The following is a 57671-nucleotide window of genomic DNA, read 5'->3' on the forward strand; positions in this document are numbered from 1 at the left end:
TTTTATTCTACCTCCAACCTTATAAAATAAACATATTACTTTTTGAAGTTTACACGAAAGTCTTGACAGACTCAAACGCTATATTGCATGGCATAAAGTAAAGCAGTAGTTTTGCCACTACTGCTTGATTTTATAACGTATTGAAGTTGCAAAGTTGCATTGCCACACCACCCGTCATAATTTCGAATCCAAATCTTTCATAAAAAGCTGCATTTTTTCTCTCTTCTGGCATAATCTCAATATACAAATAATCCTTGTACTTTTTCTTAATCATTTCAATCATAGTTCCAGCAATTTTCTGACCTTGATAATTAGGATTAACTAAAACATAGTGAATATATGCAACCATTTCGCTGTCATCTAAAACTCTCACTAGACCAACTAATTTATCTCCATCCCAAGCTGTTAAGACTGTAGAAGAATTCATCAGCGCTTTATATAATCGACTTGGATACTGTCCTGAAACCCAGCCAACAGATAAGAATAATTGCTGCACTTCCTCTTGTGTAAATTTCTTTTCCTCTATGTAAGTAATCGCCATTAAAAAATCCCTCCTTTTCTATACTTATAGTCACATTTTTTACATTGCGTCATTGTATTTTCATTATCTTCCTTATGATATGCCCCTGACCATCTGCAAATACTCTGCAAAATAGGAACCACAGAGTTCCCCTTCTCAGTAAGACAATACTCCACGCGAGGCGGAATTTCATCAAATGACTTTCTTAGCACAATATCATTTGAAATCAGTTCTTTTAGTGTTGATGCCAGAACTGCATCTGTTATATTACTCATTTCTTTTCGAAGTACACTGTATCGCAAAGTTCCTTTTCCAGCCAAAACGCATATTATTCGTGACTTCCACTTTCCACCGAAAATTTCAAGTCCATATTCAAGTGGACACCTGATGTCATCTTCCATTTTATGTTGATACATTAACTTCACCCCCTTACAATATCAAAAGCACAATACAGCAGAAATAGGCTCAATATAAAATTGATAGGTTTGTAATATTTTTCGTAAATATGCTGCATTTTAATTCCAACAAATGCCCATGTTAAACAAGCTGCACCTCCAACGCTTACTACTCCTACGCCTGCCAAAAGCAAACCTGGCAAAGTACTAATATGTGGAGCAAGATAGACCATAAGCAGAGTCATAATATAAAAATAAATTTTTACATTTACAAATTGAAGATAGAAACCTTCTTTAAATGACGCTCCTTCATCTTTTTTATCCTTTAGTGGTTTGCTCAAAACAATGGTTACCGCTAACCAAACCATATATATACTTCCAATATATTTCAGCACAATAAGCACTGGCGTGAGATAAGCGTTCAATCCATATATGGCCATGGTACAAATAAACTGCACACATGCATAACCTGCACAGATTCCAAAAATGAGTCGTTTTCCTTTTTTTCATCCAAATTGAGTTATAGTATTTAGGGGTAGAATATTTCCAGGACCTGGGGTAAAAGAGCAAACCAGCATATATCCTAACATTGTCCCAAAAACTGATATCGACATTTTATCCTCCTATTTTTCTTATAAGTCCGTAACAATTCCAGATTGCTACGCCTCTTTCATATTCAAGTGAATTTAAAACTATTATAGAAGGCTGTCTATATATTAACAAGTAACTATGAAATTTATTAGTAACTTATAAATTTACGGATATCTTTTTCTCTTAGATTGCTTGAAATATAATTATACCAGACTCAGGAAAGCAAAATGAGTCATATAAAGAAATTGGAGGTAATACTTATGAAAGTAAATGCTTATTTAGAAATCACAATGAAAATCGAGGAAGCTAAGCGTCCTGCAGCTGCTAAGGTTTACAATAATTATCGTGGACCATTTCTAGAAACAATTGAAGGTGCTTTGACAAAGGATCTATTAATTCGTGATGAGGATGTTCAGGTACTTCATGGCTTCGATAGCGTAGAACATGCACAAGCTTACCTATCAAGCTCAATGTTCCAAAATGATGTATTCGTCGGCTTAAAGCCACTTTGGAGCGCTGACCCAGCTGTAAAGATTTATAGCGTGGCATAATTTCTTGAAACATAACGTAATTTATCCGTGTATCACTATTTGATGCACGGATTTTTTATAAGAATAGCTAGACCAAATCAACTTTCGTATTTGTACCTTTCTTTTTGAGCTCACCCATTATATATGCATTTTTCTTTATAATCCACAATACTTTAACATTGTGCAATAATTTACTTACCATCTTAATATTCGAATAGTTTTTTTTAAGTTTCACATAATAAGAATTAAATGAGTTAATATTTTATTTATTATAAGGAACTTGAAAGGTGGATAATCTAATGAAAAAATTTATTGCTATATTTTCTATTTTTCTATTTTTGTCATTTAATATAAAAAGTCCAACTGTTATGGCACAACCTTTAAATAAAACCTTGTCTGAAGGTATATATAGAATGAAAGACTTAGACTTAATGGAAAATATTATATACAATATTCAAAATGGCTCTTCTGCAACCATTTTTATGATCATAGTAGATGATAACGAGCAGATAATAGAATCACGTCGTTTGCCAGCAAACTCAGCTAAATACAACATTGGTCCTTTCAAATATGATGATAAACTTGTAATATTAGGTCCTGGTGCAATAACCCTCACAGAGTAATAGCATCAAACTACTTGAAGTATACAATGATGGTTAGCCACAGATGCTAATGCTAGAAAAAATACTATAAATTTTAGTATTCTAACAAATGTACACTCAATGGTTGAAACTTTTCCACTAGAACAAATAAATTCAGCGTATGAAAAAATGATGACTGCTAAGGTTCACTTTAGAGCTGTTTTAACTACGGAATAGTTTAATTAGAATTTTTGTTATAGAAACAAATTCAATAAAAACTACAAACTATATGTTCCTTTTCTTCATTAAAAAGACAATACTACCTTTCACTTTGAGATAGTATTGTCTCATTTTCTTACAGTAATTTAAATATAATTAGGCTTAAATTTCTCTACTTCCACACAATCAAAACTTTACTTTTTTATATTTTCATTTACTTTTTCTGCTGTTTCTGTCACGCTAGATTCAGTTGCATCTGCTCCTGTTGTTTTATCTCCTGAAGTATCAGTTCCAGCTACATCTTTTGCTACTATTTCAGCCGATGTAGTTTTATCTCCTGTCATCGCGATTTCCGTTTTTTCTATTCCTGCTGTTTCATCTACTGTTACTGCCGCTCCTGTTGTTGTCTCAGTTTTCGCTATTTCACTTCCTATAGAATTGCTATTAAGTACTATATTCCTGAACTCGGATGCTCCATTCCATACATTTAATCCAAATTTCCCGGTTGTATAATAATCCTGAGTTATATCACATACCTTTTTACTATTTATCCAATAAATAATATGATCTCCATTTATCTCAACTTTTAAATGGTATCTATTATATTGTGCTTCAGGAACATCACCCTCTGCAAATGTAACCTCTTTCATACCGCCAGTTTCATCTGGAACTTGTCCAAACAATCTATAATGACCCCATTTTCCAACATTAGCTATAATTCCTCCATCTCCAAAGTAATTATCGCCTTGAGCAAATAATACAACTCCTGCTACATCACCATTTGCTGGATTTTGATTATGCCAATCACCTAATATTTTAGAGTCCACATCTAAAGTATAAGTTCCTTGACTTGTATCTATATTCTCATCTGAAATTGCAAAACCATTGTTGTTCTTGCCACCATCTACTACATAACTATCATCAGAAACATGCAAGTCTTTTGGTGTATTATCAAAAGTTAAACCTGAACCCGAAATGCTTGTTTCAGTACTTGGAACATCATTACTAAGATTTACATTTTTAAATGATGTTGCTCCTCCATAAACATTTAATCCAAATCTTCCTGTTTCATAATAGCTTTGTTTAGTGTCACAAACTAATTCATCATTAATCCAATACTTAATGTGACCATCGCTAACTTCTGCCTTCAATTTATATATGCTATCATCAGTCTTTGGAACTATCCCACTATTTAAATCGCTGACTTGTGGATTTCCATTTGCATCAAACCCTGTAAAGACAAACACTCTATATTCGCCATTTTTATTTATATTAGCTATTATAGAACCTTCCTTTGGATTTGCACTTTTTGATAATAATACAAGGCCTGCAGTACTTCCATCTGACACATCTGCATCTGCTTTCAAAGTAGAAACCTTTCCACTTACATTAGTTTCTTGTGCAACAGCAAAGCCATCATCCGAACTACTTCCTGTATAACCGTTATCTTTTACATACCAATCTCCAGTAGTTTCAAAATTAGTTAAGTCTTTTATTATACTGCTTGGATTGCTGTCATACACACTTACATTAATTGTTTTGCTTGATTTTTGATCTTTTGATGTAGCTGTTAAGTTTGTATTCCCAACGCCTTTTGTTTTAAAAGTAGTTTTTTCATCATCTTGATTTACAATTTCTAAAATATTAGAATCAAATGTCCAAGTAACACCTTGCTCTGCTGTTTCTGGAACTGTAGCTGTATAAATAGTAAATTCATCACCTACTTTTTTGCCTAGATCACCTTCACTCAATGATACTAATGCAGAATCTTTACCAGCAACCTCATTATTCCAAATACTACTTAATGGATAATATTTAATTGTAGCTGTTGAATTTCCACCAACTGAATATACTTCAATACCATCACTAGAACGATTAGGGAAAATTTGAGCTGAACCAGTTACTTCACCATTGTTTCCATACACTTCTACTGAAGCTGCATCTACAAAAATGTGTAATTGAATCTTACCATCAGATGTTTTACCCATTTTTTGACTATAAGCTTGTAAAAATTTATCTGCACTTGGTGACTTTCCTGATTTTGAACGGTCAAGTGTTACTTCTTCAGTTTGAGTATTATATTTAACTATAGTTTCCTGACCTGCAGATTTTCCAACTCTTAATTTGAATCCAACTTCTGTTGTAGATGCATCAGGTGTGAATTCTGCTACAATTTCGTATTGGCTTCCAGATAAACCGCTCATAATATTAGGCTTATCTGGAGAAATTGTAACATTATCAAAAGTCGTAGGTGATTTACGTAAAGTTTTATATTCTTCTATTGGTTGTTGTATTAAACGAATTCCTGCATCTGTGTTAACTAATTTCAACTCAGTTTGTAAATCAAAAGATCCATTAAAAGTCTTTGTTATAGAAGCAACATTATTGCAATAATCCCAGTTATTCATCCAATTAATCATAATTCTTCGTCCATCTGGTGTACCGTTTTCACCTGTACCATAATAAGTTTGAGCAGCATATGAGTCTTTAGCAAAATTCATAGGTAAATGTTCATCATTATCCGTAACGAATTTCCACACACCATCTACTTCTTTGAAATCTCCAACTCGATAATATCTGCCACCTTCACTTAATACCCATTTATATGTTCCAGTATCTCCAACTTCTAATTTATATATATCTGGACACTCTGTTTGAATTTCTGGCTGCATTCCTTCTGCTTTCCAAGTTTTTAAATCTGTTGATGAGAAAAATCTTAGTGGTCCGCCAGCAACTACCATAAACCATTTTCCATCATTATAGAATACTTTTGGATCTCTAAATGCAGAATTATTTAATGGATCATTTTCTGCTGCAATAACAGGGTTTCCTGCATACTTAGTCCATGTTCTTCCATTATCTTTGCTATAAGCAATACACTCCTTTTGTTTTTCTGCACCGTTATCCATATAATCTTGAGTATAAATCGCGACTAATCCTCCGCCTGCAATTCCATCAAAGAAACCAGTAGTATTATCCTTATCTATAACTGCTGATCCTGAGAATATTGTTCCTCCTTCATCTGGATATAAAGCCATAGGTAGCTCTTCCCAATGAATTAAATCTTTACTTACAGCATGTCCCCAGTGCATTGGCCCCCATACTGATGCATCAGGGTAGTATTGATAAAATAAATGATATTCTCCATTAAAGTAAACCATTCCATTCGGGTCATTTGCCCAAGCTTTAGCCGGAGAATAGTGATATTGTTCACGATAATTTTCTAAATAATTAGTTGAAGTACTCGAATCAACATCTTTATTAATACTCTCATTAAATATAGTCGTAGCCGATGCAAGTGCCATTACTGCCGAATCTATATCTTTTTGTGTAGAACCTGCATTATCTACAACCGTTTGTGCTAGATCAATATCTATTTTAAATGTGGACTTCGCCCCAACTTTATACTGCCCTACTTCCGTTCCTTCTACTGCCGCTTCATATTTTGCTTTTGCAGTTGTTATTGCATTTATTAAGGATATTTTATTAACTTTACCATTATCATTATAATAACTGCTATCAAATATAGTCGTAGCTGTAGAAAGTGATAATACTGCTGAATCTATATCTTTTTGTGTAGAATACATATTGTTTACAACTGCTTGTGCTGCATCAATAGCTATTTTAAATGTGGATTTCGCCCCAACTTTATACTGCCCTACTTCTGTTCCTTCTACTGCTGCTGCATATTTTGCTTTTGCAGTTGTTATTGCATTTATTAGTTCTTGTTTGTTAACTTGACTGCTGCTACTACTGTGGTGGTGGGATCTTTCACTACTTGTAGTATTTGTTGAGTTGTTTTGTTCATTAGTTGTTGTATTTGATGTGTTATTACTGTTACCTTGAGTATTTGTTTCAGCTATTTTAACTCCATTTGAATTAAATGTCTTAGTTGATGCTAAATCTGAACCTATTGCTTCTCCACTCTGTGCAAATGTATGAGTTGCTCCATTTATTGTTATGTCTCCTACCCTCATAGCTCCTGTAGTTTCATCTAAAAAATAAGTTTTTCCATCTATTTTTACTACTCCAGTTTGCATTGTTCCTGATGTATCTGCAAAATACCACGTACCATTATCACTAATCCAGCCTGTTTTCATTGTTCCTGAATTATCTAAATAGTACCATGCACCATTATCGTTAACCCAACCTGTCTTCATTTCTCCTGATGGCTGCATATAGTACCATGTACCACTATCATTTACCCAGCCTGTTTTCATTGTTCCTGAATTATCTAGATAGTACCACGCGCCATTATCGTTAACCCAACCTGTCTTCATTTCTCCCGAATCACTTAAATAGTTCCAATTCCCTTCATTTTGTATCCAAGCTGCTGATGCACTTACTGAAGTAAATGTTGCTGTTGTCATGGTTGCAACTGTTATTGCTATTAACTTTAACTTTAATTTTTTCATTTTTTTACCCCTTTTATCATTATTTTTTAGAAGTGTTTATCCTTTGATTCTATAAATATAATTATTTTAGTACTTTTAAATTTGTACTTTCATAAGAATTTACTGTACTATATGAACTCCTCTGTCTTAGGTAACGTTTACTTTACGATTAAATTCACTATATAATCATGAGAATATTGTTTTTAATACAAATATAGACTACCCTACTAATTTAATTAATGTTAGACCTTTAATTTATAATATTAATTAGGTAATCTATACTGCTATAATAAATTTCAATTTAAAATGGTTTACTTAAAATAAGACTATGAATTAATGTTTATTGTAATATTCTAGACGCAACTCCTAAAATCCCTACTGCGAACAATCCAAAGATTATTAATAATGGATTCACGTTCTTCTTTAATAGATACATACATAAAAATGTTAGTAAAAGTGGAACTAATCCTGGCATTAAGCTGTCTAGTACACTTTGAATAGTTGTAACTACTTCTTTTCCATCAGCTTGTGTATATTTAGAGAGAACAAAAGGTATATTAACAGTTGTCCATTTTGAAACAAGACCACCTATAACAAGTAATCCAAGTACTGAAGCACCTTCTGTAAGATATCTAAGTTTATTTCCTCCCATATCAGCAACTAATTGAGTTCCTTTTTCATATCCATAGAACATTCCATACCAGTTTGTTGCAAGTCTTATTGCATTGAATCCTATGAAGAAAATTAGCGGTCCAATTATACTTCCTGTAAGTGCAAGTCCTGCCCCTAATGCTGCAAGCACAGGTCTTAGTGTTCCCCAGAATATTGGGTCTCCAACTCCGGCAAGTGGTCCCATAAGACCAATCTTAACACCACTTATTGATGCCTCATCTATATCTGCCCCATTTGCCTTTTGTTCTTCCATTGCTGCTGTTATTCCCATAATTGGTGTTGCCATAAATGGTTGTGTATTAAAGAATTCTAAATGTCTTTTAAGTGCTGCACTTAATTCGTCACCTTTATATAATTTCTTCAAAGCTGGAATTAATGTAACACAAAAACCTATTGCTTGCATTCTTTCAAAATTAAATGATCCCAATAAGAAATTTGAACGGATAAACATTTTTACTATATCACTTTTATTTAATTTCTTTTCACTCATTATTTTATCTCCTTTCTGTAATTACATTAACTCTGAATCATCGATATCATCAATACTTCCAGCTCCAGCTACTGCTACCTTACCTTCATTAGCTATTGATTTGATATGGAATATTGCTGCAATAACACCTACAGCACCAAAACCAATTAAATTGAAGTTTGTAAATGCTGCTAACAAGAATCCGATAAAGAAGAATGGTAGTAATGATTTACTATTCATCATATTCATTACCATTGCATAACCAACAACTACTATAAATCCACCTGACACTTGAAGCCCTCTTGTAATAACTTGTGGTATAGCTGCAAGTGCTGCATTTACAGCATCTGTACCTGCAAGTACACCTACGATTGCAGCTGGAATAGCTACACGTATTGCTTGAAGTGATAAACCTAGAATATGACACATTTCTATTCCTCTTGTGTTACCCTTTTCAGCATATTTGTCAGCTAAATGTTGGAAGAACACTGTTATTGTTCTTACGAAAATAGTAAGAACTTGTCCTGCTGCTGCTATTGGCACTGCAACTGCAATACCTGCCCCAATAGATTGCTTTCCAACGATTACAAGAATTGCTGATATTACACTTGCAAGTGCTGCATCTGGTGCCATAGCTGCACCAACATTCATCCATCCTAATGCTAACATTTCAAGTGTTCCACCTAGTATAATTCCTGTTTTAATATCCCCTAGTACAAGGCCTACTAGTGTACATGCAATTATTGGTCTGTGGAACTGTGCCTCATCAAGTACACTTGCCATACCAGTAATTGCTGCAACTATTACTAATAAAATTAATTGTAAAGTGCTCATTTATAATTCCTCTCTTTCTTTTTTTAATTTATATAAAAAAGTTTTTATATACTTATATAAATTGTAATTCTTTTAATCTGTCCATTAAGTTTATCTTAGTATCTTTTGCTAGTTTCCTTACCTCTAATTCGATACCTTTTTCATTAAGTTTTTTAAACGCCTCAATATCAATATCATTCATGCATAATGCATTTGTAACCTGTTTATCACCAGCCTTATAGCACATCCCTCCAACGTTTACAGATTTAATTGATACTCCACCTTCAACCATTCTTAATACATCTGTAGGGTTTGTAAATAAAAATAAAGTTTTAAAACTGTCAAATTTAGGATTATTATATGCTTCAATTGCCTTTGCTATTGGAAGCACATATGCTTTTATTCCTGGAGGCGATACTTGAATTACTAATTGTTTTCTTAAGTCATCTGCTGCAACTTCATCACTGCAGGCAAATATTCTGTTACACCCACTCTCCTTAGTCCAAACTGTTGCTACTTGTCCATGTATTAATCTATCATCTATTCTTACAAAGCTAATTTCCATTTTTTTATCTCCTATCTTTTAATCTTTATATTTACTTAAATTGCGATCATCATAATATTTTACAAAAAATTATCTAATTCTTAACTAATTACTAAATCCTTTATATCAGCTAATTGGTTAGCCCCAAGTAATTGATATAAATCGCTGCATAAACTTTCAATATTATCTTCCAAAGAACTTATGTATTCGTATTCTCACTTAACTTTACTTATTATAATTATGGAACTAAAAATGCAGTTATCTGAAATACTTATATAATTTCTTCATCTTCATCTATATTGATATTTTTAGTTAAAACTTTTATAGCCTCTTTTCCAGAGTTTTCTGCTACTCTTAACAATTCTGTTATGCTTGAAAAATCTCTACTTCCTAGAACCTCTAAAATCATTGGCAGATTAACACCTGCTACAATTTCCATTTTTTCATGTTGCATTGCTATTATACTTGCCGCATTAAATGGGCTTCCTCCAAACAGATCTACCATAAATAGTACTCCGTCTGTTGAATCTAACTCTTTTATAAGAGTGTTATATTTTTCTACAAGTGATTCAATTCCTTCACCTGGTTTAAAAGTAACGGCACCTACATTTTCCTGAGTTCCAAAAATCATTTCTGCTGATTTAAGAATTTCCTCTGAAAATATACCATGGGTACCTATAATTACTGAGATCATTACTCTATCATCCTTTCTTGCTACATATATTATTTTTATACTTATATACTAAGCAATTCCCATGCCAATCAAGGATGTAAATAAAAAAATCATCCAGAAATAAGGCTATAACTACCTTTTCTGATACTTAAATATTTTTGATTACACTATGAATTTAAGATTTACATACTTCAACTCACATTTAACACAGTTTATTAAATAATTTTGTAGAATTAACACACATATATATAAAAATTAACTGCCACTAACACACGATCCTTTTAGATCCATGTATTAATGACAGTTAACTTTTATATTTCATATTTTTAAGTCATAATTTTTCTATATATTCCGATTAAGTTTATAAATCCTAGTTTTAATCGAGCACTCAGCTTAATGGAGTTTTAAGCTTAAAATTATTATCACAACATATATACTAATTTAAATTTAATGTTTTAGTTAAATTCCTACACTAAACCAAGTTTCATCCAATTATATCAGCAATATAATAAATTTCATCATCTGTTAGATTTATTGATAATGCATTTTTGAAAACCAAACTCGCTTCCTTCAATGCTTCTATAGTTTCTTTATGAAAATTTATGTTGTCATCATCATATACTAATCCATTATTCAATACCATTCTTTCTAATGCGCATGCAACATGAAACATGATTCGTAATTTAACTGGATTTTCAAAGTTTACACTCAATAACCTTTCAGTAATATTCAAAAATTCATCTAATAGAGAATAAATTTTTTTTGGATTAAGAAATGTTATAAATTCAGCAATAGTTTGCGTACAGAGATTTTCAAATATTATTTGCTTATCTCCCGTATTTTTTATAGCTTCTATCTTTTTACCTTTAATAATACTTATTAATATATTCTCCCCTGTTCCATCGATTAATTGTTCTATAGATATAAACGGAATTCCAAGATTAGGATTTGAAATACCTATAATAGCCAAAATATTATTTTCTTCCTGAATCTTCTTAATTGACTTAGTTAAGTTCTTAAGTCCAAGTGAAATAATATTAACATTCTTAACACCAATATTATTTGTAACCGTTTCTACCAACTCCTTAAGCTTTATAGCTGCCCCTTTTCCAGTAGAACATACAGTAATTATAACCTTATTTTTTTCCTTAGTTTCTTGAATTGTCTGCGTGTTAATATTATTAGTGTATCCCCTAAAATCAGTAAGTAAATACGAATATACTGAATTTAAATCAACGTCACAAACAGAACACTTTCTAACAGCTTCTAGAACTAGTGGAGTTGAAACCATATCAATACTTTTTATGTTTATCCCTGTTTTTTCTGTAATAACATCTGCAAAACTATTTAACGATCCCATATCTACTAAAAGCAATACGCCTTTTCCCTCATCAACTTGCTTAACTTTTTCTATAACATTATCTAAAACATCTGATGGTGATCTTTCAAGAGGCATATCAACAGCAAGAATATTATCAGCTTCAAATAGCTTTTTAGCTACACTAACCATGCTAGTTGCAATTCCTGACCCATGTGATGCTACTACAATTCCAACTCTTTCTTGACGAGATGATTCTCGTATTGAATTTAATAATAATGCTAAATATTCAATCTCAACATTAGGTATACTTAGGTTAAAGTTCTTCTCAATAAGTGCATGAATTTCTTTAGCGACCTCATATTCTTTGCTTTCAATTGATATCGATAAATCAATATTTGATTCGTAGGAAACAGTATTCTTCTTAATCCTATTAAATAATGCACTAAAATGAAGACTTGTTGCATAGATAAAACGTTCATTTAATTTTCTATTCAATCTGTTTTCAGCTAGTATTTTTATCTTTTCTGAAAATTCCACAATATTTTTATCAACAATCTTTAATAGGCCTTCCCTCCGGCTTATATCATTGTTGAATCGATCATAGAATTGTTTTAAATGAATGCTAATATCTGTAGTAATAAATGTCTTTATTTCTTCATCATTCATGCCCTCTTCTTGAAGCACAGAAGTTTTACTCTCTATTATTCTATAAATATTAAATGGTGTTTCATAATCATCTGTTTCTAAAAATTTTCTATTTCCATCTGGCTGAATAGTAATATTATTAGGAATCATATTCCATATAGTCGTTTTATCTTTAGTTTGATTTCCAAAAGCTAATATTCCGCTTTTTATATTTGGAGGTAATGTACTTAAATTTATTTCAATGTCCTTATTTGTGTTAATACAATTAAAAAATCCCTTTGCACAAACCAATTGTATATTAGATTTTAGCTGTCCCACATTTCCATAATTAGTGCTGCCTATGAGAGCTTTAATTGCTTCTGAAGAAATCTTAATAGTTTTGTTCACTCTCTGTGCTTCTTTAGAAAGCAAATATTGTACAAGATCCAATTTTTCACTAATAGGTCTTTCATCAAAAGGTGGAATAGTTATTGTTATAGGGATTCTTCTAATAAAAGTCTTAAGCAGCGTAGAATTTGGATCCTCTGTTGTAGCTCCAATTAATAGCACATTTGCTTTATGCTGTCTATCTGTTTCGCCTAATTTGTTATAGGTTCCCGTATCCATAAAGTAAAATACCATTTCTTGCCCTTCTGGTGGTAATCTATGTATCTCATCTAGAAACAATATGCCTCCATCAGCTTTTTCAACTATCCCTTCCTTTTCTTTTTCAGCTCCTGTAAAAGCGCCTTTGACATGTCCAAATATATGTGATAGAAGAAGTTGAGGATTATTAGAATAATCAGCACAATTAAATATTATAAATGGCGGATCCTCTTGTGACTGTTTTATATTTCTATAGTATTTGTACATCATATTGGCAAATAAACTTTTACCAACACCAGTACTACCGATTATTAGAGTATGCAACCCATTCGGTGGATATAACAAAGCAGCCTTTGCTTGTTCTATTTGATTTTTCAAACTTGTATTAAATCCTATTAACGAGTCGAAAGGTGATTTATCTTCTTTATCCTCTAACAAATTGATAAAATCATTAATTTCTATCCCCTCTTCACATTCATCATTTAAGTTTACCTTTAATATTCTAATAAACTGTTCTCTATCAAAATATAGAACAGGTCTATTTCTAATTTTAATTATTTTCTTTTCTCTACAAAGAATATTAAGTTCTCTAGAAGCATTGCTCCTTAATATCCCCAAGTGTTCAGCAACTTGCTGCGCACTAAATCCCTTAATTTTAAATAATTTTTCTTTAGTAAATTCCCTAGAATTTGATAATATATACTTATAAATTTTATCAATTTGCTTCATGGCATTATCACTTTCCTTTAATCCCTAGTTTTAATTTTTAGTACTTACCATTACATATCCAAAGCTATAAATAACACTTCTATTTAAATTTTCAACTAAATACTTACCTAATTTCTTATTTAAAGCAATTATTATGCCAAACAAGAGTGTAAATAAAGCATATTATACTAAATTTACGCTTAAACCAGCTTCACTTAATAAAAATATTAACTCTTTACACTCTTTTTTTTAATTTACACAATGCAGATTTTCATTAACACACTTTTTCTCTTATTTTTTAGTACAATACACTCTAATATTATTGGTTGTATTTTTTCACACTAATATATATGTTACAATTGAGCCTATAAATTTTTACCTAGCTGAGCACTTTGCTTATTAGAAGTTTAAATACAAATTTATTATTGCAATATTTATTAAAATAATTTTCTTACTTCACTTAAAATAGGCATTGATGCTATTGCTCCATAATTTGTACATGTAATAGCACCTACTTTATTTGCAAATAAAATTATGTCTTTCCATTCTTCAAAACTTATATTTTGTTTATTCTCAATATCAGATACTTGTTTTAATACGGCTCCAACAAATGCATCTCCAGCACCAGTTGAATCTACTTGCTTAATTTCAATGGATGGAATTATTTCATGTTGTCTATTAACGCTTAGATATGTTCCTTTAGATCCTAATGTAATAGTTACAACCTTAACGCCTAATTCATGTAATTTATTAACCCCTGCTGTTATATCTTTTTCTTTAGTTAATAGAAATAGCTCTTCATCACTTAATTTAGTAAAATCACTTTTTCTTATGAACTCAACACTATCTTCAATAAACATTTCTAATTTATCTGGTGTTATTAATGCATCACGATAATTGGGATCAAAAGATACATATATATTATTCAATTTCGCATATTCTAATAATTTAAAATATGTTTTCTTTAATTCACCCTCTAAAAATCCTGTAGCAGAACCAAAATGAATGATATCCGAGTTAGTTATTTTTGATAAGTCAATATTATTAAATGAATATTCTCCATCACTGCCTCTTAGAAAATCAAAATTACGCTCACCATTTTTATCTATACCAACTAGTGCTATTGTTGTACTACCTTTTTCTACTGCCATTTCAGTATTTATATTTAAATCTTTTAACAATTCTATTAAATGTTTTCCAAAGTAGTCGTCACCAACTTGTCCTAAAAAATAAGCATTTCCATCTAATTTAGAAATACATGCTGCAACATTTGCTGGCGCTCCACCTGCTTTTTTCTCAAACTTTTCTCCATCTTTTAATCCTTTATTATCAACGCAAACCATGTCAATTAAAAGCTCTCCTATACAAAAAATGTTTTTACTCATCTTAATCCTCCATCTATCTTAGTTTATCTTTATTAAACTATAGAAATTTGCTTTGTAAACTAATATTTGTTGAAAATTTTATACTTATCTATGTATCTAAAATTAGCTGAATTATAAAGCCTAATTTAGTCGCTTTTTTAAACACATCTAAATATAATCCTTAATTTAAAACAATACTATGCTTTTCAATACTTACTTTTGCTTCACCCTTAGCACAAAACGAAATATCTGTTGCATCTAAGTTAGTATAAAAAGTAGATGTCATTACTTGTTCGCCATCATTTGCAAATATTTCAACAGAGTATTTATCTATAATTAATCTTAGTTTAATCTTTCCATTTTGATTTCTTATATTCATTTCTCTCTTATGTAAGGAATCACAAAGTTTCCCTGAATAACTTCTATCAAATGAAATGATATCTTTTCTTGGATCAAAAGTAACTAATGTTTCATAGTCATTATTTTTAGCAATTTTAATTATAAACTCTTCGCAATTTAAACCATCAATTTCCAGAGTCATATCTAATTCTCTTCCTGATATACCTTCTAACTTCACATTATCTTTAATTAATACATTCTCGTATTTAACAGAATTCTTATAGTAATTTCTAATTTCTCTAATTGGATTTTGGATTAGCTTTCCACCCTTTATTGTTAGTTCTCTAGGAATGCTCATCATTCCGCACCACTTAAAGTCTTTTGGAACAATATTATTTTCCCATGATTGCATCCATCCTATCATAATTCTTCTTCCATCTTCTGCTTCTAGAGTTTGAGGAGCATAAAAATCTAAACCAAAATCTATAGTTCCATAATCTTCTCTATTAAACGTATGATTTTCCTTATCATATTTTCCAATTAAGTACACCGTATTATGTCCATTATGGAATTTCAGTCCATTCGCCTTTACTTCCATTGGTGAAATAATCATGATATTATTTCCATCAATATTAAAAAAGTCTGGACATTCCCACATGCTACCTATCTCATTTTTACTTCTATCTAGAATACAAACAAAGTTCCATTCTTTTAAATCACTTGATTTATATAAAAGAATTTGTCCGCTTCCATCAGCATGCCTGCTAGCTACTACAGCATAAAACCCATCAGCTTCTTTCCATATCTTAGGATCTCTGAAATCTTCTAAATTACTACCTTCTGGTAAAGAATAACTTGTTATCACAGGATTACACGTTAGCTTTTCATAATTTACTCCATCTCCAATTGCAATACATTGAGTTTGTCTAATTATATGAGCCCCATCTTCTTGAACTTTGTCAAACACTCCAGTATACATGAGTATTTGCTTTCCATCTGACTCTACTGCACTTCCAGAAAAACATCCTCCCATATCATATTCCTGATCTGGTGCAAGAGCTGTTGGTAACTGCTCCCACCTTATAAAGTCCTTTGTCTTACTATGCCCCCAATGCATTGGTCCCCATTTAGTATCGTATGGATAATATTGATAAAAAAGATGATACTCCTTTGCAAATTTAGAAAATCCATTTGGATCGTTAATCCACCCGACTGGTGATGATAAATGAAACGATGGCCTCTGTTCTTTTGGTATACTCTTTATAGATTCTTCTTCAAAAACTCTTGCTTTATTTAAAATTTCACTACTATTTCTCACTATATTATTCATAATCATTTCCTTTCAATCATCTTAAATATTATATAAGCGACCATTCAAGCCGCTTATATAAGTTTTTTATTTTGCAAAGTATGAATCTAAATATTTTTGTTTAATTTCTAATATTTTTGATAAACCTTGATTATCCATTTCTTTTAAATAAGAGTCCCATTCTTCATCTATTCCACCATTTAAAATCCATTCAGCTTTCTTACGTTCTGTATATGCCTTTACTGCTGTTTCATATTGAGTAAGTTTTTCTATATCTTCTTGAGACATAAATACAGGTGGATAATTGTAATCAGCTTTCATATCTTTAACATAAGTTTTATGAAGTATATCTAATCTTTCTTGGGCATCATCTGGAGATGTTGTATACTTTCCATAATAACTATCAAGAACTGCTAATGGTCCTGAAACAAATTGATTTGCACGAACTTCCCATGGTGATGCTGTACCTAATTGTAAATGCTTTAAAGTTTTATTTTCTGTTAACTCAAATACATTTTGATTTTTCTCATCACCATATGTTCCCCAGTTATCTTGTATTGATTGAAGAGGTTCATATAACTTATCTATCCATTTTGCTGTTAATTCTAAATTTTTATTTGCTGATGTTACAACACATCTTCCTAAATCAAACCCATATCCATTTGATCTAGTAGCATTAACAGTTCCATTAGGACCTGCAAGTGCTGGAAGAGGTATATAATCATCTTTGTTTGCAGCTATATTAGCTTTATCCCAAGTGAAAAACATACCGTAACGATCATTTTTTCCCTTTGATACAAAAGTATCCCATTTTTGAGTAAACGCTTCTGGATCTATAAGACCTTCTTCTTGAAGCTTGTGAAGCCACTTGATACCTTCTTTATATCCATCTTGAGTAGTTGAATATACAACTTTCTTATCATTAGTCACCATATAATGATCTCCATTGTCTCCCAATCCAAAAGCCCCAAGTATAAATCCTGGATCTTCATTTCCGCCAACAGCATTAATAATAAATGACATTGGAATTACATCTGTTTTCCCTTCAGGGTGTTTATCTTTAAATGCTTTTAAAACTGTAACTAATTCATCAGTTGTTTTTGGTACTTGAAGCCCTAATTCATCAAGCCATTTTTTATTTATCCATGGAATATCTCCAACAGCTTGAATAGCTTCCTTTCCACTTCCTAATTCCTCTATCCATGGGAATGAATAAATATGGCCATCAGGTGCAGTAATCATTTTCTTATACTCTGGTTTTTCTTCTAGAACTTTTGATAAATTTGGCATATCCTTTGTTATTAAATCTTCAACTGGAATAATAACTCCTTGTTTTGAATAACGAAGTAAATCATTATTGTTCATACCAGCATTAAATACTACATCTGGAAGTGTATCTTTTTTTGATAATGCTAAATTCTTTTTATCAGGAAATTGATCATCTGTATAGCACGTCCAATCGATATGCACATTTGTTTCTTTCTCTAATCTTTGAAAAATAATTCTTTCATTTGGGTCTTGAGTCGAAATTGATGGCGCACTTGTAAGCATTTTTAAAGTAGCTGTTTCTTTTAATGGAAATGAAACATCCTTTAATGTAGCTGTATCTGTTTTCTTGCTTGAGCTACCACATGCTGTAAATGATAATACTGTTAACATAGCTAAAGAAATACTAACCAACTTTCTAATTTTATTTTTCCTCATATTATTTCCCCATCCTTTTTCTATATATATTTTTTTATCCCTTCACTGATCCTGCCATTATTCCCTTATCAAAATACTTTTGGAAAAATGGATACATAACTAGTAAAGGTAAACTTGAAACAACAATAGTGGAGTATTTTAGCAATTGTGCCATTTTAGCCATTGCTGCTGCACTTTGAACATCTGCAATCATACCAGGTCTTGGTGTATTTTGAATTAAGATTGATCTAATTACTAATTGCAGAGGTTGCAATTTAGTATCATCTAAATAAATCATAGCATCAAAGTAACTATTCCATTGAGCTACAAATTGATATAAAAGTAATACTGCAATAATTGGTTTACATACTGGAATCATTATTTTAAAGAAATGTGTAATATCACTTGCACCATCTATAGCAGATGCTTCTCTTAACTCTTTTGGTAAGCTTTGAAAATAAGTTCTTGCCAGTATAATATTCCATACATTAATTGCACCTGGAAGTAAAATCGCCCACACTGTGTTAAGAAGCTTTAGATTGTCAACCAAAAGATATGTTGGCATCAACCCTCCGCCAAAAAACATAGTAATAATATATAAAGTAGTAATAATTTTTTTCCCCACAAAATCTGGTCTAGATAATGGGTATGCAGCTAAAAGTGTGGCTCCAACTGAAATTACCGCATAAGCAGTAGAATAGAATACGGAATTCAAAAATCCTCTTAAAAGCATATCGTCTTTAAATACTCTTGTATATCCTTCTATTGACCATTTACTAAAATCAAATGTTATTCCTTGATTGTTTAATGTATTGGGATCCATAAAAGAAGCAACAACTATATATATAAGTGGTATAATAATAGCTAATACAAAAAGTATTACGCCTACATAACCACTTATTGTAATAGATTTATCAGAAAATGATAATTTTTTGAATTTTTTCATTTTCATTTTCATATTCATCTTATATTCCTTCTCCCTCGTTTAATTTTTTAACAATTGAATTCACAACTATTAATAAAACTATATTAATAACTGAATTAAACAAACCTACGGCTGTTGAAAAACTATAATCTCCATTTAGAAGACCCATTTTATAAACATAAGTTGGTAAAATTTCTGAAGTTGGTAAATTCAAATCTGTTTGCAAAGCTAATGCTTTTTCAAAACCTACGCTCATAATATTTCCTGCCGATAAAATAAATTGAATAACCATAATTGGCTTAATTGCTGGTAAATCAACATTCAAAATTTGTTGAAAAATATTCGCTCCATCTATAACAGCTGCTTCTGTTAATTCTTGACTTGCATTTGAAAGAGCTGCTGTATAAATAATTGATGCCCAACCAGTTGCCTGCCAAACTGAACTAGCTACATATATAGTCCGAAATGCACTAGGCATTGCCATAAAGTTTGTAGCAGTTCCAAAAAATTGATTAACTGGCCCAATCGGTGATAAGAAAACGATAATCATACCTGAAATTACTATTACAGAAATAAAATTAGGAGCATACAAAATTAATTGAATCTTTTTCTTAATTCCCTCACTCTTTATTCTTGCTAAAAGTAAAGCAAGTATAATCGGTAACGGGAATCCCCACAATATTCCATATAAACTTACCTTTAAAGTATTCATTAACAAAGTCATAAAATCTGGGGAAGATAAAAATCTTTCAAAATGTTTTAATCCTACCCACTGACTATGGAAAACTCCCGAAATAGCACTATAATCTTCAAATGCAATTAGTACTCCTCCCATAGGAATATACTTAAAAATAATTAACAGTATTAGTGGCGGTAGCGTGAAGAACAGATATAATTGATAATTCTTTTTGATATACTTTAACTTACTATATATTTTAGAGTTCTTTTTATTAATAATAGGATCTCCACCATCTAATCTGTTAAAATTAAATCTTGTACTTTTTACCCCATTCAAACTTATTTCCCCTTTCATTTTATTATTTAGTTTTTACATTTGTAACAAAAACTCAATTTACCTTTACAAATCCACTCTGCTTGTTAAATCTTTTTTGTAAACCTTATCTTTAATTTATAAATAGATATTACCAGATTTCCATTACATTTGTCAATATAAATATTACATTTTATCATCATTATACTTTTACATTTGCACACAAAATATATTATATCTCTTTTTATTTGCTAGCATTTATGTATATATAATTATTTTATTTTACATTTGTCACTTCATTTGTTATACTAATGTCAATAACAATACTTAAAATATTGATATAGATTTTATATGACAAAGAAAGGAGCCTTTAATAATGCTAAATAAGAAAATAACGGTTCAAGATATAGCCGATGAATTGGGGATTTCAAGGAATACAGTTTCTAAAGCTTTAAATAATACTGGAACATTAGCAGAAGCTACAAAATCTAAAATTATTCAAAAGGCAATTGAAATGGGTTACAAACAATTTGCATATGTAAACAATGTATCATCCATTTCTCCCAATTCATCTTTAAATAAAGAAATTGCACTATTAACAAGCAGTATGCCAAACAGTTCCCATTTTGGATCTCATCTTTTATCAGGTTTTGAAGAAAAGATGAGCACTCTTGGCTATAGATTATCTATGTATGTTGTTCGTGATAATGAATTAAATTCCTCAAGCTTACCATCCAACTTTAAGCCTGAGTTGGTTGATGGCATAATATGCATAGAAATGTTTGATAAAAATTATAGTGAGCTTATATGTGGATTAGACATTCCTACACTATTTATCGATTCACCTAGCACCCACAACAGTAAACCTGTAAATGCTGATATTCTTTTAATGGAAAATTTCCATAGTACTTATAATATTATTAAAACCCTAATTAATAATAATAAAACAAATATAGGGTTTGTAGGAGATATATATCATTGTGAGAGTTTTTACGAACGTTGGAAGGGTTATTGCTCTGCTCTATTAGATTCAAAACTCTCATTTGATATTAATAATTCTATTATCGAAAACGACAAAGAACCTTATGCTGATCCTGAATGGCTTGGAAACAAGATAATGGACCTTTCAGTTCTTCCTCAAGTTCTTGTATGCGCAAACGATTTTATTGCAATTAATGTCATAAGAGCTCTAAAACATAAAAGTATTTCTGTACCTGATAATATTTTAATATGTGGATTTGATGATTCAATGGAATCAAAAATAATTGAACCTCACCTCACTACCGTTAGTATTCCAAGTTATGAGATGGGAGATATTGCCGCAGATTTGTTACTTTCAAGAATAGATAATCCATCCATTCCATTTAGAACAATCCATGTTCGTACTTCACCTAAGTTTAGGGAATCTACTGGAAACTTACTGAATGAAATTAACTGTTAACCAATTAAAAATACCCTATAAAGATAAACAATTTAATAAAAGTCTATCTTTATAGGGTACCTTGTATGTGTAATAAAATACATAGTATTTCAATTTAATATTCTCTTTTAATAATCACTAAAAGCAATATTTAAATAACTAATTAGCCCCTAATACCCAAGGCTCCTGAATAGTGGTCTTTAAATTATTATAAGCATTAATGAGTGTTCTTAGTGATGAATCTAACTGCTCACTTTTTAGAACTAATGCATTATAATTGTTTTCTGTCATCAGTCCTACATCTACTTGTGTCTTTGCATATTTAAGTTTTGTGTTAGTTGACTTTATTGTATCATTTAAGTCATTTATTTTATTTTCCAAATCAAGCAACGTTGAATAAGCTTGCTTTAATCCATTTTTTAAACTCTTTTTTGAATCATCAAGCTTAACTTGTGCTTCCTCCACTCCATACTTACCATCTACATATGCTCCATACTTAGTAAGATCCATATAATATTTCAATGCATTTTTTTCATAATTTATAAGTTGAAGAGCATAAGAGCTAAGTCCAATAGAATACGCACCTTCGTCTAATTCAACTGCTCCTGTAGCATCATCTTTTTTCATATATGAAGCTGGAGATGGGATCCCACCAGACGGCATGCTTGGAATATCTTTATTCATAATATCTTTTACGCCATCATCCTTTAAGTCATCTAAATAATCGTTTGTAAGATTAATTAATTTCTGATTATATTTTAAATAAGTTTCAATTTTATCATTTATATATTCATCACTTGAACCATCAATTTTAAATAAATTATATTCTATATTGGGATCTACGGTATAATTTGATAAATTCAAATTAGTTAAAACTCCTAAATAATCCATGCTGTCCTTTAATGAATTTTCTTTTGCAGTTATATCATTTTTTAAAGAATTAATTTCAATCTGCTTATCCGTTAATTGATTTGAGGTTGCCATGCCTATTTGCACTTTTGTTTTAATAGTTTCTAAGTCTTTATTTTTTATATCTAAATTTGTCTTTGCTTGGCTTATATCTATTTGCTTTATAATAATTGCATTATACTTATTAGTGATGTCACTCGATATTTGATCTTGTAAAAAATCTTTCGACTGGTTTGTTTGTTTTTCTAGAAGCTCAAGCTTGTCATATGGAAAATCATATATTTTTTCACCAAGACTCTCATAAAAGTCATTAGTTTTATCCTGAATATCCTCTTTCTTTCTGTACATAGAAATTTGCTGAGACTTTAAATTTAAATCTTCACTATTAGTTATAGCTGCATTTATAACCTGATCTAAAGTAAGAATTGGTTTACCGTTAGATGATTGTCCATTTATTATTGAATTACTTTCATCATTTATTATTTGAGCACTTACTACTTCATTATTTTTTTGATTCTCTATTGCTAAGACTGGATTTATACTTCCGCTTACTATACTTAATCCAATTCCAATAGCAACTATCTTTTTTATATTCTTCTTCATTTATTCTTCCCCCTTATATTGAATATCTATATATAAGTTTCTATCGATATTTTTTCGTCTTCTTCCTTTGATATTTTCCTATTTCTATATTTACTCAGTGCAATTCTAGCAGAATATAATACAATTCCTATTAAAAACCATTCCAATGCATACATTATTCCACTTTTTATATATGGTAATATAATATCCCATCCAACTGCTTTTAAGTTTATGAATTTTAATGGAAGTGCTACATTCATAAATGGCCAAATATTTTTAATTATTCTAGGAAGTCCGCTAGGCATTGCATACTCTGGGAATGGAATTCCACTAGCTAAAAAGGTTACTATATTTATCATGGTAAAAAATTGAGTAAAATATATTAAATTATTAAATAACGCTGCAAATAAAACTCCAATAGCTGTAAGATCAATGAGGAATATTGAAGTCAACGTCAAGTATTCTAAGATATTTCCACGAAGAGGCAAATCAAAATATTTTCCTAAAATGCATAATGCAATTAAGCTTGAAAATACTGATATAAAAATAATCATTAAAACTCTTGTTAAAAGAATAAGTATGTTTTTTACGGTATCTTTTGATTTAAAATTTATTGAAGTTAACTTTTCTCTACTTTTTATTAATGCAGGTACTAAAAATGTCATAAGAAAAGTTCCCTGTAGTAAATATGGTACAAGAGAATACATCAAATACCGTATATAGCTAAGCTGTGGTTCATAAAGAACACGCTCACTATATGAAAAAGTCGTAATAGCTTTCTTTGCATTATATGGCATCATATTTTTCCCTTCGAATACTTTAAGTTGAATTCCAGCATTTATAGTTCCTGTGACTCCATTACAATATGCATATAAATTACTTCCAACAACAACATTTGTTTCATCTATTAATAATGCAACACTAGGGGATTTCTTCTTGACAACATCTTTGTTAAAATCTTTAGGGATTACCATTCCCCCACTAACCTTTTTCTCCTTAATTGCCTGTTGTAATTCCTCTTGTGAATCAGCATAATAACTAATATTCACACCTGGACTCTTTTTAAGTTCTTCTATTATAGTTCTGGATAAAGATGAGTTATCCATATCTACTATTCCGAAAGGGATATTTTCAATATAGACTTTACTGAAAATACAAGCCACAAAAATTACTATACTAATGTGAAGTAAACTAAGTGAAATAATACTTTTTTTATCTCTAGCTAGAAACTTCAGAAACCTCATCTTTTTTCCTCCTTCCAATAACTTTATTTAGAATTTTATCTTTAATATTAGTTCTTTTATTTGAAATACTTTTAATTAGCAGTATAACTAATATAATAGCCCATGTAAAAATCATATATTTTATCAAATAATATAGATTAGGCACTACATCATTAAAATTTAATCCTAAAAGAGATAGGTCTCTCATCGGAATTCCATAATATAAGAAAGGAATGATTTTAGATAATTTTTTAAACACCTCAGGTGCAGCCATTAGTGGAAATGTATACCCTGACAGTAAAACAAAAGATGAAGCCATAAGACTAGAACTACTCACTGCTTCCAGTTTATTTTTTATAATTAATCTAAATAAAATCCCTAAATTTATCATAGTAATACTAAAAGTTATAGTTAATGCAATTGCAGCTTTAACTGATCCTCTATAAGGCATTTGAAAATATTTATATTGTATAAACATCAATAGAAAAATTGACATTGAACCTATTAATCCAAAAATGATACTTTTAATTAATAAGAAAAAACAGTTCTCATTTTCCTTTACTACTAATGCACCAAGTGAAATAATTCCTATCTGGGCAATTCCAATTAACATTCCTTGAAGCAAAAAATTAGCTGTGCTTCTTGCTGAATTTCCTAAAAATATAGAATCAGTTTGTATGGGAATAATATTATTTTTAATTTCCTGAGGCATTATCCCAAGTTTACCTTCTCCAAGCTTCATTAAATAACTAACTTTAATAGTCCCTAAGATTTCAGCTATTCTAGTCTTACCTGCACTTACTGCTGACATCTGGGAGCCATCATAGCAAATCATTATTTTAGGCGCTTTTCCATCGTTTAAGTCTTTAGCAAAATTTGCAGGAATGATAATGCCAACCACGACTTTCCCTTCATCCATTAAATTTTTAATATCATTATCATTTTCACTATAATTAACTACATTAAATACTTCATTTGTATTTATTTGAGTAATAAAATTTTTACTTAAAGTAGAATCATCATGATCAACTATCATTGTAGGAACATTTTTTACTACATGTTCACTATATGTATAACCTAAAGCATAACTAGAAATAGCTGGTATTATCAAAAGTAACATAACAGAAACTATAATTTCTTTAGACTTTATAAATCTTTCTTTAATCTTCGATACTATTTCCTTCATACCTATTCTCACATCACTTTCCAAAATCAACAAAAGCAGTCATTCCAGAACGGAGTGGCTTATCGTTATCAGTCAATTCAACTTTAACGCCATAAGATAGTACATCAAATTCACCATTATCATTTGTTGCTCTTTTAACTGCAAAATCAGCATCTTTATTAATTCTAACTACTTTCCCCTTAAATTCTTCATCTTTATATGCTGGAATCTTTACAGAAACTTCTTGTTCTAAGTCTACTTTAGATAAATCTGTTTCCCTAACATTACACAATATTGATGGTTCATCGGTCTTAGTAACTACAATAAGCTGCATTCCTGTTGATATAACTTCTCCTGCTTCAACATTCACTTGTGTTATTGTCCCATCTTCTGGTGCAGTAACTGTAGCATAATTAAGGTTTACATTAACTCCTTGAAGTGCTGCCTCCGCCTGTTTTATTTGGCCTTCAACTGCTTCAACTGATGCATTTGCCTGATCCACTTGTGCCTGAGCAGCCTTTATATCTTCTGGTCTTGCACCACTTTGTGCTATATCATACTTATCTTTTGCTACCTGCATTTGAGTTTCAGCATTATCAAAATCTGACTTAGGAATTGAACCTTGATCATATAGAACTTTTAGTCTATCTACAGTTATCTTTGCAAGATCATAAGCAGACTTAGCTTGGTCAATTTCTTCTGGTCTTGCACCATTTTGAGCTAACTCAAGCTTTGCACTTGCAGCATCCCTAGCTGCCTGCGCAGCATTTAACTGAGATTTTGCTGTTTCAATTTGAGCTTGTACTTGAGCTTGTTGAGCTGCCAATGTATCACTATCAACTATAAGCAGAACATCTCCCTTTTTTACATCATCACCTTCCTTAACTTTTATTTCTTTAACCTTTCCGGGAATTAATGTATTTACATTAACATCTGTCATGTCAACATTTGACTGCACTATTAAATTACTTTGAGTCTGCTTTACTAGCTTGTCCCCAGTTAATGTAGATACTGACGTGCATCCCGTAAATATATTAGCTGCAACCATTGAAAATACTACTAATGCGACATTTTTTACTTTCATAAAATTCCTCCTAAAATATAATTTTAAAAAACTTCATTTTCTAAATTCTAAACTTCATAAGTTCTATATTTATTCTTTATATAATTGATATAAATACATATATTGACATTATATTTTTTATGCACTATCCTTTATATAGACACAAGTCCATTATAGAAATATGTGGATTCTTATTCAATAATCAATATTAATGGATAAGTCTGTTAATAAACTAAACTGATAAATTTGTCTATTAAATGGGGGATTACAAATGACAGATAGGCGTAAAAGAAAAACACAACAAGCTGTTCAAACTGCTTTTGCTAAATTAATATCAACTAAAGATATAAAAGATATTACTATAAAAGAATTATGTGAAGAAGCAGACATTAATAAGAGTACATTTTATTTACATTACAGAGATATTTATGACTGCGCAGATAGTTTTATGAATTATGCAGTCGATAAAACCATTGAAGTTATAGAACCTTATGATTTTACCGAGTTAATAAATCACATGCCAGAAATAATTGAAAAAACATTAGATATATTTAGAGAAAATAGGGATCTTTATGTTCCGTTTTTTAATTCACCAAGGCACTCTTTTTCTATGTATAAGACGAAACAGCTTATTATTAAAAAGCTTTTAGAAAAAACTCAAAATGACGAGAAATCAAGACTTGTAAATAAGAGTAGCATCTCCTTTATTGTATGTGGACTTTTTGGTATTCTTGAACAAATAGAATTTGATGAAATAACTCCTGAAATAACTTCAGTACTAACATCTAAAATTCAAAATGGATTTATTCCCTCTAAAGATACTCATTAATTTAACGCAGCATGTTAGTAAACCCTAATGAACTAAAATAAATGAGCAACTGAAATTAAATTACAATAAAAAAACAGCCTAAAACACGTTGTATTATGCTTTAGGCTGTACCCTCACTATCCATATTTAATATTAATAGCAGGCTCTTTTATCTTCATATTCGTGTCCATTATAAATTTGCTATTTTTGCAATTCACAATACACATTTCACAATTACTGCTAAATTTTTAAAATATCTTTAGAATTATAATGAATAATTATTCTTGTAATATATTAAAAAAAATCCTCTTTTATCTTCAATTCTGTAAATAAAACATTATAACCACTATCAATAGGGCTGCAGCAATATATCCCACATTTAACATTTTTCTTTGGACTGTGTAGATGACAAATTCTAAGTTGTCTCCAACCTTTATTTAGAACATTAACTTCTATTTTATAGTCGTTTCCTTGTCTGCTAATTCTAAATTCAGCTTCATCAACTTGTTTATCTAACTCTTGTGTAGACCAGTCTGAATATCCAAAATTAGTTACTACAGCACCAAGTTTTGGAGGATTATCTAGCTCATATTCTATAGAAGTCTTCAGCCAATTATCCTCATCCACTCGTACTACTAATCCGCACTGGTCAAATTGATTGATTGGATTAAACTTAACCTTTGTTGTCATAGTAAAGTCCTTTTCGATTTCTATATAAAACATATGAGCATTATCATTTCTAAAACCATAATGAGTCCTTTGCCAAAAATCAGTTACCTTATCAGGTTCCACGTAAATTCCCTTTTCTCCCACTTTCCACACTTTAGGTTCATATAGCCACTTCATTTTATCTACTGACGAAGGATCATTTACTGAATCAATAAAAACCTCTGACTCTTTTTCTAATATTTTATCATTTTTTATTATTATATCTACTTTTTCCTTAGGGTTATCTATTGAAAAATGCTGTCTTTGGAGCCACATGAAATAATCCCTGTAAAAATCTTTTTTATCTTCATGGCTTCTTTCTATGGACGATGTAAAAGTACAATCTAACCATACTCTTATATCAAAATTAATATCTACAGTATTCTTAAATATTAATGCTCCCTCAACTATAACTATATCATTGCTTTTACATGCATTTTCAATTTCATTTTTTATTGAAGAAAAATCATAAGCATTTTCATAGTAATACTTAGATGGATTAATATTACTAAGAGATTCTTTTAATACAGCTTGATTCTCCTCTAAAGAAATTATATAGACCTTATATTGGCCTTGGTATCTTTCTTTTAATTTATTAGCGAAAGTAGTTTTTCCACTTAAACTTATGCCACTAATACCAATTAACGCCCTCGAATTTTCTTTCACTTTTTCATTTATTAAAGAATATAACTTTTCCATAATTAATACATCAACTCCCTCAGTAATATTTCTTATTATATTTTAGCATATGAAATAAAATAATAGATTAAATATGCCATTCATATTTCGTGCCAGACAGATATGTAAATTCTGCTTATAGTTGATCTAATAGAAGAATTTATTTACTCAACATGATACGAAATATACAAACATACTAGTCTATTATTTTTTAGTTGTACCTTAATGTAGCTTTATAATAAATAATTATACTACATAATTATTTTCAGAAGTCCTCCTAAAATAATCCTCACATAAATCAATTGATTTATTTAACTTGACAAAATAAGGAATTAATATTATAAATATATATATAATAAATGTACTTATAATAAATATATATATATTAAAGGAGAGGTTAAAATGGAGTTAACATTCAAATTAGAAGTAAATGCACCTAAGGAAGCTATTTGGTCTTATTATGCTGATCTTGAAAAAAGACATATTTGGGAAGAAGATTTAGAAAGCATTAAATTTGATGGAGAATTACAAACAGGAACTACTGGTACAATGAAACTAGAGGGAATGCCAGAGATGTCTTTTACTCTTACTAATATCGTTCCTAATTGTTCTTATTGGGATAGAACTGATGTCCCTGGGGTTGGAGGCATATATTTTGGACATGACATATTGCAAAAAGATGGTAAAACTTTTATTCAACATACTGTGAGATCAGATAAAGAAAACCCATCAGAAGATGATTTAAATTTTCTTTGCAATGTATTTTCTGATGTTCCTAAATCTACTATGATAATCAAAAAGGAGGTTGAAAAATAAATTGGAATTTCCATCAAATCGCTTTAAAGATGATGCAGAATCGTCAACCGGACTTCTTTTTATTCGCGTATATAATAAATGGCATTCCATTATAAATCAAGAGTTACGTAAATTAGGGATTACTCATCCTCAATTTGTAGTGCTTACCACCTTAAACTTTCTTAGTCAATCTGACGATAATGTGACTCAAGTAAGTATCTCTAAGATGGCAGATATGGATGTCATGTCAGTATCCCAAATCGTTAAAGGATTAGAAAAGAAGGAATTTATACAAAAAACTGTAAATCCGAAAGATAGTAGAGCAAATGCAATTATACTACTGCCAAAAGGACAAGAAATGGTAAAACTCGCTCTTCCTGTTGTTGAAAAAATAGATGATGATTTTTTTGGTATTTTACAGGAAAATGAAAAACTCTTTCGTAAGTATCTAAATCAACTAGATTAGTATCTATTTAGAGGTATGATACCAAAATATAAAAAATGGATAGATCGTAAAATATCTATCCATTTATATATATGTTGAAATCCACAATTCACAATTGCAGCTAAAATTCTTACAATATTTTTAGAGTTATGATGAAGAATTATTTTTGCGGTATATATATGTAAACATATTATGCATTAAATATAATTTTTATATGGGAAACTGGCTTTTGTGCTAAATTAAATAGACTACTTAGTAAGAACTTTAAATAGTTAAAAGCTCTCTTCCAAGAGTTCTGTCATATATTTTTTTATCATTTATTTGCGCCAAATTCCATGTCACTGAATATTCCATTCTTCTTTTAAAATCGCATATATTACATCATCAACCCACTCATTGTTAAACCAAAAATTTTTTTTAAAATGTGCCTCTTTTCTCATTCCAATTCTCTCAAGCAAAGTAATAGACTTTTTATTTTGAGGATCAACCGATGCTGTTATTCTATGTTTATTTAAAACATTAAACAAGTAATCTATCACTCCTATTACCGCTTCATTAGCATATCCTTTTCCTTGATATTTTTCAGATAATGTATATCCAATTTCAACTTGCACATTATCTTCATCACAAAAGTGAATACCAACATCTCCTATGAACTCATTAGTTTCTTTAATTATAATTCCAAGCTGGTACCATGTATCTGGTATATTGGGAATTCTTGATACTTTTTCAGAAATAAATTCTTCTACTTCTTTAAGCGACTTAGGCCTCCAAGTTTGAAATTTACCTACTTCTTCACTTGAACGATATTCAAAAATTGATTCAGCATCTAAAGGCGTAATACACCTTAATTCTAATCTTTCCGTTAAAATATTTATTTCACTTGCATTCATTACTTTTTCCTCCACTAGCATTCTGTGTATTTTGTTTAGTGTTACCTTCATGTGGTAATTATAACATAGTTAAATAATCATTATTAATATGATATTTCTTCTCTATTGCCATATGACCCCCTTTGGAATTATCTTCATGAGGCATCTTTCATTACCCATTTTTATACTTTTCAGTAGCTCAACATCAACTTCACACTTAAAGGCTTCTTCGAATAATACTTTACTATACCCAGTAGTACATTTGCACCATGTATCAGACTCTAACCTATCTACATCCGCAAGCATTGGGCATGGACAAAAATTAAACTGTAAATAAAGTTCTCCATTTTCATAAAATAGCCCTGTATCTTTTGCTTTTTGTAAATTTCCGAATTCTTCTAAACTTGATGATAGTTCCATTAGCTCTTTCACAAGTTCTAACTTCTTATCCATTCCATATCCACACTGGCACTTCATTCTAATCTTCTTAATGATCGCCTTGTCAAATTTACTTTCTAATCTCTTCATTGTAGCATTTACCCATATGGCATTACTTTCTAATTTACCCCCCCTCTTTTCCATATACAACCTCTCTTGCAATCTCCTCATTGCTTTGACCCTTCACAGCTTCATAAATAACATCCTCTTGGATTTTCCTCATATCAAACATAAAATTCCCCTTTTCTTGACTTTATCTAGCAATAACTTTAATCACATAAAAGAAAATAACAATCCTAAAATTTCATAATTATTTTTTTGATGCACCTTATCACTATTTTTATAATAAGGGAAACCTTATTTTTTTACTTCTGAATTCTTGCTCTATTTAATAGCAACACATAAGTCCATATTAACATGACTATTTTTTCTATCAATACTATGGTAAATCCCTAATGCATATCTTTCGTCTCTTCTATACCCACTACGTGGAAGCCAAACATTAAAGATTCCCAGGAATGTTATAAAAATATCATATATATATCCACTAAATCTATAAACTGCAAATTTACCACCTTTTATTGTTGTAAGATTTTCTGACTGTACATATTCATCGACAGTGATACATAAATCATATATACATTTGTCTAATTGAGTAATAGATGGATCATTATAAGATTTTTCAATCAAAAGCGTATCTGTTTTAATATAATCTTTATACCGTTCCATAAAACTATACCAATTAACACCTATCTCACTATAATCTCCAATATATCTTTCATAAATCACTTTAAAATCATTCAAATTTTCTATAATAATGTGCCCATCATAATGCTCAAAAGATTTAAAGGAATTATATTCACTAGGACAAAATGGATTAATAACGTCTGCTGAATTCATAGATTTTCTAAATTCTACTGGACAAATACTATATTGCTTACTAAAGGCTGAACTATAATTGGAAGAACTGTATCCATAATTAATTCCAATATCAGTAATAGTTTTGTCTTTTTCAACCTTAAGACTTACTGCACTTTGATCCATTTTTACACGTTTAATAAAGGAATATAAACTTATTCCTGTTTCTGCTTTAAACATTCTACTAAAATGATATTTGAAAAATTACAGTAATTGGCAACATCTTCAATAGAAATCTCATCATCTATATGCTGCAAAATATATTCAATGCTTTTATTTATCAAAGATTTTTTAATTATCACTTTAAGGCCCTCTCCCAAATACTTTTTACATAAACTAAAAATTTCGTTTTGATAAAAGTTTACTTTCATTATAAAGAAATATTACTGAAATGCTGATTTTCAATAACAACATTAAATAGAAAATATAAATTTCATCAAGCTCTATTTTCATATTTATTTTATATTTAAAATACCTCTCACTTCTTTAAATTATAACATATTTTGTAAATACAACATCGCTTATGACACCTTGCTTTCACTTATAAAAATAGCCTTAGACAATATATAAATGCCTAAAGCTATAAATCATATTTATGATATGATTCATCATATCAGTATAAAATAATAAAATTGCTACAGTCCCAATATTATTAATAAGTTAAAAGTATAGAAGTATCTATATCAAATAATACTCAAAATATATAAGTCTCTTATTTCTATTTTATGAATTTTCGTCTATATACAGACAGTAACAAAATAATATCAAAAACAATTAAATATATCCCTATAGGCATACTTATAACTTTTAAAACCATTAGAATTATTAGAACTATATCTATTATTAAACATATTATTAAAAATCTACTTATTTTATGTCTCTTATCTAAATCAGACATTTTTTGAAGTTCGCTTATTTGGCTATAATGATTTAAGCATGGTATTGTTGTAAAAACAGAAACTGCTATTATTGGTATAGAAATAATGAAAAGCACTGTATTATATATATCAGGCAAGTCGCTATATTTAACAAAAGCCATTAAAATAAAAAGCATAATAAAACAAATAGAAAATGGTATTGCCACTTTTTTTAGTGATTGATACATGCTTATATGCTTTTCTATTTCAGTATCATTATTAGTATAAATTTTTTTTGTTCCTTCAGGAGCACTAAATATATGAATTATATTTCCTATCGAACATGCTTTAGTCCATCCTGCTTCACTAAAATACGAAAAATATTCTTCATCTGGATTTATTCTATAGTCTAAAGCATATTGCAGTTTTTCAGGCTCAGCTTTTTTTAATTTATATCCCATAAATGCAAATTTCTCTAATTTCCATCCTCTACTAGCATATTCAGATAGCATCTGCATTTCCTCGTACTCAGCATATGATAATCCCTTACTCATAATATATTTTGTACCAAACATCTATTATAACATCTCCCTATCATTAAATGCATTCTCAGCAATTTTAACCATTTTACGCTTTCTTTCAAGCTCATTTTTTAAAGATTCGATTCCTTTATTAGTTATTACATAAACTTTTTTCTTTTCTGATTCTTGCGTAAGTTCTATAAATTCTGCATCAAGAAGTTTTTTTATGCTAGTATATAATGATGCAGGACCTATTGAGAACTCCCCTTCTGACATTTCCTCAACTGATTTCATAATTAAATAACCATGCTTAGGCCTTATTAAAGATAATAAAATATAGTAATACGCATCCGTAAGTTCGCCCATATCTAAAGAATTATTTCTAGCCAGATCTCATACACCTCCACTATATCATTTAATGATATATCATTAAATAAACTATATCATTAAGTGATATATATGTCAATAAATGATATAGTTTATTTTTTAATATAATACTATTATTGGCAGATTACCTAAAGAGCGGTATTGTATTTGCAGCATTTATTGTGAATTTTCTTCTTGAAACAAAATAAGAAGTTTTATGCTTCTACTTCAAGTTGGGTTATTTTAATGTCACTATTAATATTAATTGTGATTCTTATATAAAAAATCTCAAAAAAATAGTAGCCCCAATTTGCAATTCGGATGGCTACCATTTTTAATAAAAAACAGTTATTTTTACTTAAACTTACTTATCGTTATTTATTTTCTATACGGCTCATAGTATACATAGTAAGTAATAGTGTTTTTTGTACACACTCATTAGCATTGAGCACTATGAACTTTATTGGCTATTATCTTTTCTTTAATATATCAACTTCAATCTTTCGTGTATCAGAAGTATCCTAAAGGAAACAAAGATTCTATTTATGCCTTTAGAATAAATAAAGCACTAATTAAAATTACACATCTTATAATTTCAAATGTATATAATTATCCTTAACCTTTATATATTTATATAAATATTTAGCTAGTTCACTTTCAAAAAATATACTAAAGAGATTGCAGTAAACTTGACTACTTCTTATATATTATATTAAGAATATAATTAGAATTTTTATTTAATAATTCTTTTTTTATGAAAGCCTACATTTCGTTGATACCACGGCGACACAAATAGTAATCAAAAATAATTTTCAGCTTCTATTTCTTTTATTTAATTACAAATATCTACAGAATTAAAGAGTATCACATAATATATTTACCTTATTTCTATAATGCCTTATTTTAGGATTTATGCGTGTAATATTTTTCATTGTAAGTTTAAATTTTTATAATTTTCAGATATTTTTGTAGTATTTCAATCATAATCTTGATTTATATGAATTCATATGCTATGTAGGATTATTGAATAGCATTAAATGCATTAACCATTCCAGCGCCATAATATTCACTTAAACTATTTACTCCTAAAGGATCAGATGTGCTACATATTTTTCTTGCTACCAATTTAGGACTAATACCTTTGTGTTGACAAATAATAAGAGCTGCTACAGCCGATACTTTAGGTGCTGCAATTGATGTTCCTGATGTAAATATGTAATCACCGTCAAGTGTTGTAGTTAAACATAGATCTTTATTCATGTCTGAAGAATTTCCTCCAGGCGCTGATATATCTATAAAATCTTTCCCGTAATTTGAATATGAGGTAATCTTATCCTCTTTTGATGTTGCTGAGACAGTTATAGCTCCTTTGATATCACCCGGTACTTCATATGTTATTCCAGTATATTTTGATCCATCATGACCATACTCATCATTAAGATATTCCGTTAATTTCTTTTTATTTGAACAATCTAAGCCTTCGTTTCCCGCTGCTGCTACTACTGTAACTCCATTCTTAATGGCATATTCAACTGCTCTTTTAAATAAAGAATATTCTGCTGTATCATTCCCCATATCATATTTATTTTTATTTTCTGGATCAGTCCAATAGTGTTTTCCTTTTAAATCATATCCTTCGATACTCAAATTAATTACTTTAACATCATCATCAGTTGCTTTAATTATTGCTGATGATATTATTGTTGCATTAGTTTGTCCATATTTATTAAAAATACGATAACTTTTAAATCCAATGTTAGGAGCTACACCTTTTGTTCTACCATTTGCAGCGATAACTCCAGCGATATTTGTTCCATGTCCTAATCTATCATTTATATCGTCTGTGTCTCCTGTTTCAGATGAATCATATTGAAAGTTAGCTGGAACTAAATTTTTCCCACCTAAACAATTTGTAGCTAAGTCAGGATGATCTATATCTACACCTGAATCAATAATTCCGACAACAACATCGTGATTCCCAGATTCTAAATCAAAACTTTTTCCATTATTAGTAACCCTTTTGATATCCCATTGATTCTCTTCATATAAATCATTAGATATACCGTTAGAATCATTTTCTGGCGCTGTAAATTCTTTTGTTTCTTCATTTGATAATTTAATCACATGATTAGGTGCTAAGGATTGCACAGTATCTTCAGCTTTGATTGTAGGAATTAAATCCGGAGTACATTCAGCTTCAATTCCTCCAATGTCAGAAAATTCATTTATTATTTCTCCACCGGAATTAGTGATAATATATTCTATATTTTTATCAATGGCATTATCATTAAATAGAATTACTAAATCAATATTTTTAGATTTCACGCCTTCTGCATTTGCTGGAATATTTATGGTTAACATAGTAAAACTAATAATTAAAGTAATAACATAGAGTATATTTTTTTTCTTATTTTTCATTTTTACCTCCAAATAAAATCATTTAATTACATAATAATACAAAAAAAGAGATGTTTTAAAACACCTCTTTTAAATTCAAAAATAATTATCTTACACTAGAATGATAGATTTGTGCCCATGATGGATCACCATAAAAATATAAGATTGCTCCTCTGCCATTCTTTTCTCCAAGCGAACAATCAGTAGCATAGCCAGAACAAGTATAAGCAGTACCAAGACTCGCAAGACCAATTGTAATTTTACCTAAAAGACCTGCACCAGCAGCACCATCTCTTAAGTCAGATGCCATTTTGTTAAATTGAATTGCGGCTAATCCTGAATTTGTAGCATCCATTACAAAATCAAAACCATACCAATGCCAAATATAATCACCATCAACATGAACACCTGCTGTTTGAATTTGGCTATTTGCTTTTATTTGTATTAATTTATTTGTGCTTTTGATAAATTTTAAATCTCCAGAAAGTATTTTTGTATTGATTTTTTCAGAACCGTCTTGTATTACTTTTAAAGTATCCGAATTTATATAATTTTTAGCATTTTCATTTATGCTTGTTGTGCCATCAGAATTTCTAACTAAAAACTTACTTTCTATTAGTTTAACAGCCTGTCCCATATCTGCAATCTTTGTTTGATTTTGATTTTGAGTTTCTTGAATAGATGAATTTAGTGTAGCCGCACTTGCTGCTGAGGATGTTCCTACTAAAGTTGTTGCAATTAATGCTACTGCAATTAAACTTGGACAAATTTTAAAAACTTTTTTCATTTTTATTCCCCTTTTCTATTTAAATTATTATGTTTTTGCTCGTAACTATTTAGCTACTTACGGTTACATAATCACATAATAATCAACTGAAGTAAACACTCATACCGTTAAACATACAAAATTAGGTATAAAACATAATAATTCATATATTTATCGTATTTTTTCAAAATATTCTTTTTATGCACTAAAATGTACGTTTAGTGCATAAGACGTTTATTTAATTTAAATGTTATGATAGTATAATTTTTAAGAAGCTAAATATTTACAAATCATTATATAGATACTTCTATTATTAATGACAATTTCAAAAATAACAAAAATAAACTTTTTAACATTTATTATAAATATTAGAAAACAAAGTGAGACTCTCTTTATTAAGACTATATAAACAAAAACATTTTTTGAAATTAAGAAAAATAACTATTCAGCTATAGTTATTATGTTAATATTTGATATAGATACGACAAACAGGGGGGGAAATAATATCCCTAAAATATCATAGCTAAACTAAAGCCATGTTAACTAGAACAAATGCAAAAATAAATTTTATTCATTTAATGTTATTACAAATAAAGAAAGGGATGATTTGGTGAATTTTGATAAAAATTTATTGCTTATAATTATATTTTCTTGCATGATATTTCAAAGCGTTTATAATTATTATTCTATTAACAAACAATCTTTTAAACCTTATATAATATTTAAAAAGAGTTATGATAATAACCCCATATACTTCAAAAAAATATATGCTAGATTTTGCATATATTCATTAATTGGTTCAATTTTATTCTTATTAGTTACTATTTCGGTTAAAGTTGAATTAATATCAAATATTTATTTGATATTATTATCTATATTGTTTATTCCTAGTTGCATATTTTTTATTAAATTAAAATACATAAAGAAGTAATAAATTTCTTTTATCTAGGGAGAGCAGCCACAAAATTTGAATTTTATACGTTAAAACTTATATTACCAAAGCACCGATACGCTCGAAGAACTTTTTAAATACGTCGGTGCTTTAATTACTCTAATTTAGTATTGTTCAAAGCACAATATTGTATATCGCCTTCTTTATAAATGGATTTATTCACGCATTTATTACTCACATATTACCACCTGAATTTGTCAAAATATATAACTATGGATTAAAAGTTATAAAAAAAACTTATAATTATATAAAAATTAATGATTTTCCATATCAAATAGTTATACATTCCGTTGCTTTTATCAACTCCACTCTAAGATATATATTATAAATCCGAACATCATAATATTCACATTTTTATATTAACAGTATTTATCTTATCGTAAGATTTCTTCTTGGAACAATAGAAAAATGAAAAACTCCTCCATCCAAACTTGGTTCCCTTCAATTATTTATATACGTTATTAAATCATGATTTATTTCTTATTAATTTATAACTTATAGCATATTTACTCAATTTTACTTTATATCCTTTACTTATGATACTGTCCATCGTATTAATAGCAACCACTAACTCTTCTATAAAAATAGGATATCTGCTTTTCAGACACCCTATTTAGAATTATATTTTAATTACATTTCTTATTTATACTTTATTTTAAATTAACTGTAACAATCTTATCTTCAATTATATATTTTATTCTACCATCTTCTGACACAGATGTGGTATTTGTATTTATTTTGTTAAAAGTATATGGAATAATTTTTATGGAATTTATATTAAAATGCTTTTCGGGTAACTCATGTACATAATTTCTATAAAAATATGCTCCATTTCCTATTTCTTCTCTTAAAGGGACTGAATCATCATTTGCATCAACAATATCATAATAGTAATTTGCACCCTTATTATTTTCCCATGCACTAAAACCTTTTGAAGTACCAGAAATAAGCACTCTGTCCGGTGTAATAGTAACGCTGTCTAATGAAAGCTCATTATCACCAATTGTAATATTTTTACCTACCTTAACAACTTTAGTATCGTTCTTATAACTAGTGGCATCATAAACAAAGGTATAGGTAAAATCCGAAGAACTAACACCATATTCTTCAGCCAAAGAAGAAAATACTAACTTCACATCCTCCTTATCACTTAATGGCAATTCCTTCATTTCTACCTCAAGAATTATATTAGTTTCTTTCTCAAATTCATTATTTTCTACCTTATCGTATCCAGCAAAATCCTTATATCCTGCAATACTATATCCAACATAATTCGAACTTCTCTCAATCTTATTGCCGTTGATATAGATATCAGGCACTAACTTATCTTTATTATCAACAAGATTGTTTTTTTTCTCATTAATATTAAAATTAATAATGATTCTTGAATTATCAGTAAAGAACTCATTTAAAGTAAGCTTAATATCTTTCCCTCCAAAGTTTTCTCTTTTTCTATTGTGAAGTCACTTTCTATATCTAGTTCAGATATATCCATATGCTCAAGAGTTTTTAAATATTTTCTCTTATAATCTATAGCTCTGTACTTTGCTATTGCGGCTATCCAATTTTTTAAAATATTCTTTTCTTTATCAAAGCTTGTGATATTATTCCATATTTTAAGATATACATCATTAATGCATTCCTCATGATACTGTGGAAAATTGTATAAATGTTTCTTTACTATAGCTTTTATTAATGGTGCATATTCATTAATAAGTAACTCCATGCCTTTTTCACTTCTTTTTTTTATTAATGAATAGATTTCTTTATCCATAGCAAAATCCCCTTTCTGACAATGCCTTACACTTACTATTACGGATAGGGTAATCCTAATTCTATCAATGAGTAAATTTTTTTATTTTTTTGTGCCTTATATATAAGTACTTTCATAATAAAAATAAATCTATTAAATGATAACTCCCAATATCTCTATGCAAATTGCATACATTCCTTATAATTCCAAGAGATATTTAAAAATTTATATTATTTCTATCCAATCTATAAAAAATGCTAATATTATACCTTTAATTCTATCATCATAAGACAATATATTATCCAGATTTTAAGCTCAAAAAAATAGTAGCCCCCATTTGCAATTTGGATAGCTACCATTTTTAATAAAAAACAGTTATTCTTGCTTAAACTTACTTATCATCATTTATTTGCGATATGATTCTCCGTAACTACTTCAAATGAAGTTTTTCCATTTTATTCTTGTGGAATTTCTATCCAGTGACTTAAGATATTATCTATTACAAATCCTCTTTTCAAATACATATTTAAAGCAATTGAGTTTTTTTCAATAACATTTAATGTGACCTTATCTACATTAACTGCATTTAAGGTGTATATAGCAGTTTCTAATAATCTCTTGCCATAACCTACACCTCTAAACTCATTACACAAGCCAATATCAAAGCTCCCAACCTTATTCTCTATCTCTATATTCATAAATCCTATTAATTTGTTTTTATCTCTAACTAAATAATATCTATTTTCACTATTATCATTTAAATATTTCTCTATATCCTCCATTTCGTAATAGCAACCATGGGGCATATCACTAAATGATTTATTAAAAACATTAAGATACTCTTCCTTATTTTTCGCTGATAGATTAATTAACTCTAAGGGTTCACTAGTTGTTTTCCTATTTTCAAGTTTCATTTTATAGGAATTATAACTTGAAATATATCCCAACTCATTAAGTAACTTTAAAATTTTCTCATTCCCTACTCCTAATAAAATTTTGCTGACCCACTTACATTTACCAATATTAATGGCAGATGTAAGAAGCTCACTTACAATATGAACCTCATTCTCTGCATTATTAGCTACAGTTAAGAAATGAATATATACTACTTTTAAATGCTTTATAGCTTCTAGGATAACTTTTACTGAACCTACTACCTTATTATCCTTAAAGAAAAATAATATTCCTTCACCAAAATTATAAACCTTTGTATTAAATTCCTCTTTTATTTGTGGTATAGATTTATCATTTTTTTCTAAGCTATTTAAATATAATTGTACCGCTCTTATTTCATCCCCATTTAAATTTATAAACTCTTTTATCATCTCAGCCCACTCCTATTCCTTAACCCAGTACTTAGTACAATCATTGCTTCTATCTATAAATCCATACTCAATTAAAGCTCTTCTTATGGTTGCATAGTCCTCAAAAATCCTTTTTAATACTCTATTTATTTCCTTCTCAGTATAAGTCCTACCAGTAGAGAAGTTTTTCACTATTTCCCCTAAAACTATAATCTTTTTCTTTTCCTTAGCTGGGTAGGATTTTAAAGCATTTGTTTCATCCATATATGCCTTAATAGTTACTTCTCTTTCCTTATCAGTAATGTTATATCTATCATCTAAGGTTGTAGCAGTTTTGTGAGGGTCTGTTATAACTTCCTTATCTAAAACATTTATCTCCTTTGATGCTGTATCACTTAAAAGCTCCATTACAGCTAAAAATAGCCTAGCTTGCTTTTCCTTTTCCCTTAGCTTAAATCTGTGGTTTCTAATAGTTGATTGGGCTATGCCAAGCTTTGTTGCTATCTCCTTGTCTGAAAACCCTTGAGCCATTAATTTTATTAGTTCTCTATGAATCTCAGACATTCCTGTAAAGTCTGAATTCATATTTAATAAATAACCTAAGGAAGAATTATGCACTTCTTTAATATGGATTTCAGTTATTTTTTTTGCATCATAAAAATCCTCTTCTTTCTTAAATATTCTCCCCTTTTCAAAGCTACTATTGCAAAATATACAAGTAAACTCTTCTGCTCCTTCAATGTAACCTTTTTTAATCTCATCTATAGATGACTCCCATAAAATTTCATTCACCTTCATTACTCTCACTCCAATTCCAAAGTTTTCTAATTATATTTTATATAATAATTTCACTTTTGTCTATATATAACTAAACATTTTTAATATTTGTTTGCTTTTTTAAAAACCGCACTTAAATACCAGTAATATATTTAAATTTACTCTTAAAAGTCTTACTAGTGCTGTTAATATAGTTATATATGAATAGTAATTACCATTTTCCCATTTATTAACTGCTGGTGTTGATATACTCAGGTAATCAGCAACTTTTTCTTGAGTTAACCCTTGAGCGTTTTTTCTCTTTTATAATTATAAGTTGAATTTAATTATTACTTGTGATACGGCATTTTTGTTTATAAAAATAGCCTTAGGCAAGTTATATCAATGCCTAAGGCTATAAACCGCATTTACTTATGATACGGTTCACCGTATCATAAGTAAAGAATCAAGCTTTTTTATTATACCTCTCTCACCATTTATATTATTAATTTACCACTCTCAAAAATTGATATAAATAGAGTCCTTAAGCCGTTTTATATCACTTATAGGTGGTAATCCAAACATTCGCGCATACTCACGACTAAATTGAGATGGGCTTTCATAACCAACCTTATAACCTGCCTCCGCTGCTTCTAATACTTCTGAAAGCAGCAGTCTCCTTGCTTCTTGTAATCTAATCTGCTTTTGATATTGTAGCGGACTCATTGCAGTAACCTTCTTAAAGCAATGGTGCAACGATGAAGAACTCATATTAATTTCCTTTGCTAATTCATCAATCCGCAAAGGTTTCTCAAAATTATTATTAATCAAGTTAATAGCTTTTGAAATAGCTCGTGCATGGCTGCCTATCATAGCAAATTGCTTCAATATGTATCCATGTTTATCTTGTAAAACTCTATAAAGTATTTCTCTAATAAATAGAGGAGCAAGAACTGGAATTTCCTCTGGCGTTTCTAAAAGGCTTACAAGTCTTAGCAATGCATCAAGAAGTGATGCATTACCTTTTGTTACAGTTAATCCTCTTTCCAAGCCAGGCTTTTCTTCAAAATCTTGTTTTGATTCTTTGATGATATCAAGAATTTGATCTGAATTAAAACTAAGCCTGACACATAAATATGGCTGTTCAGGAGTAGCTTCAATTATTTTGCCTATAATAGGTAAATTAACAGATGCGACTAAATAAGAGCTTGCATCATATCTATAACTTTCTTTTCCTAGAATTACAGTTTTCGCACCTTGTACAATTACGCATATGGATGGGATGTAAATCGAATGCAGTGGTTCTGAAATATTAGATGCACGTATTAAATCCAATGATGGTATATCAGTTGATTGAAATCCATCTCTATAAGTAAATTTCTCAACTAGAGAAGCCAGACGCCTTTGCTGATTACATAATTTATAATTTTTTATATCGTAAATCCTTTTTTCCATAATAATATCTCCTCATAAAAAAATTATAATTTCTTTTGCAGGATTGTGCAATGATTAGGAATAAATAGGCTACCTATTCATATCTAAATTATCCTATAATCAAATCAATAAATAAAGAATATGCAAGACAAAAATATTTACTCAATGTAAATACTCTCATATATCTTTAATTATAAGTAAATTATTTTAATGGAGGTTTATATCAATGAGAAACTTAGAAGGTAAAGTTGCAATAATAACAGGTGCATCTAGAGGAATAGGAAGTGCTATAGCTAAACAATTATCTGCACTTGGAGCTAAAGTAGTTGTCAATTATTCTAATAATGCAGTAAAAGCAGAAGAAGTTGTAGAAGAAATAACTAAATCAGGTGAGCAAGCTGTTGCAATTAAAGCTGATGTTAGTAATATAAAAGACGTTGAAAAATTATTTTCAGAAACAATAACTAAATTTGGAAAGGTAGATATATTAGTAAATAATGCAGGCGTAATACTTTATAAATTACTTTCCGATGTAACAGAAGAAGAATTTGATAAGCTTTTTAATATAAATGTAAAGGGTACTTATTTTGCATGCCAACAAGCTATGAAACATATGGAGAATAACGGAAGAATCATTAATTTTTCAACCTCAGTGGTTGGAAGTATGTTTCCTACTTATAGCGTTTATGCAGCCACAAAAGGAGCAGTTGAACAAATCACACGCCAATTAGCAAAGGAATTTGGTCCTAAAAAAATTACAATTAATGCTGTAGCACCTGGTCCAATAAATACTGAACTTTTCAACGTTGGAAAGACAGATGAACAGATAGAAGCAATTAGACAAATGAATTCTTTTGGACGTATTGGTGAACCAGATGATATAGCAAATGCTATTGAATTTTTAGTTAGTGATAAGGCTCAATGGATAACAGGTCAAACTCTTCGAATTAATGGTGGATATGTTTAATACTCTCATCTATAAAAGAAACAAAGTTTTTTAGCCAATATCCCCTAAGCCCGCATTATTCCAGCATATTCTGAAGAATATATATTCTAATATTCTTCAGAATAAATATGGCTTAGAATATATATTCTTCACAATATTTATGGTAAAGAATATTAGAATACACTAGTTATCTACAGCAAATAGAGGCCGTTACATCTAAAACAGCCTCTACCTTTTATTAATCTTCATCTATTTTTACTCTCAGCATTCTATTCTTAACTTTTACTGCATATTTTAATTCATATACTGGTATGCCTTTATTAATTGCATCTGCAATTTCATCCATTTCTTTTTTAATATTTTCTTCATCAGCATACCATCCAAGTACAGTTGATTTTTCTCCCCAAAGTGCTCCGCTATTAATACCGATTAACCAATATTTAGGCTCATCTTTTTTTGCTTTATACATTACACTTGACGCTGAAACTTTATAGCAGTTAACAATTGATTTTCCGTCATATGATTTAATAGTAATTTTTCCAGTTGGCAGAATTACATTATTAGATAAAGGCTTATTATTTTCACTAGACCTTATCTCACTCAACATCAAATAATCTAAAGATACATTAAATTCTTTAGATAAGATAAGCAATTTCTCCATTTCTGGATATCCACTTCCCTGCTCCCATTTAGAAACTGCCTGGCGGCTTACTCCAACTATTTCTGCTAGTTTCTCTTGTGAAATATTTCTTTCTTGCCTAATTAATTTTAAATTATCTGAAAAACTCATGACTCCATACCTCTTTTCTTTATTATTATGTGTAAATTATAATGAGTTTTACACTAAAATAACACCAACCTGTAATTGCAAACCCGCAACTTGTATTTGCATTGCCAATAAACTGCATAAAAAACTTAGTTATAAATTACTTCTTATTAAAATTATTTCATTAAATAAAAATAATCACACTACCAACCCGAAATTTTAATAGTGTGATACTTTAATAGAATATTTACTTTTTATATCTTATAAATCATTATACATATTTCTTTAATAGATTTAAATTTAAAGCTCTAGAAAAATAAGTTCCTAATTAAGGCTAGATTTCAATATATTAAATGTTAATATATTTATTGCTCCCAACTTTCGTAATGAACCATATCTTCAAGCTTCTTTCTTGGGCGAGCTTTAGGAGTTTCATCTGGATATCCAATAGTTAAGACTCCAACTACATATTTATCTGACGGTATATTTAATACTGGTCTAATTTCTTCCTGTGTGAATTCTGCAACCCAGCAAACGCCTAGTCCCAAGTTATTAGCTTCCAGTAGCATATATCCTGTTGAAATTGAAGTATCTCTAATTATTCTTTTTAATTCATCCTGAGGACTGTTATCATCTAAATACACATCCCCTTCTTTAATTCTGCAACGTATATCTGCAACACATACAATAAATACTGGAGCTGTAAACATCCATTTTTGATTATGAGAAGCTTCTACTATTTTTTGTCTCATTTCTTCAGATTTAACCACTATGTAATGCCAAGGCTGAGTATTGTTACCTGATGGAGCAAGCCTTGCACTTTCTAGTAATTCATTTATTTTTTCGTTTTCTACTGGTTTATTACTATATTTTCTTATGCTTCTACGCATTTCAATTTCTTTAATCATTTATATAAATCCCTCTCTTCATGGAATTTTAGTACATTTTACACATAATTATAACATATTCAATAGAACACTATTCTTTATTTTAGAAGGACATCTTTTCTAAATAACTACTTTATAATGCTATAAATATATGAATCATGATATGTACCATGATGATAACGATATTTTCTCAATATACCTTCTCTTAGAAATCCTGCTTTTTGCAATACCTTTTGAGCAATGATATTCTCCTCGTCAGTATCAGCTTCTATCCTTACTATTGGGTAATTCTCGAATATATACTTTACTATTAAATTAAGTATAACTGTTCCATTTCCTTTGTTACAATTATCGGAACTTAGAACTAAGCCAATTCTCACAATTCCTTGTCTATAAAAACTTAAGTAGAGCAATCCAATTGTTTGCTCTTCTCTTTCTACATTCAATATTTGAAACTCAGAGGAGCAAAAACCATCTTTCTCATATTCAAGTTGTAGTTTTCGAAATGATTCAAATTGAAATTCTTGATAATTTCCACGTGTCTTTTGTGAATTAAATTTATAAATTACTTTTAAATCACGTTCCTCAATAGTTCTTATATTAATATCTCCTTCTGTAATCATTTTTTATCCTCCTCCAGTATATATCTTTAAAATAATTTAAATTGTTCCTTCTAAAAATATCTTCAAACTACAAACATCATTAAATATATGATTTGCATTAATTTTTTTCAACTCTTCTAAGTCAACACTATTTGACCACGCTACTGATAAACACGTTACGCTTGCTTTTCTACAGGCCACTACATCAGAAAGTGCATCACCCACATAGCAAAATTCATCCTTATTAATACAATATCTTTTTAGAATCTTTATAATGTTATTGTACTCCATTAATTTTCCTAATCACTCTACATGGATTTCCAACTGCTACACTATTTTCAGGAATATCCTTTGTTACTACACTACCTGCCCCTATAACACTTCCATTTCCAATATTAACTCCAGGTAAAATAATAACTCCGCCTCCAATCCAACATCCATAACCTATAGTAATAGGAAGTGCATAAGTATGGCAAAAATATTCCCCAGTTTCTGGATTCCAATTTTCTACTAATCGGTCCTCTAGCTCTATTGGATGAGTTGCTGTATAAATTTGCACATTAGATGCAATTAGTACATTATTGCCTATAATGATTTTATTGCAATCTACAAAAGTACAATTCATATTAACAGATACATTATTACCAATATGGATATTGCGGCCATAATCACATATAAATGGAGATCCGACCGATACATTACTCCCTATTCTACCAAAAAGGTGCCTTAGAATTTCTCTTTTTTCTTCCTTATCCTCATAGCTAAGACTATTATATTTTGAAAGTGATACTCTTGCTGTCTTTTTAAACCCTAAAAAAATTTCATCATGACAGTTATAATTCTCTCCTGCCATACATTTTTCTAATTCTGTTTTCATATTATAATGCTCCTTTTTTCGTAATTGCGTTTATCAATAGTATAAGAAACATCTTGTTACATATCTAGTAACAAGATGTTTCAAAATTCATATTCTTCTTGCCAATGCTTCTATAAGAAATAACACTGGTACTTGTGTAGTAGCATTATATCCACCATTAGCTTGATGCATATCCATATTGTATGAAATATTCCAGTCTGACATCTTAGCAATAGTCGAATTGGACTGATTCGTTATACTCAAAATGTTACATTTACTAACTTTGAATTGATTTATTAAGTCTATAACACCCTTTGTTTCTCCAGAAACTGAAAGTGCAATTACCACTGTAGTCTTCATATCCTTCGTAATTGGATAAAATGTATCTTCCAATCCCATTGAAAATTTCCCCAAGTTAGAGAAATATCTTGCCCCATATTTCGCAAGTGCACCAGATGAACCTGAACCTAAAAATAACACTGTTTCTGATTTTCTAATCACCTCTGCACCTTGCTCTATTTTCTGCTCAAAGGAATTAATGTTAGTTTTCTTAAAGTAATTTAACATCTCAGTCAAATCACTTTGTGGTGGTATTTCCTGCATTCTATGTACATATTTTTCAAGTCTTTCTTTGAATTCCTTATACCCATCACAATCTAACTTATTGCAGAATCTAATAATCGTCGATGTTGATACCTGAATTGCACTAGCTAATTCTCGAATAGTCATATAATGTATTTTTTCTTCATTCTCAATAATATACTTATATATCTTTATTTCAGTTTCATTAAATCTTTGAATATTATCATACGAAAACATTGTCTCCTCCAACAAAGTTACTATTTATCTTTTAATTACCTTAAGATTACGATACACTTCTTGCCTTTACATTTCAAACTCCAGGTAAATTAACACTCGTGAACACTAATGCTTCCTTCTTTGAATGCAAGATATTCTGAACTAGCATCGATTGTGTAGATATAATATTCTCCAGGCTCATCTGCTGTTATTTCATAACTTCCTGATAAATCTTTAAAATTTTCTCCTTTTACCATTTTCCCATTTACTACATGGCCGATTACTGCTGTTTGATTCTTCGTTGCTTTTGATTGATATTTATCAAAATTAAATACTAATGAATCTCCTTTATTTAGTTTCCAACCGCTACCATCATTCTTCGTAAATACACCTATACTACCATTTGTCTCTATTATCTCTGGAGCTATATATTCATTGTTTTTTTCTTTTGTTACAAAGTCACTAATCAAAGCTGAATCCACTAGATTCATTTCATCAGGTATATTTTTTATAGTTTTACTATATTTCAACATGTTATGCTCATCATATTCTTCTACCTGCCCTTTTCCCTCTACAACTTCCGTCCCAACTAAGTGCTTATTCTTTTCTGTAATGTACGCGGCACCATTTATTGTATATTTATTATATTGTGTATTGTGATAAAAAATTAAAAAAGCTATAATGCAACAAACTAAAACACTACAAAATGCAATAATTTTTCTTTTCATAATATCTTCACACCTTTTCATATAATATATGTAAATTATAACACATTTTTGTAACCGCAGTGTCCTGTAGTTCCTAGGAATCTTTTCACAGGTACTAATTATATTTTGCAAATTTAATGATATTTTATTGTTTAGAAATGACAGAACAATTATATTTGTACTTAACCCCTAACCTTTAGTTCTATAAAATTCAAATTTCTAATTATTAGCCAAAACTAAAAATGCTAACAATAAAATAACTAAAATCGTTCCAACTAATGCAATAATATTTATAATTTTATTTGCTTTAAACTCTGTCTTAAATAATTTAAGAAAAATAAGATAAATTGTGATTCCAAAGATTCCTCCAAAGGTATTTCCTATAATATCAGTTATATCTGATGCACCTATTGCGAATATGAACTGTAATACCTCGTATAGCAGACTTACTCCTGCTATCAAAGCTGCTTTTTTCATGAAAGACCATTTACGTTTTATCATACCAATATAGATTCCAAACGGCACAAATACAAGTATGTTATCATATATTTCCGAAAACTCGATCCCTCCATTTACTATTACAGATTCATGAAATGGAATTATGTTAATACTTCGAGAGTATCCTAATTCTTTAAATGAGAATTGCATTTTAAACAATATAATCCATGTTAACACTACTAAATATGCTAGTAGTAAACAAATTGTTAGTATCTCTTGTTTTGTTTTTTTATTTTCCATATGTATTTCCCACCCCCTTTAATGCTTTTACAAAAATTATTATTAATATTCCGATAATGCTAAAGCTCAATTTTTTTATTCTAAATTTAAATAATCACTTATTCTACTGAAATATTAACTGCAAGTTTATTATTTCAGCATATATAACTTACTACTTTTAGTATATTGCTATAACATTAACCATTTATGAGTATAAAATTAAAAATACCTTAATATTTCGATAATTAGTTGCACACATCATTCTATTATTCAAAAAACACAGCTTTATCTTCAAGTAATTTTATATTTCATCTAACTTTAATTAACGAAACCCTATGACTTATAAAACAAAAAAATCCCATCATCATCTTGAATAATGGGATTTTGCTGTTTATTTTTTATTACTTTATATACAAATATTTATTGTAACTATCGCTTCCACTATATTATAGTTACATTGTCTAACTTAGCCTTGAAGCCTTTTAAAATTGCATAAGTAAGTTTATCCATAGTTGCACCATCAAAAATAGCTTTCTTAACTTCTGTCTTAAAGGAAACATTCCTTAAGATTGCATTCTTAAAACTTGTTCCTTTAAGTCCTGAGTAATCAAATATTGTACCATTTAGCTTTTGACCATCAAAGCATAATCCTGATAGATCTGAATAACTAAAATCTGTATTATCTAAAATTGTATCTTTAAAGCTCGCTCCTTTTAGGCTTGCTTTATTTATTTTTGCGCTGCTTAAATTAGCTCCATCAAACTTGGCATTGCTTAAATCACTACATTTAAATGAACTATCTCTTAAGTTAGAATTACTAAAATCGGCGTTCTTAAGAGCACTATAGTTAAATTTTCCTTTAACTATCTCTACACCTTTAAAATCTGAATCTTCCAAAGGGCTCTTGGAAAAATCAATACCAACAAGTTGTTGTAACTCTCTAGTTTTTGAAGTAATACTTTCTACAATTTCTGATACCTCTCCAATAGATTCAATAGTTTTATTATATGCTTCATCTTCATCATATCCATTATTCTTTAAGTCATTTAATTTCTCTTGCAGGTCAATAAATAACTCTTCTTTTATTTCCTTAACAGCCATTAAATCATTATATGGAGTAAATATATAATCCAAGTGCTTTCTTAATTTTTCACTCATCTTAATTTCACCTCTTAAATTAAATTATCTAATATCTTCTTTGCATTTTCCCAATTCTTCTTATTTTCAATATATAATTCTTTACCTTTATCAGTAATTTTATAATATTTTCTTCGTCCACCTTGAGTTTCTTCACCCCAATAAGATGTTACACATGCTTCTGATTCTAATCTTTTAAGACTAGAATACATGGTTGCTTCTTTAAGTTCATATTCACCATTAGAAGCCGAATGCACAGTTCTAGATATTTCATAACCATACTTATCGCCTCCAAGCAAAAGTTTTAGGATAATTGTATCTATATGCCCCCTCACTAGATCAGAGGATATTTTAGAATTAAGCAATATACTCACCTCCTTGAATACAATATATAACACATTACTTTGCCTGTCAAGGTAATATTGCAGACATACAAAAGAATTCTACTTAAATCCAAATTAAAATTATATGTACAAAACTCTCAGTAACACTCACTTCTTCACTTTTTTATTGCTTATTTAATAAAATATATTTTTTCATTCCTTCACCACTTTTATTCTTCCTTCATCGTATCCAAATCCCGCCGCTCTTCAGCAAATACAACTTTTTCAATATAAATTTAATTAATTATCAAAAATTTAAACTTATTCTTTAAATATGTATTAACATGATAAAAAACTAAATTATGTGCCTGCATGGTGCATTTTGGCATGTTTATCAATTAAGTTTTGATTAGATTTCCAATATTTCTATATAATCAACTTGACATTATAAATAAAAATAGTATAATTACCCTGGGTAATAGTTAACCATGGTAACTATATATTTTCGGGAGGGTATAATATGCAAGGACTATTTCAACGCTTTTTTTCACTACATCGACCTCTTATAAGTAAGCTAAATGAATTACTAGGTGAATATGATCTTTCTTATTCATTATGGCAGGTTATTCTATATCTAAAAAATAACCAACCATCTTCCCTAGTAGATATTGCTAACTACTATAATATCGAAAAGCCTAGCATAACACGAAGAGTTCAACGTTTAGAAGAACGACTAATAGTAAAAACAATATCTGGTAAAGATAGACGTGAAAAAATAATTGAGCTAACTGAAATCGGTGAAAAACTTTATGATGTATGCCGTGAAAGAATAACTCAATTAGAAAATGACGTGGTAAAGGGTATTTCAGAAGATGATAAAATCATAACATTTGAGACACTTCCTAAAATACAAAAAAACATTACGAATGAAAAGGAGATATAAAAAATGGATAAACCTAAATTATGGACGAAAAATTTCTTAATTGTTTCGACGGCAAACTTTTTTCTTTATTTTACATTTTATTTATTGATGGTTACTATAACCACATTTGCAACAGAAAGATTTCATGCATCACCAAGTGAGGCTGGATTAGCTTCTGGTATATTTGTAATAGGAGTACTTCTTTCACGTATTTTCTCTGGAAGATATATTGATCAAGTTGGATGGAAGAAAATGCTTTATATCGGATTTATTTTATTTTTAGCTACTACATTTTTATATTTTTTAGTGAATAGTATGGTATTCTTATTCATTAATCGTTTCTTAAATGGTGCTGCAATGGGAATTGCTTCAACAGCAACTGGAACTATTGTAGCAAAGATAATTCCAAATGAACGCCGTGGAGAAGGTACTGGGTATTATGCATTAAGTCTTACTATTGCTGCTGCAATTGGACCTTTTTTAGGCATGTTTATTACTGAGCATTCAAACTTTTATATGAATTTTGTTGTATGTATTATTTTCTTAATACTTAGTTTTTTTGCTGTCTTTTTTATAAAAATTCCAAAGTTAGAAATTGTAAAAGGACATTCAAATAATAATAAAGATTTTTCTTTGCATAATTTCTTTGAAATAAAAGCTATTCCTATTTCAATTATTGCTGGAGTAATTGCTCTTGGTTATTCAAGCATCCTTACTTTTATAAGCTCTTATTCTAAAGAAATTAATTTAATGAGCGTTGGAAGTCTCTTCTTTATCGTTTATGCGGTATTTGTTTTACTTTCAAGACCTTTTACTGGACAAATGTTTGATAAAAAAGGTGAGAATTTTGTTATGTATCCAGCAATAGCATTGTTTGCCTTATCTTTATTTTTCCTTAGTCAAACTCATGGAAGCTTAACTCTTTTATTAGCTGCTGCTATATTAGGTCTTGGTTATGGTACAACTTCATCTAGTGTACAAGCAATTGCAATAAAGGTTTCACCAAAACATCGTATAGGATTAGCGACTTCTACTAACTTTATATTTCAAGATTTAGGGGTTGGTATTGGACCATTTATATTAGGTTACTTTGTCCCATTAATAGGATATCGTGGCTTATATATGATGATGGCAGCAGTTGCAGTTCTCTGCATTTTCTTATATTATTGCCTACACAGCAAGAAAGCAACTTCTATAAATGATGATACTGAATCAATAATGGCTTAGAAATTTAATATAATTAATAATAACAATCAAGAAATAATCTTGTATTTGCAAATAGAAAAACTAATGGAATTTAATCATATAATCCCATTAGTTCTTTTATTTTTACTATTTTTAATTTCTTATAACAAATCTTATAAACAATATCATTCTTAGTTTTCTTAAAACAATCTGATATTTACTACAGTATTCTTTGTCTATATTATATTCCTCTCTTAATCGCAAATATCTTACGTAACTTGGAAGTACTCCTCATCTAAGATAACAATCTAACAATATAAGTAATTATTATAAATAAACCTGCGACTATCGCAATTATTCCGCCAGTCTTACTTCCTTTATTAGTCTCTTCTGAATCCATACTTTTTAATAAGTTAATTTCATCTAAACCACCAAATAATAGAGAAAACCCCAGAAATATAAATGCAATATCACTATGAATAAAAAATATTGAAATAATTGTGAGTCCGCTAAATATAATGCTTACTATAAGAAATACTTTATTGTTAATTTTCAATTTTAACACCTCTCACACATTATAATTTATACCTATTTTCCTACTTTCTGATTTTTTCCAGCGGATATCATCCAATTTTTAAATCATTATAGCAATTTTCATAATAAAATAAATATATATGTTGTAAAAATAATTCTTCATAGTAATTCTAAAAATATTGCAATAATTTTATCCGTAATTTTGAACTGTGCATTGTGAATTGCAATATATTACATAAAATAAAACATATCATCTATACCTTAGAGATCATCTCACTTAGTAATTTTAGAGAAGTAACACACATTATGATGATAATTATTAATGGCTGCATCGTAATACACCTGATTATTTCATACATCCTATCAATGATTCTATGTGATTTTCTTTTATTCCTTCTACTACTAATCTCGCTATCTCCTTTGCTCCTTTTTCCAAAAAGTGAGTATTGTCTTGAATCCCATCGGGATGATTGAGATTTTCACCTGGTTTCACCCATAAGAATATCTCTTTAGTTTTCTCTATTCCTATTTGCTCAAATAAACGCTTACTTTTTTCACCCATATCTATTAATGGTACGCTTAATTCAGCCGCAAGATCTCTTACTGCTACAAGATAATCTCCATGTGTGTCTTTTATAATGCCATTTTCATCAAAATTTCTTCTATGTATAGATGTTAGTAATACTGGGTGCGCACCAGCATTTCTAGCAACTTTAATATATTCAGTTAAATAAGCTTTATATGTAGTAAATGGATCTGTATATAATTCCTCATTTTCTTTTTTATCATTATGGCCAAATTCTATAAATAAAAAATCATCCGCCTTAATTAATTCAGATATCTTTTGTAATATTCCTTCATTTATAAAGCTTTTAGAACTTCTTCCATTGATAGCAAAATTACAAATTTCTATATCACTAGTAAAAAATTCTCCAATTCTTTCTCCCCATCCTGTTTCTGGTTTTTCATCCGGTAATTTTGTAGCAGCTGTAGAATCACCTGCAATAAAAATTTTTATCTTTCTATCCACGTTAATTTAACTCCCTTTCTAATGAATGTATTTCTTGTCCACAATTCACCTAAATTTATCGTAACCGCGCTCTGAATTTCTTATATAACTTTTCAATTATGAAAAAAGTGATTATAAAGAAATCTATTGTAAATGTAGATAAAAGTAAAAATATTGCTCCTCCACCACATCCATCATCTTCTGAAAAATATAAAAGTCCATAAATACCTATAAAAGCAATTATTAATAATAAAATTACATATCCCATTATGTTTTTATTTAATAAACGTTCCAATACTTTCACTGCAAAATATATAATTCCAGATATAATTAATGCAAACACAGGTAAAATTCCAATTAACCCCATAACACAACTCCTTATTTATTAGCGCACAATTATTTGCAAATATTCTTCTTCTTCACGTCTACTTAAATATATAAAATATTTGCTCAGAGTAATCTACTCTCAGCTCTTGTTTCAATTATTGTGAAAACCGTCTGAAATATTACAACTGCAATAACTGAAAAAATGCTATCAATACTGTTATCCCCATGTACATTCCCCCATATATATGCTGAATATTTTAAATCCTAGAACTCTCATGCTAAATAAAAACCTAAAATATAGAAATTTAACTACAATATATAGATCAATTCTCCTTTAATATTGCATGTACACATTATACTATAAATGTATTTTTTTACAAGTATTCTATGTTGAAATTATTAAATATGAACGCTAAGTAACTTGATTCATTCGCATAGAATTATTTGGTTTGGATTCATTTATAATTTAATGTAGTTCCTAATGAAAAATGAAACAAGATCCTTATTGTTCTTTGTCCATAAAACTTTGCTTATAGCTTTTAAAATAATACTAGAATTAATTATGATGTTTATTCTAATTCATAACTAATGCATTGTTAATTTTTTAACTATGAATTTTATTTACCACTAATTTATAATTATTAACTTCGAGGTAAATAAAATTCATTATCAAAACGACATCATTTTTAAATCCAATAAATATACTTTTAGCCTAAGCCATATATTCTTTAAATGGCAATTGAATTATTCTTCCACTTTCATCACATCGATACTCCTTAGGACATTCAAAACGTATTTTGCCTGATAAATGCATTGCAACGTCAAAAAATGCATTTGCCATAACATCTGGATCCTGGAAAACAGTACCTGCCATATATCCTTTTTGTATGAAATATAGTGATTCTGGAATAGCATCAATTCCAACAACGGGTATATTTTTTGTACCATCACCTTTATTATATCCATGCTTTTGTAAAGCTTTTACAGCACCAACAGCCATAGTATCGTTATTAGCTATTACTACTTCAATTTTATTTCCATATCTAGTCAATAAAGCATCTGTCGCATCTCTAGCTAACTCTTCACTCCAATTGCAAAATTCTGATGCAAGTTGTTCAACTTTTATTCCAGCATCTCTGATTGTCATAATGCAATATTTAGTTCTATCTGTTGACTCATTAGCATTACTGTTAATTCCGCCTTGCAATACTATATACTGCATAATATTATCTTTATTTGTATCTATAGTATTTTTATTACCATTCCATAAATTAGCTAACAATTTTCCTTGTAGCCTTCCTGCCTGCTCTGAATCTGGCAATATATAATAAGCTTTATCATATGATTTAACTATATTTTCATCTACCTTAAGTATTCTTTTGCTAGCAAAAATTACTGGAATATTTTTTTCTTTGATTGAATTAATTAGTTCTTTGGGATCGTTTACTAAATCTACTAAACTTAATATGAGAAGATCGATATTATCGCTTTCTAGAAGATTATTAATAGTTTGATTTTGGATATCTCTGTTATTTTCACTATTATAAAAATTAAATTTAATCCTTCCTTCATTTCGTGATTCAATATCTTCTAGGCTATGCCTTAAATCAATAACATAAGGATCATCGAATCTATAAAAAACCACTCCTACATTTACTGGATTTGTTGAATCATTATGGCTATTTAGTGGGACTGCTTCAATTAAGGTTTCCATTACTATAACTGTTACTGTAATTATTATTATAATTTTTTTTAATAGCTTCATTCTAAAACCTCCTGTAATTCTATCTAATTTATAGGATTACTTTTAAAAAGAAAATTATTCTAAATTCTATATTAATAATTATAAATACGTTCTTATAATATGATATTTAAGTTTTTTATACTTCTTTTATATATCAATTGATATTCACTTTAATTTTAAAGAATACTTCATATTTAACATTCTAAACCTACATTTTATAGAATTTCTATATGAAAGCAAAAAATATGGTAAATTCATTTCTGAATATTACCATATTTAAGTAATCCTCTAAATTAATTTTTTTTATATACGGCATATAATTTTATAAATACTTTTCTTATTATTAATAAAACGTAATAAAGAATCACTATATCAAGGAATAAATTTACTATATTAATGTTCATTCCAATATTTCCATTAAATAAGTTACTGAATAAATAAAAACTTCCTCCGTCTCCTTGATATACAGACCAATAATTTAAAGGAAAGCCAAACGCGTACTCAAAAAAGCTTCCCATATTCTGTTCTATTTTCCCTGGCAAAACAAAGGTGCTTGTTAAAACTATAAATATACTTAATTTACATTCCAAAGTCTCTATTCTTCTCTTACCATTCATATTTTCTAATTCTAAAGTTTCTTTTAAGAACATATATCCAAAAACAACTGCCGGTATTAAAAATATTAAAGATATAATTGCTGTATAATGTAGTCCTGTATCGATATTTGACCATGGACCTAAACCTATAGACTTTAATATAAGATCCCCGTAACTAGGATTTCCGCCCAATGAAATTCCAAATAATATTCCT

At 29.4% G+C, this 57671-nt stretch carries 53 protein-coding genes and 3 pseudogenes (1 of these 56 running past the window's edge); 9 read left to right on the forward strand and 47 right to left on the reverse strand.

From position 1 onward, the window contains the following. Window positions 1-130: 130 nt before the first annotated feature. Genes L1S46_RS21255 through L1S46_RS21265 form a run of 3 tightly spaced genes read right to left on the reverse strand, consistent with a single transcriptional unit; the run spans window position 131 to window position 1403 of the window. A complete protein-coding gene (locus L1S46_RS21255) occupies window positions 131-541 on the reverse strand; it encodes a GNAT family N-acetyltransferase (protein ID WP_238900875.1) in 411 nt (136 codons plus the stop codon). Beyond that, a complete protein-coding gene (locus tag L1S46_RS21260) occupies window positions 541-936 on the reverse strand; it encodes a helix-turn-helix domain-containing protein (protein WP_238900876.1) in 396 nt (131 codons plus the stop codon). Before L1S46_RS21260 ends, L1S46_RS21255 begins: the two co-directional genes overlap by 1 nt. A 5-nt stretch (window positions 937-941) precedes the next feature. Then, window positions 942-1403: a cysteine transporter gene (locus L1S46_RS21265; protein WP_343217282.1), complete on the reverse strand. Its 462-nt coding sequence runs from the start codon at window positions 1401-1403 to the stop codon at window positions 942-944. Between the two features lie 363 nt (window positions 1404-1766). Between L1S46_RS21265 and L1S46_RS21270 the strand changes: the two genes are divergently transcribed. Then, window positions 1767-2057, forward strand: a complete 291-nt coding sequence (locus tag L1S46_RS21270; protein WP_238900916.1) for a hypothetical protein — start codon at window positions 1767-1769, stop codon at window positions 2055-2057. A gap of 278 nt (window positions 2058-2335) precedes the next feature. Next, entirely contained in the window at window positions 2336-2659 is a 324-nt protein-coding gene (locus L1S46_RS21275; protein ID WP_238900878.1) for a hypothetical protein, read from the forward strand. Between the two features lie 371 nt (window positions 2660-3030). Here L1S46_RS21275 and L1S46_RS21280 read toward each other — a convergent pair whose 3' ends face one another. The 11 genes from L1S46_RS21280 to L1S46_RS21330 all read right to left on the reverse strand — a co-directional run bounded on the left by L1S46_RS21280 (window position 3031) and on the right by L1S46_RS21330 (window position 20313). Further along, window positions 3031-7251 (reverse strand): GH32 C-terminal domain-containing protein, encoded by a 4221-nt coding sequence (locus L1S46_RS21280; RefSeq protein WP_238900879.1) that lies wholly within the window; start codon window positions 7249-7251, stop codon window positions 3031-3033. Window positions 7252-7570: 319 nt separating this feature from the next. Further along, window positions 7571-8392, reverse strand: coding sequence for a PTS mannose transporter subunit IID (gene manZ / locus L1S46_RS21285; RefSeq protein ID WP_238900880.1), 822 nt, complete (start codon window positions 8390-8392; stop codon window positions 7571-7573). A gap of 21 nt (window positions 8393-8413) precedes the next feature. Then, entirely contained in the window at window positions 8414-9205 is a 792-nt protein-coding gene (locus tag L1S46_RS21290; protein WP_238900881.1) for a PTS mannose/fructose/sorbose transporter subunit IIC, read from the reverse strand. 52 nt (window positions 9206-9257) lie between these two features. Beyond that, window positions 9258-9749: a mannose/fructose/sorbose PTS transporter subunit IIB gene (locus L1S46_RS21295; protein ID WP_238900882.1), complete on the reverse strand. Its 492-nt coding sequence runs from the start codon at window positions 9747-9749 to the stop codon at window positions 9258-9260. Between the two features lie 250 nt (window positions 9750-9999). Then, the gene (locus L1S46_RS21300) at window positions 10000-10422 is read right to left on the reverse strand and encodes a mannose/fructose/sorbose PTS transporter subunit IIA (RefSeq protein WP_238900883.1); all 423 of its coding nucleotides are present in this window, start codon (window positions 10420-10422) and stop codon (window positions 10000-10002) included. 463 nt (window positions 10423-10885) lie between these two features. Beyond that, complete coding sequence (locus L1S46_RS21305) at window positions 10886-13681, reverse strand: sigma-54-dependent transcriptional regulator (RefSeq protein ID WP_238900884.1); 2796 nt, start codon at window positions 13679-13681, stop codon at window positions 10886-10888. Between the two features lie 416 nt (window positions 13682-14097). Further along, window positions 14098-15045: a carbohydrate kinase gene (locus L1S46_RS21310; RefSeq protein WP_238900885.1), complete on the reverse strand. Its 948-nt coding sequence runs from the start codon at window positions 15043-15045 to the stop codon at window positions 14098-14100. Window positions 15046-15205: 160 nt separating this feature from the next. Then, a complete protein-coding gene (locus L1S46_RS21315) occupies window positions 15206-16693 on the reverse strand; it encodes a glycoside hydrolase family 32 protein (protein WP_238900886.1) in 1488 nt (495 codons plus the stop codon). Between the two features lie 66 nt (window positions 16694-16759). Then, window positions 16760-18376, reverse strand: coding sequence for an extracellular solute-binding protein (locus L1S46_RS21320; RefSeq protein ID WP_026886974.1), 1617 nt, complete (start codon window positions 18374-18376; stop codon window positions 16760-16762). A 34-nt stretch (window positions 18377-18410) separates the two neighbouring features. Next, the gene (locus L1S46_RS21325; protein ID WP_031276350.1) at window positions 18411-19307 is read right to left on the reverse strand and encodes a carbohydrate ABC transporter permease; all 897 of its coding nucleotides are present in this window, start codon (window positions 19305-19307) and stop codon (window positions 18411-18413) included. Between the two features lie 13 nt (window positions 19308-19320). Then, window positions 19321-20313, reverse strand: coding sequence for an ABC transporter permease subunit (locus tag L1S46_RS21330; RefSeq protein WP_236887855.1), 993 nt, complete (start codon window positions 20311-20313; stop codon window positions 19321-19323). Between the two features lie 334 nt (window positions 20314-20647). On the opposite strand from L1S46_RS21330, the gene L1S46_RS21335 reads away from it, so the two are divergent. Continuing rightward, the gene (locus L1S46_RS21335; protein ID WP_238900887.1) at window positions 20648-21712 is read left to right on the forward strand and encodes a LacI family DNA-binding transcriptional regulator; all 1065 of its coding nucleotides are present in this window, start codon (window positions 20648-20650) and stop codon (window positions 21710-21712) included. A 138-nt stretch (window positions 21713-21850) separates the two neighbouring features. Here the strand turns inward: L1S46_RS21335 and L1S46_RS21340 are convergent, their stop codons facing one another. From L1S46_RS21340 to L1S46_RS21355, 4 genes are read right to left on the reverse strand one after another with little or no spacing between them, the layout of a single operon-like run. Then, window positions 21851-23203 carry a TolC family protein gene (locus tag L1S46_RS21340; protein ID WP_238900888.1) on the reverse strand — a complete coding sequence of 451 codons (1353 nt, stop codon included), beginning with the start codon at window positions 23201-23203 and terminating at the stop codon, window positions 21851-21853. A gap of 26 nt (window positions 23204-23229) precedes the next feature. Further along, a complete protein-coding gene (locus L1S46_RS21345) occupies window positions 23230-24426 on the reverse strand; it encodes an ABC transporter permease (protein ID WP_238900889.1) in 1197 nt (398 codons plus the stop codon). Next, window positions 24401-25591, reverse strand: a complete 1191-nt coding sequence (locus L1S46_RS21350) for an ABC transporter permease (RefSeq protein WP_238900890.1) — start codon at window positions 25589-25591, stop codon at window positions 24401-24403. The genes L1S46_RS21345 and L1S46_RS21350 overlap by 26 nt, the downstream gene beginning before the upstream one ends. A 13-nt stretch (window positions 25592-25604) precedes the next feature. Further along, on the reverse strand, window positions 25605-26654 hold the full coding sequence (locus L1S46_RS21355; protein ID WP_238900891.1) for an efflux RND transporter periplasmic adaptor subunit: 1050 nt from the start codon (window positions 26652-26654) through the stop codon (window positions 25605-25607). Between the two features lie 250 nt (window positions 26655-26904). Between L1S46_RS21355 and L1S46_RS21360 the strand changes: the two genes are divergently transcribed. Further along, the gene (locus L1S46_RS21360; protein ID WP_238900892.1) at window positions 26905-27462 is read left to right on the forward strand and encodes a TetR/AcrR family transcriptional regulator; all 558 of its coding nucleotides are present in this window, start codon (window positions 26905-26907) and stop codon (window positions 27460-27462) included. Window positions 27463-27735: 273 nt separating this feature from the next. Here L1S46_RS21360 and L1S46_RS21365 read toward each other — a convergent pair whose 3' ends face one another. Next, window positions 27736-28848 carry a DUF1349 domain-containing protein gene (locus L1S46_RS21365; protein WP_238900893.1) on the reverse strand — a complete coding sequence of 371 codons (1113 nt, stop codon included), beginning with the start codon at window positions 28846-28848 and terminating at the stop codon, window positions 27736-27738. Between the two features lie 381 nt (window positions 28849-29229). On the opposite strand from L1S46_RS21365, the gene L1S46_RS21370 reads away from it, so the two are divergent. Both L1S46_RS21370 and L1S46_RS21375 read left to right on the forward strand, forming a co-directional pair. Continuing rightward, window positions 29230-29643 carry a polyketide cyclase gene (locus L1S46_RS21370; RefSeq protein WP_238900894.1) on the forward strand — a complete coding sequence of 138 codons (414 nt, stop codon included), beginning with the start codon at window positions 29230-29232 and terminating at the stop codon, window positions 29641-29643. 1 nt (window position 29644) lies between these two features. Further along, complete coding sequence (locus tag L1S46_RS21375; RefSeq protein ID WP_077829589.1) at window positions 29645-30088, forward strand: MarR family transcriptional regulator; 444 nt, start codon at window positions 29645-29647, stop codon at window positions 30086-30088. A gap of 317 nt (window positions 30089-30405) precedes the next feature. Here the strand turns inward: L1S46_RS21375 and L1S46_RS21380 are convergent, their stop codons facing one another. From L1S46_RS21380 to L1S46_RS21440, 13 genes and pseudogenes are all read right to left on the reverse strand, one after another. Beyond that, entirely contained in the window at window positions 30406-30960 is a 555-nt protein-coding gene (locus L1S46_RS21380) for a GNAT family protein (protein ID WP_238900895.1), read from the reverse strand. A 102-nt stretch (window positions 30961-31062) separates the two neighbouring features. Beyond that, window positions 31063-31609: pseudogene (locus L1S46_RS21385) on the reverse strand (DUF6144 family protein). A 152-nt stretch (window positions 31610-31761) separates the two neighbouring features. Then, window positions 31762-32597, reverse strand: a pseudogene (locus tag L1S46_RS21390) (GyrI-like domain-containing protein). Between the two features lie 416 nt (window positions 32598-33013). Further along, window positions 33014-33706 (reverse strand): DUF2812 domain-containing protein, encoded by a 693-nt coding sequence (locus L1S46_RS21395; RefSeq protein WP_238900896.1) that lies wholly within the window; start codon window positions 33704-33706, stop codon window positions 33014-33016. Between the two features lie 24 nt (window positions 33707-33730). Then, window positions 33731-34063, reverse strand: coding sequence for a helix-turn-helix transcriptional regulator (locus tag L1S46_RS21400; protein ID WP_238900917.1), 333 nt, complete (start codon window positions 34061-34063; stop codon window positions 33731-33733). Between the two features lie 996 nt (window positions 34064-35059). Further along, complete coding sequence (locus L1S46_RS21405) at window positions 35060-36457, reverse strand: S8 family serine peptidase (RefSeq protein ID WP_238900897.1); 1398 nt, start codon at window positions 36455-36457, stop codon at window positions 35060-35062. Between the two features lie 85 nt (window positions 36458-36542). Beyond that, on the reverse strand, window positions 36543-37223 hold the full coding sequence (locus tag L1S46_RS21410) for a hypothetical protein (protein WP_023976773.1): 681 nt from the start codon (window positions 37221-37223) through the stop codon (window positions 36543-36545). Between the two features lie 1581 nt (window positions 37224-38804). Next, window positions 38805-39473 (reverse strand): hypothetical protein, encoded by a 669-nt coding sequence (locus L1S46_RS21415; protein WP_238900898.1) that lies wholly within the window; start codon window positions 39471-39473, stop codon window positions 38805-38807. An 89-nt stretch (window positions 39474-39562) separates the two neighbouring features. Further along, window positions 39563-39928 carry a sigma factor gene (locus tag L1S46_RS21420; RefSeq protein WP_238900899.1) on the reverse strand — a complete coding sequence of 122 codons (366 nt, stop codon included), beginning with the start codon at window positions 39926-39928 and terminating at the stop codon, window positions 39563-39565. Window positions 39929-40362: 434 nt separating this feature from the next. Next, window positions 40363-41232, reverse strand: coding sequence for a GNAT family N-acetyltransferase (locus L1S46_RS21425; protein ID WP_238900900.1), 870 nt, complete (start codon window positions 41230-41232; stop codon window positions 40363-40365). Between the two features lie 12 nt (window positions 41233-41244). Further along, window positions 41245-42009, reverse strand: coding sequence for a DUF2087 domain-containing protein (locus L1S46_RS21430; RefSeq protein WP_238900901.1), 765 nt, complete (start codon window positions 42007-42009; stop codon window positions 41245-41247). A gap of 114 nt (window positions 42010-42123) precedes the next feature. Further along, window positions 42124-42315, reverse strand: a pseudogene (locus tag L1S46_RS21435) (helix-turn-helix transcriptional regulator); the annotation flags it as partial. 171 nt (window positions 42316-42486) lie between these two features. Continuing rightward, complete coding sequence (locus L1S46_RS21440; RefSeq protein WP_238900902.1) at window positions 42487-43422, reverse strand: AraC family transcriptional regulator; 936 nt, start codon at window positions 43420-43422, stop codon at window positions 42487-42489. A gap of 205 nt (window positions 43423-43627) precedes the next feature. Between L1S46_RS21440 and L1S46_RS21445 the strand changes: the two genes are divergently transcribed. Further along, window positions 43628-44368, forward strand: coding sequence for an SDR family oxidoreductase (locus L1S46_RS21445; protein WP_238900903.1), 741 nt, complete (start codon window positions 43628-43630; stop codon window positions 44366-44368). A 217-nt stretch (window positions 44369-44585) separates the two neighbouring features. On the opposite strand, the gene L1S46_RS21450 is transcribed toward L1S46_RS21445, so the two are convergent. The 10 genes from L1S46_RS21450 to L1S46_RS21495 all read right to left on the reverse strand — a co-directional run bounded on the left by L1S46_RS21450 (window position 44586) and on the right by L1S46_RS21495 (window position 51182). Then, entirely contained in the window at window positions 44586-45137 is a 552-nt protein-coding gene (locus tag L1S46_RS21450) for a helix-turn-helix transcriptional regulator (RefSeq protein WP_238900904.1), read from the reverse strand. A gap of 341 nt (window positions 45138-45478) precedes the next feature. Further along, window positions 45479-46021, reverse strand: a complete 543-nt coding sequence (locus L1S46_RS21455) for a nitroreductase family protein (protein ID WP_238900905.1) — start codon at window positions 46019-46021, stop codon at window positions 45479-45481. 107 nt (window positions 46022-46128) lie between these two features. Beyond that, a complete protein-coding gene (locus tag L1S46_RS21460; RefSeq protein ID WP_238900906.1) occupies window positions 46129-46623 on the reverse strand; it encodes a GNAT family protein in 495 nt (164 codons plus the stop codon). A gap of 36 nt (window positions 46624-46659) precedes the next feature. Then, window positions 46660-46893, reverse strand: a complete 234-nt coding sequence (locus tag L1S46_RS21465) for a hypothetical protein (protein WP_238900907.1) — start codon at window positions 46891-46893, stop codon at window positions 46660-46662. Next, on the reverse strand, window positions 46880-47479 hold the full coding sequence (locus tag L1S46_RS21470) for a sugar O-acetyltransferase (protein ID WP_238900908.1): 600 nt from the start codon (window positions 47477-47479) through the stop codon (window positions 46880-46882). The genes L1S46_RS21465 and L1S46_RS21470 overlap by 14 nt, the downstream gene beginning before the upstream one ends. Window positions 47480-47566: 87 nt before the next feature. Further along, window positions 47567-48277, reverse strand: coding sequence for a MurR/RpiR family transcriptional regulator (locus L1S46_RS21475; RefSeq protein ID WP_238900909.1), 711 nt, complete (start codon window positions 48275-48277; stop codon window positions 47567-47569). 89 nt (window positions 48278-48366) lie between these two features. Then, on the reverse strand, window positions 48367-48984 hold the full coding sequence (locus tag L1S46_RS21480; RefSeq protein ID WP_238900910.1) for a hypothetical protein: 618 nt from the start codon (window positions 48982-48984) through the stop codon (window positions 48367-48369). A 198-nt stretch (window positions 48985-49182) separates the two neighbouring features. Then, on the reverse strand, window positions 49183-49701 hold the full coding sequence (locus tag L1S46_RS21485) for a VanZ family protein (protein ID WP_238900911.1): 519 nt from the start codon (window positions 49699-49701) through the stop codon (window positions 49183-49185). A gap of 420 nt (window positions 49702-50121) precedes the next feature. Then, entirely contained in the window at window positions 50122-50838 is a 717-nt protein-coding gene (locus tag L1S46_RS21490; protein WP_238900912.1) for a pentapeptide repeat-containing protein, read from the reverse strand. Window positions 50839-50852: 14 nt separating this feature from the next. Continuing rightward, window positions 50853-51182, reverse strand: coding sequence for a PadR family transcriptional regulator (locus L1S46_RS21495; RefSeq protein ID WP_077856361.1), 330 nt, complete (start codon window positions 51180-51182; stop codon window positions 50853-50855). Window positions 51183-51660: 478 nt separating this feature from the next. Between L1S46_RS21495 and L1S46_RS21500 the strand changes: the two genes are divergently transcribed. Both L1S46_RS21500 and L1S46_RS21505 read left to right on the forward strand, forming a co-directional pair. Continuing rightward, entirely contained in the window at window positions 51661-52083 is a 423-nt protein-coding gene (locus L1S46_RS21500; protein ID WP_238900913.1) for a MarR family transcriptional regulator, read from the forward strand. A gap of 3 nt (window positions 52084-52086) precedes the next feature. Continuing rightward, on the forward strand, window positions 52087-53289 hold the full coding sequence (locus tag L1S46_RS21505; protein WP_023976746.1) for an MFS transporter: 1203 nt from the start codon (window positions 52087-52089) through the stop codon (window positions 53287-53289). A 253-nt stretch (window positions 53290-53542) separates the two neighbouring features. Here the strand turns inward: L1S46_RS21505 and L1S46_RS21510 are convergent, their stop codons facing one another. From L1S46_RS21510 to L1S46_RS21530, 5 genes are all read right to left on the reverse strand, one after another. Further along, window positions 53543-53803, reverse strand: coding sequence for a hypothetical protein (locus L1S46_RS21510; RefSeq protein ID WP_012060077.1), 261 nt, complete (start codon window positions 53801-53803; stop codon window positions 53543-53545). Window positions 53804-54127: 324 nt separating this feature from the next. Then, window positions 54128-54811 carry a rhamnogalacturonan acetylesterase gene (locus L1S46_RS21515; protein ID WP_023976744.1) on the reverse strand — a complete coding sequence of 228 codons (684 nt, stop codon included), beginning with the start codon at window positions 54809-54811 and terminating at the stop codon, window positions 54128-54130. A gap of 55 nt (window positions 54812-54866) precedes the next feature. After that, window positions 54867-55157 carry a hypothetical protein gene (locus tag L1S46_RS21520; protein WP_077308734.1) on the reverse strand — a complete coding sequence of 97 codons (291 nt, stop codon included), beginning with the start codon at window positions 55155-55157 and terminating at the stop codon, window positions 54867-54869. 672 nt (window positions 55158-55829) lie between these two features. Next, window positions 55830-56882 carry a galactose ABC transporter substrate-binding protein gene (locus L1S46_RS21525; protein WP_238900914.1) on the reverse strand — a complete coding sequence of 351 codons (1053 nt, stop codon included), beginning with the start codon at window positions 56880-56882 and terminating at the stop codon, window positions 55830-55832. Between the two features lie 272 nt (window positions 56883-57154). Beyond that, window positions 57155-57671: the 3' portion of a hypothetical protein gene (locus tag L1S46_RS21530; RefSeq protein ID WP_238900915.1), read on the reverse strand. The gene runs 59 nt beyond the window's last position; 517 of the gene's 576 nt are visible here — the last part of the coding sequence; its start codon lies beyond the right edge, outside the window; it ends in the stop codon at window positions 57155-57157.

It is taken from the genome of Clostridium sp. YIM B02500 (assembly GCF_022324665.1).
Lineage (GTDB): Bacteria > Bacillota > Clostridia > Clostridiales > Clostridiaceae > Clostridium > Clostridium beijerinckii.

Coding starts and splice junctions, on each gene's coding strand:
- L1S46_RS21255 (WP_238900875.1), bottom strand. CDS start 541: ATGGCGATTACTTACATAGAGGAAAAGAAATTTACACAAGAGGAAGTG.
- L1S46_RS21260 (WP_238900876.1), bottom strand. CDS start 936: ATGTATCAACATAAAATGGAAGATGACATCAGGTGTCCACTTGAATAT.
- L1S46_RS21270 (WP_238900916.1), top strand. CDS start 1,767: ATGAAAGTAAATGCTTATTTAGAAATCACAATGAAAATCGAGGAAGCT.
- L1S46_RS21275 (WP_238900878.1), top strand. CDS start 2,336: ATGAAAAAATTTATTGCTATATTTTCTATTTTTCTATTTTTGTCATTT.
- L1S46_RS21280 (WP_238900879.1), bottom strand. CDS start 7,251: ATGAAAAAATTAAAGTTAAAGTTAATAGCAATAACAGTTGCAACCATG.
- manZ (WP_238900880.1), bottom strand. CDS start 8,392: ATGAGTGAAAAGAAATTAAATAAAAGTGATATAGTAAAAATGTTTATC.
- L1S46_RS21290 (WP_238900881.1), bottom strand. CDS start 9,205: ATGAGCACTTTACAATTAATTTTATTAGTAATAGTTGCAGCAATTACT.
- L1S46_RS21295 (WP_238900882.1), bottom strand. CDS start 9,749: ATGGAAATTAGCTTTGTAAGAATAGATGATAGATTAATACATGGACAA.
- L1S46_RS21300 (WP_238900883.1), bottom strand. CDS start 10,422: ATGATCTCAGTAATTATAGGTACCCATGGTATATTTTCAGAGGAAATT.
- L1S46_RS21305 (WP_238900884.1), bottom strand. CDS start 13,681: ATGAAGCAAATTGATAAAATTTATAAGTATATATTATCAAATTCTAGG.
- L1S46_RS21310 (WP_238900885.1), bottom strand. CDS start 15,045: ATGAGTAAAAACATTTTTTGTATAGGAGAGCTTTTAATTGACATGGTT.
- L1S46_RS21315 (WP_238900886.1), bottom strand. CDS start 16,693: ATGAATAATATAGTGAGAAATAGTAGTGAAATTTTAAATAAAGCAAGA.
- L1S46_RS21320 (WP_026886974.1), bottom strand. CDS start 18,376: ATGAGGAAAAATAAAATTAGAAAGTTGGTTAGTATTTCTTTAGCTATG.
- L1S46_RS21325 (WP_031276350.1), bottom strand. CDS start 19,307: ATGAAAATGAAAAAATTCAAAAAATTATCATTTTCTGATAAATCTATT.
- L1S46_RS21330 (WP_236887855.1), bottom strand. CDS start 20,313: ATGAAAGGGGAAATAAGTTTGAATGGGGTAAAAAGTACAAGATTTAAT.
- L1S46_RS21335 (WP_238900887.1), top strand. CDS start 20,648: ATGCTAAATAAGAAAATAACGGTTCAAGATATAGCCGATGAATTGGGG.
- L1S46_RS21340 (WP_238900888.1), bottom strand. CDS start 23,203: ATGAAGAAGAATATAAAAAAGATAGTTGCTATTGGAATTGGATTAAGT.
- L1S46_RS21345 (WP_238900889.1), bottom strand. CDS start 24,426: ATGAGGTTTCTGAAGTTTCTAGCTAGAGATAAAAAAAGTATTATTTCA.
- L1S46_RS21350 (WP_238900890.1), bottom strand. CDS start 25,591: ATGAAGGAAATAGTATCGAAGATTAAAGAAAGATTTATAAAGTCTAAA.
- L1S46_RS21355 (WP_238900891.1), bottom strand. CDS start 26,654: ATGAAAGTAAAAAATGTCGCATTAGTAGTATTTTCAATGGTTGCAGCT.
- L1S46_RS21360 (WP_238900892.1), top strand. CDS start 26,905: ATGACAGATAGGCGTAAAAGAAAAACACAACAAGCTGTTCAAACTGCT.
- L1S46_RS21365 (WP_238900893.1), bottom strand. CDS start 28,848: ATGGAAAAGTTATATTCTTTAATAAATGAAAAAGTGAAAGAAAATTCG.
- L1S46_RS21370 (WP_238900894.1), top strand. CDS start 29,230: ATGGAGTTAACATTCAAATTAGAAGTAAATGCACCTAAGGAAGCTATT.
- L1S46_RS21380 (WP_238900895.1), bottom strand. CDS start 30,960: ATGAATGCAAGTGAAATAAATATTTTAACGGAAAGATTAGAATTAAGG.
- L1S46_RS21395 (WP_238900896.1), bottom strand. CDS start 33,706: ATGAGTAAGGGATTATCATATGCTGAGTACGAGGAAATGCAGATGCTA.
- L1S46_RS21405 (WP_238900897.1), bottom strand. CDS start 36,457: ATGAAAAATAAGAAAAAAAATATACTCTATGTTATTACTTTAATTATT.
- L1S46_RS21410 (WP_023976773.1), bottom strand. CDS start 37,223: ATGAAAAAAGTTTTTAAAATTTGTCCAAGTTTAATTGCAGTAGCATTA.
- L1S46_RS21420 (WP_238900899.1), bottom strand. CDS start 39,928: ATGGATAAAGAAATCTATTCATTAATAAAAAAAAGAAGTGAAAAAGGC.
- L1S46_RS21425 (WP_238900900.1), bottom strand. CDS start 41,232: ATGATAAAAGAGTTTATAAATTTAAATGGGGATGAAATAAGAGCGGTA.
- L1S46_RS21430 (WP_238900901.1), bottom strand. CDS start 42,009: ATGAAGGTGAATGAAATTTTATGGGAGTCATCTATAGATGAGATTAAA.
- L1S46_RS21440 (WP_238900902.1), bottom strand. CDS start 43,422: ATGGAAAAAAGGATTTACGATATAAAAAATTATAAATTATGTAATCAG.
- L1S46_RS21445 (WP_238900903.1), top strand. CDS start 43,628: ATGAGAAACTTAGAAGGTAAAGTTGCAATAATAACAGGTGCATCTAGA.
- L1S46_RS21450 (WP_238900904.1), bottom strand. CDS start 45,137: ATGAGTTTTTCAGATAATTTAAAATTAATTAGGCAAGAAAGAAATATT.
- L1S46_RS21455 (WP_238900905.1), bottom strand. CDS start 46,021: ATGATTAAAGAAATTGAAATGCGTAGAAGCATAAGAAAATATAGTAAT.
- L1S46_RS21460 (WP_238900906.1), bottom strand. CDS start 46,623: ATGATTACAGAAGGAGATATTAATATAAGAACTATTGAGGAACGTGAT.
- L1S46_RS21465 (WP_238900907.1), bottom strand. CDS start 46,893: ATGGAGTACAATAACATTATAAAGATTCTAAAAAGATATTGTATTAAT.
- L1S46_RS21470 (WP_238900908.1), bottom strand. CDS start 47,479: ATGAAAACAGAATTAGAAAAATGTATGGCAGGAGAGAATTATAACTGT.
- L1S46_RS21475 (WP_238900909.1), bottom strand. CDS start 48,277: ATGTTTTCGTATGATAATATTCAAAGATTTAATGAAACTGAAATAAAG.
- L1S46_RS21480 (WP_238900910.1), bottom strand. CDS start 48,984: ATGAAAAGAAAAATTATTGCATTTTGTAGTGTTTTAGTTTGTTGCATT.
- L1S46_RS21485 (WP_238900911.1), bottom strand. CDS start 49,701: ATGGAAAATAAAAAAACAAAACAAGAGATACTAACAATTTGTTTACTA.
- L1S46_RS21490 (WP_238900912.1), bottom strand. CDS start 50,838: ATGAGTGAAAAATTAAGAAAGCACTTGGATTATATATTTACTCCATAT.
- L1S46_RS21500 (WP_238900913.1), top strand. CDS start 51,661: ATGCAAGGACTATTTCAACGCTTTTTTTCACTACATCGACCTCTTATA.
- L1S46_RS21505 (WP_023976746.1), top strand. CDS start 52,087: ATGGATAAACCTAAATTATGGACGAAAAATTTCTTAATTGTTTCGACG.
- L1S46_RS21520 (WP_077308734.1), bottom strand. CDS start 55,157: ATGGGGTTAATTGGAATTTTACCTGTGTTTGCATTAATTATATCTGGA.
- L1S46_RS21525 (WP_238900914.1), bottom strand. CDS start 56,882: ATGAAGCTATTAAAAAAAATTATAATAATAATTACAGTAACAGTTATA.